This is a genomic window from Oceanibaculum indicum P24 (assembly GCF_000299935.1).
GTDB classification, from domain to species: Bacteria; Pseudomonadota; Alphaproteobacteria; order Oceanibaculales; family Oceanibaculaceae; genus Oceanibaculum; species Oceanibaculum indicum.
Genome location: NZ_AMRL01000029.1, coordinates 1 through 42,979, shown reverse-complemented (window position 1 = coordinate 42,979; position 42,979 = coordinate 1). Strand labels below are relative to the sequence as shown.

General features: G+C 64.6%; 44 protein-coding genes, 1 tRNA gene and 1 riboswitch. Of the genes, 28 read left to right on the top strand and 17 right to left on the bottom strand.

Annotated elements, in window-relative coordinates; genetic code table 11:
- The coding region (locus tag P24_RS16515; protein ID WP_008945887.1) for a DUF4347 domain-containing protein at positions 1-2,304 on the bottom strand (2,304 nt) is incomplete at its 3' end.
- 164 nt (positions 2,305-2,468) lie between these two features.
- Between P24_RS16515 and P24_RS16510 the strand changes: the two genes are divergently transcribed.
- Together P24_RS16510 and P24_RS19455 are read left to right on the top strand one after the other, a co-directional pair.
- Positions 2,469-3,002 (top strand): phage tail protein, encoded by a 534-nt coding sequence (locus P24_RS16510; protein ID WP_008945886.1) that lies wholly within the window; start codon positions 2,469-2,471, stop codon positions 3,000-3,002.
- Positions 2,999-4,168, top strand: a complete 1,170-nt coding sequence (locus tag P24_RS19455) for a phage tail protein (protein ID WP_008945885.1) — start codon at positions 2,999-3,001, stop codon at positions 4,166-4,168. Before P24_RS16510 ends, P24_RS19455 begins: the two co-directional genes overlap by 4 nt.
- Positions 4,169-4,272: 104 nt before the next feature.
- Here the strand turns inward: P24_RS19455 and P24_RS16500 are convergent.
- The 3 genes from P24_RS16500 to P24_RS16490 all read right to left on the bottom strand — a co-directional run bounded on the left by P24_RS16500 (position 4,273) and on the right by P24_RS16490 (position 6,604).
- Positions 4,273-4,349 (bottom strand) — tRNA-Arg (locus tag P24_RS16500).
- A gap of 111 nt (positions 4,350-4,460) precedes the next feature.
- The gene (locus P24_RS16495) at positions 4,461-5,591 is read right to left on the bottom strand and encodes an alpha/beta hydrolase (RefSeq protein WP_008945884.1); all 1,131 of its coding nucleotides are present in this window, start codon (positions 5,589-5,591) and stop codon (positions 4,461-4,463) included.
- 17 nt (positions 5,592-5,608) lie between these two features.
- Positions 5,609-6,604 carry an ABC transporter ATP-binding protein gene (locus P24_RS16490; RefSeq protein WP_008945883.1) on the bottom strand — a complete coding sequence of 332 codons (996 nt, stop codon included), beginning with the start codon at positions 6,602-6,604 and terminating at the stop codon, positions 5,609-5,611.
- 106 nt (positions 6,605-6,710) lie between these two features.
- Between P24_RS16490 and P24_RS16485 the strand changes: the two genes are divergently transcribed.
- Positions 6,711-6,902 carry a zinc-finger domain-containing protein gene (locus P24_RS16485; RefSeq protein ID WP_237740209.1) on the top strand — a complete coding sequence of 64 codons (192 nt, stop codon included), beginning with the start codon at positions 6,711-6,713 and terminating at the stop codon, positions 6,900-6,902.
- A 21-nt stretch (positions 6,903-6,923) separates the two neighbouring features.
- Here P24_RS16485 and P24_RS20170 read toward each other — a convergent pair whose 3' ends face one another.
- Together P24_RS20170 and P24_RS16480 are read right to left on the bottom strand one after the other, a co-directional pair.
- A complete protein-coding gene (locus tag P24_RS20170) occupies positions 6,924-7,103 on the bottom strand; it encodes a DUF2644 domain-containing protein (RefSeq protein WP_156816355.1) in 180 nt (59 codons plus the stop codon).
- A 30-nt stretch (positions 7,104-7,133) separates the two neighbouring features.
- Positions 7,134-7,403, bottom strand: coding sequence for a DUF3253 domain-containing protein (locus tag P24_RS16480; protein ID WP_008945881.1), 270 nt, complete (start codon positions 7,401-7,403; stop codon positions 7,134-7,136).
- Between the two features lie 50 nt (positions 7,404-7,453).
- Between P24_RS16480 and P24_RS16475 the strand changes: the two genes are divergently transcribed.
- On the top strand, positions 7,454-8,146 hold the full coding sequence (locus tag P24_RS16475; protein ID WP_008945880.1) for an NnrU family protein: 693 nt from the start codon (positions 7,454-7,456) through the stop codon (positions 8,144-8,146).
- Here the strand turns inward: P24_RS16475 and P24_RS16470 are convergent.
- Together P24_RS16470 and P24_RS16465 are read right to left on the bottom strand one after the other, a co-directional pair.
- Positions 8,143-8,685, bottom strand: a complete 543-nt coding sequence (locus tag P24_RS16470) for a PAS domain-containing protein (RefSeq protein ID WP_008945879.1) — start codon at positions 8,683-8,685, stop codon at positions 8,143-8,145. The two genes, P24_RS16475 and P24_RS16470, sit on opposite strands and share 4 nt — an antisense overlap.
- A gap of 115 nt (positions 8,686-8,800) precedes the next feature.
- A complete protein-coding gene (locus tag P24_RS16465) occupies positions 8,801-10,012 on the bottom strand; it encodes an argininosuccinate synthase (RefSeq protein WP_008945878.1) in 1,212 nt (403 codons plus the stop codon).
- Between the two features lie 231 nt (positions 10,013-10,243).
- Between P24_RS16465 and P24_RS16460 the strand changes: the two genes are divergently transcribed.
- From P24_RS16460 to fzlA, 13 genes are all read left to right on the top strand, one after another.
- Positions 10,244-11,542 (top strand): ABC transporter substrate-binding protein, encoded by a 1,299-nt coding sequence (locus P24_RS16460; protein ID WP_008945877.1) that lies wholly within the window; start codon positions 10,244-10,246, stop codon positions 11,540-11,542.
- 61 nt (positions 11,543-11,603) lie between these two features.
- Positions 11,604-12,359: an ABC transporter ATP-binding protein gene (locus tag P24_RS16455; protein ID WP_008945876.1), complete on the top strand. Its 756-nt coding sequence runs from the start codon at positions 11,604-11,606 to the stop codon at positions 12,357-12,359.
- Positions 12,352-13,056, top strand: a complete 705-nt coding sequence (locus P24_RS16450) for an ABC transporter ATP-binding protein (RefSeq protein ID WP_008945875.1) — start codon at positions 12,352-12,354, stop codon at positions 13,054-13,056. Before P24_RS16455 ends, P24_RS16450 begins: the two co-directional genes overlap by 8 nt.
- Before the next feature lie 15 nt (positions 13,057-13,071).
- A complete protein-coding gene (locus tag P24_RS16445) occupies positions 13,072-13,941 on the top strand; it encodes a branched-chain amino acid ABC transporter permease (protein WP_008945874.1) in 870 nt (289 codons plus the stop codon).
- Between the two features lies 1 nt (position 13,942).
- Positions 13,943-14,938, top strand: coding sequence for a branched-chain amino acid ABC transporter permease (locus P24_RS16440; RefSeq protein ID WP_008945873.1), 996 nt, complete (start codon positions 13,943-13,945; stop codon positions 14,936-14,938).
- A 52-nt stretch (positions 14,939-14,990) separates the two neighbouring features.
- Positions 14,991-15,275, top strand: a complete 285-nt coding sequence (locus P24_RS16435) for a type II toxin-antitoxin system RelE/ParE family toxin (protein WP_051013167.1) — start codon at positions 14,991-14,993, stop codon at positions 15,273-15,275.
- Complete coding sequence (locus P24_RS16430; protein ID WP_008945870.1) at positions 15,275-15,583, top strand: HigA family addiction module antitoxin; 309 nt, start codon at positions 15,275-15,277, stop codon at positions 15,581-15,583. The genes P24_RS16435 and P24_RS16430 overlap by 1 nt, the downstream gene beginning before the upstream one ends.
- Positions 15,584-15,631: 48 nt before the next feature.
- Positions 15,632-16,633 carry a sodium-dependent bicarbonate transport family permease gene (locus tag P24_RS16425; protein WP_008945869.1) on the top strand — a complete coding sequence of 334 codons (1,002 nt, stop codon included), beginning with the start codon at positions 15,632-15,634 and terminating at the stop codon, positions 16,631-16,633.
- A gap of 13 nt (positions 16,634-16,646) precedes the next feature.
- Entirely contained in the window at positions 16,647-16,967 is a 321-nt protein-coding gene (locus tag P24_RS16420) for a DUF190 domain-containing protein (RefSeq protein ID WP_008945868.1), read from the top strand.
- Positions 16,967-17,749 (top strand): creatininase family protein, encoded by a 783-nt coding sequence (locus tag P24_RS16415; protein WP_008945867.1) that lies wholly within the window; start codon positions 16,967-16,969, stop codon positions 17,747-17,749. Before P24_RS16420 ends, P24_RS16415 begins: the two co-directional genes overlap by 1 nt.
- A gap of 17 nt (positions 17,750-17,766) precedes the next feature.
- Positions 17,767-18,555, top strand: a complete 789-nt coding sequence (paaG, locus tag P24_RS16410) for a 2-(1,2-epoxy-1,2-dihydrophenyl)acetyl-CoA isomerase PaaG (protein WP_008945866.1) — start codon at positions 17,767-17,769, stop codon at positions 18,553-18,555.
- A gap of 77 nt (positions 18,556-18,632) precedes the next feature.
- Positions 18,633-19,808 carry a pyridoxal phosphate-dependent aminotransferase gene (locus P24_RS16405; RefSeq protein WP_008945865.1) on the top strand — a complete coding sequence of 392 codons (1,176 nt, stop codon included), beginning with the start codon at positions 18,633-18,635 and terminating at the stop codon, positions 19,806-19,808.
- Between the two features lie 87 nt (positions 19,809-19,895).
- Positions 19,896-20,576, top strand: coding sequence for an FtsZ-binding protein FzlA (gene fzlA / locus P24_RS16400; RefSeq protein ID WP_008945864.1), 681 nt, complete (start codon positions 19,896-19,898; stop codon positions 20,574-20,576).
- A gap of 6 nt (positions 20,577-20,582) precedes the next feature.
- On the opposite strand, the gene P24_RS16395 is transcribed toward fzlA, so the two are convergent.
- Positions 20,583-21,374 (bottom strand): tetratricopeptide repeat protein, encoded by a 792-nt coding sequence (locus P24_RS16395; protein WP_040708148.1) that lies wholly within the window; start codon positions 21,372-21,374, stop codon positions 20,583-20,585.
- 381 nt (positions 21,375-21,755) lie between these two features.
- On the opposite strand from P24_RS16395, the gene P24_RS16390 reads away from it, so the two are divergent.
- Complete coding sequence (locus tag P24_RS16390) at positions 21,756-25,241, top strand: indolepyruvate ferredoxin oxidoreductase family protein (protein WP_008945862.1); 3,486 nt, start codon at positions 21,756-21,758, stop codon at positions 25,239-25,241.
- A 56-nt stretch (positions 25,242-25,297) separates the two neighbouring features.
- Positions 25,298-25,861, top strand: a complete 564-nt coding sequence (locus tag P24_RS16385) for a tetratricopeptide repeat protein (protein WP_008945861.1) — start codon at positions 25,298-25,300, stop codon at positions 25,859-25,861.
- A 6-nt stretch (positions 25,862-25,867) separates the two neighbouring features.
- Here the strand turns inward: P24_RS16385 and P24_RS16380 are convergent, their stop codons facing one another.
- Positions 25,868-26,692: an alpha/beta fold hydrolase gene (locus P24_RS16380; RefSeq protein ID WP_008945860.1), complete on the bottom strand. Its 825-nt coding sequence runs from the start codon at positions 26,690-26,692 to the stop codon at positions 25,868-25,870.
- A gap of 127 nt (positions 26,693-26,819) precedes the next feature.
- Between P24_RS16380 and P24_RS16375 the strand changes: the two genes are divergently transcribed.
- The 5 genes from P24_RS16375 (at position 26,820) to P24_RS16355 (ending at position 31,608) form a co-directional block, all read left to right on the top strand.
- A complete protein-coding gene (locus P24_RS16375; protein WP_008945859.1) occupies positions 26,820-27,755 on the top strand; it encodes a dihydrodipicolinate synthase family protein in 936 nt (311 codons plus the stop codon).
- A 97-nt stretch (positions 27,756-27,852) separates the two neighbouring features.
- The gene (locus P24_RS16370; protein WP_008945858.1) at positions 27,853-28,341 is read left to right on the top strand and encodes a PAS domain-containing protein; all 489 of its coding nucleotides are present in this window, start codon (positions 27,853-27,855) and stop codon (positions 28,339-28,341) included.
- Between the two features lie 10 nt (positions 28,342-28,351).
- Entirely contained in the window at positions 28,352-29,689 is a 1,338-nt protein-coding gene (locus P24_RS16365) for a dihydroorotase (protein WP_008945857.1), read from the top strand.
- A 67-nt stretch (positions 29,690-29,756) separates the two neighbouring features.
- Positions 29,757-30,335 carry a histidine phosphatase family protein gene (locus P24_RS16360; protein ID WP_008945856.1) on the top strand — a complete coding sequence of 193 codons (579 nt, stop codon included), beginning with the start codon at positions 29,757-29,759 and terminating at the stop codon, positions 30,333-30,335.
- Between the two features lie 106 nt (positions 30,336-30,441).
- Entirely contained in the window at positions 30,442-31,608 is a 1,167-nt protein-coding gene (locus P24_RS16355; RefSeq protein WP_008945855.1) for an acetyl-CoA acetyltransferase, read from the top strand.
- A gap of 61 nt (positions 31,609-31,669) precedes the next feature.
- On the opposite strand, the gene P24_RS16350 is transcribed toward P24_RS16355, so the two are convergent.
- The 5 genes from P24_RS16350 to P24_RS16330 form a co-directional block, all read right to left on the bottom strand.
- Positions 31,670-33,016: an RsmB/NOP family class I SAM-dependent RNA methyltransferase gene (locus P24_RS16350; RefSeq protein WP_008945854.1), complete on the bottom strand. Its 1,347-nt coding sequence runs from the start codon at positions 33,014-33,016 to the stop codon at positions 31,670-31,672.
- Positions 33,017-33,020: 4 nt separating this feature from the next.
- Positions 33,021-33,923, bottom strand: coding sequence for a TIGR01459 family HAD-type hydrolase (locus P24_RS16345; RefSeq protein WP_008945853.1), 903 nt, complete (start codon positions 33,921-33,923; stop codon positions 33,021-33,023).
- Between the two features lie 38 nt (positions 33,924-33,961).
- Positions 33,962-35,134, bottom strand: coding sequence for an EAL domain-containing protein (locus tag P24_RS19450; RefSeq protein WP_147431057.1), 1,173 nt, complete (start codon positions 35,132-35,134; stop codon positions 33,962-33,964).
- Positions 35,135-35,238: 104 nt separating this feature from the next.
- Complete coding sequence (locus P24_RS16335) at positions 35,239-36,303, bottom strand: quinone-dependent dihydroorotate dehydrogenase (RefSeq protein WP_008945851.1); 1,065 nt, start codon at positions 36,301-36,303, stop codon at positions 35,239-35,241.
- Between the two features lie 3 nt (positions 36,304-36,306).
- Complete coding sequence (locus P24_RS16330; RefSeq protein ID WP_237740208.1) at positions 36,307-36,651, bottom strand: DUF952 domain-containing protein; 345 nt, start codon at positions 36,649-36,651, stop codon at positions 36,307-36,309.
- A gap of 256 nt (positions 36,652-36,907) precedes the next feature.
- Here P24_RS16330 and P24_RS16325 point away from each other — a divergent pair, with 256 nt between their 5' ends.
- Positions 36,908-37,747, top strand: coding sequence for a branched-chain amino acid aminotransferase (locus P24_RS16325; RefSeq protein WP_008945849.1), 840 nt, complete (start codon positions 36,908-36,910; stop codon positions 37,745-37,747).
- A 182-nt stretch (positions 37,748-37,929) separates the two neighbouring features.
- Here P24_RS16325 and P24_RS16320 read toward each other — a convergent pair whose 3' ends face one another.
- Together P24_RS16320 and P24_RS16315 are read right to left on the bottom strand one after the other, a co-directional pair.
- Positions 37,930-39,492: a gamma-glutamyltransferase family protein gene (locus P24_RS16320; RefSeq protein WP_008945848.1), complete on the bottom strand. Its 1,563-nt coding sequence runs from the start codon at positions 39,490-39,492 to the stop codon at positions 37,930-37,932.
- A 9-nt stretch (positions 39,493-39,501) separates the two neighbouring features.
- Positions 39,502-40,437, bottom strand: coding sequence for an aminotransferase class IV (locus tag P24_RS16315; protein WP_008945847.1), 936 nt, complete (start codon positions 40,435-40,437; stop codon positions 39,502-39,504).
- A gap of 129 nt (positions 40,438-40,566) precedes the next feature.
- Here P24_RS16315 and P24_RS16310 point away from each other — a divergent pair, with 129 nt between their 5' ends.
- The 3 genes from P24_RS16310 to P24_RS16300 all read left to right on the top strand — a co-directional run bounded on the left by P24_RS16310 (position 40,567) and on the right by P24_RS16300 (position 42,521).
- Positions 40,567-41,190 carry a hypothetical protein gene (locus P24_RS16310; protein ID WP_008945846.1) on the top strand — a complete coding sequence of 208 codons (624 nt, stop codon included), beginning with the start codon at positions 40,567-40,569 and terminating at the stop codon, positions 41,188-41,190.
- A 36-nt stretch (positions 41,191-41,226) separates the two neighbouring features.
- Positions 41,227-41,306, top strand: a riboswitch (ZMP/ZTP riboswitch).
- Positions 41,307-41,326: 20 nt separating this feature from the next.
- A complete protein-coding gene (locus P24_RS16305; RefSeq protein WP_008945845.1) occupies positions 41,327-41,959 on the top strand; it encodes a LysE family translocator in 633 nt (210 codons plus the stop codon).
- A 91-nt stretch (positions 41,960-42,050) separates the two neighbouring features.
- Positions 42,051-42,521 (top strand): DM13 domain-containing protein, encoded by a 471-nt coding sequence (locus tag P24_RS16300; protein ID WP_008945844.1) that lies wholly within the window; start codon positions 42,051-42,053, stop codon positions 42,519-42,521.
- Positions 42,522-42,979: the final 458 nt, after the last annotated feature.

Genomic DNA, 42,979 nt, shown 5'->3' with positions numbered 1-42,979 from the left:
GCCGGTATCCGGGTCGCTGCCCGTCACCGTATAGGCGGTGCCGGTGCCATTCTCCGCAAAGCTGGCGGTCGCGTCGGAAGTCACCGTCGGCGCGTCGTTCTCGCCGGTGATGCTGATCGCGACATATTCGACATTAAAAGAAAAGGCCGTCGGACCGCTGACTACAGCCGTGCTGGCCGTCGCCCCGTTCGAGCCGCTGGTCTGGTCCCAGGCGCGGAAGGTGAGGACATCGGTGATCTCGCCTTCAACATTCTCGTTCGGCCGGAAATAGAGCAGCGCATCCCCATTCAGCAACAGGCTGTCCGAATTGCCGGGTGTACCGGCCGAGGCCCAGGTCGCACCCGAATCGATCGAATAATAGAGGGTACCCTGCGTGCTGACGCCGATAACCGCAATGCCGGCGACAGCACCACTGTCGGCATCGGTGACGGCCCCGGTCAGCAGGCTGGATACCGTCACGCTGTTCGCCGTGCTGCCATTGGTCGGCGCGGGCAGATCCTCCGCTACCGTGCCGAAGCTGGGCGATTTAGAATTGTCCAGCACCGGCGCGTCGTTCACGGCGGTGATGTTGATCTTCACCTGCTTGTCAGCTGCAAGGCCGAGCGTGCCGTCGGTCGCGCTGATGGTCAGCGTCGCTGCGTCATTCCCGCTGGCATTGGTGGCACCGGTATATTTGATGTTGCTGGCGTTATCGAGGTAGGAGTTGATGTCGCCCGCTGTTCCGTACAGCGTAATGGTCTTCGAATCGGGCAGAAGAGTCTCGGTGACACTGCTGTCCGCCCCGTCTGCCAGCGTACTGAAGCTGCCGGCATCCACCTTCAGCGTGACGGTGATGTGGTCGTCATCCACATCCTCGAAAGTGAGGCTGGAGAGATCGACATTGCTTTCCGCATCCTCGGTGACGGTCAGCGTGGCCGGTTCGCCCGACATTGTCGGCGCGTCGTTCACCGCGGTGATGTTGATCTTGACCTGCGGGTTCGAGGACAGGTTGTTCGTGCCGTCGCTGGCACTGACCGTGATCGTCGCCGCATTGTTGCCGGCGATATTGGCGCCGCCCGTATAGTTGATGTTGGATGCGGTATCCAGATAGGTGTTGATGTCTGCCGCCTTGCCAACCAGCGTGATGGTCTTGGCATTGACCAGCGTTTCGGTGACCCCGGCTCCGACAGCGCTCCCGTCCACCGGCGTGCTAAAGCTGCCGGAAGTCACCGACAGCGTGACCGTCAGCGTGTCGCCATCGCTGTCCGCGAAACTCAGGGCCGACAGATCGACAGTGCCCGCCGTATCCTCGGTGACGGTGATCGTGGCTGGCGTGCCGGTAACGGTTGGCGCCGCGTTCAGGCTGGTCTGGAAGATAAAGTCGTCGAGGGCAAGTTCAGCGCCGTTGCCACCTGGGGCAGTGGAAATTTTAATTCCATATGCCTCGGCATTGCTGAATGTATATGTCTTGAAATTCCCTGGATCAGTGACGTCCCCATTTGTAATGTTGTCGATATTTTTACTGCTTCCATCTATTGGATCGCCACTGGAATCCAGCAACACAATTGTCGGGGTTCCGTAATCATTAGCGCTTATTTTCAATGATGTAACATAGAATGCAAGATTCCCCGGTCGAGATATCGTTAAAGAAAATCCCTGATCACCTGGATCAAATATATCGTCGATATAAATATAATCGCCGATGGTGAAATTTTCATTATTAGAAAGGTTTCCAGCTGTATACAGCATCGCTACGCCATCGTCTGTGACGGTGATGCTGGGGCTGCTTCCGCTCGTGCTTTCCCCTTCAAAATCATGCGTCACCAGTACGGCGCGGAACTCGCCGGCCAGTCCGGCGGCGAAGGGCATCGGCACGGGCTGCGCGAGATCACGGCGGAACAGCGTCCAGTCACCGCCGAGGTCAGCATGGCCGACGAGGCTGTCCGTGGCGGCAACCGCACGCCCGGTCAGCGCCTCCAGCCGGTCCAGCAGGGCCTCACCCGCCGCACCCGCCGCGACACGGCAGCCATAGAGAGAGATCAGCCCGTCCGGCGCCAGAGCGGCGCCGATGGCGGCCAGCGCATCGGTGCGCGTGTCAAGCAGGTCTGCTGTCAGCGGCGTCGCGCCCAGATACAGCGCGCCCGGCGCGCCATGCGCGACCAGCAGCAGATCTTCAATGCCCGCCTCACCAGATATCCGGTTCGCGATATGAGCTAGCGCGTCTTCCTGCGCGCCAATCCGCGACACCAGCGCGCCATGCGGCAGATGCCGCTGCAGGGTTTCGGTCTGCGGAACGCGCGAATCGACGAAAATCAGGCTGCCCACCACTCTACCCTCAATCAATCTAGTGAATCCAGGCATGTCTATTTGACGATCATCAAAATAATACTTAGATCGAACAAAGCAACTGAAATATAAAACTTACGAATTCTATCAAATCTGACCAATTCTGACAGAATTGTAATAAATTTGTACTGTGGAGGCGGGGCATGACTTCTTATATCGGTGAAGTAAGGTGGTTTCCCTTTGACTATGAGGTCCAGGGATGGGCGATCTGCGATGGCCGCAAATTGACCATCAACGAGGACACGCAAGCCTTGTTTGTCCTTATCGGTAACTATTTCGGCGGAGACGGGCGTACCACCTTCGCTCTGCCGGATTTGCGGGGGCGTACCATTGCGGGGATTAACAACAATCCGCCCCAGTATCTGGGAACGCTTTTCGGTTTCGAGAGTGTTCTGCTCTCTGAAAAGCAGATGCCGACGCACAGCCACGATGCCAGGTCGGTCAGTGCCGCTGGTAACCGGCTGACGGCGAATGGGGCAATCCCTGCCGGCACGACCTTCAATCTTTACGGCGGGGGCAGCACGGTCCCACTCAGCACCCAGATGGTGGGCTTTGCCGGCTATGGCCAGCCGCATGACAATATGCAGCCCTTTCTCGTGCTGAATGCCTGCATCTGCTACCAGGGCGCCTTTCCGACCAGGCAGGCCACATCGGAAAACGAAGGAGAAGCCTCATGAGCGCGCCTGGCGATTCACCCCAGATCGAATGCTACAATGGCGAAATCCGGCTGTTCGCCGGTAGTTGGGCGCCGAGAGGCTGGGAAATCTGCGATGGCACCCAGCCCGAACCCTATCAGATATTCCTGGCGCCGGACCTGCGTGGCCGCGTGCCGATTGGCCAGGGGCAGGGGCCGGGTCTCTCGCCGCGCAATTTTGGCGATACCGGCGGTTCAGAAACAGTGTCGCTGACCCTGCCGCAGATGCCCAACCATACGCATGATGCCTTTGCGGGGGGCAGTGCCGCCTATTTCAGTAATCCGAACCGTTATATGTGGGCGGCGCAGAACAGTGCCGGCATCGCTGGCCCCTACGCCTGGCCAAACTCTAGCTCCACGCCGACACTGTTCGATCCGGGCTTTCTGGCAACAGTCGGCGGCAGCGGCGGCAATACCGCCGACGCACATGAGAATATGATGCCGACCATGGCGCTGAACTACATCCAGGCGCAGAATGGAAATTTCCCTGAGCGCTATGACGGCGATGTCGTGTGCAAGGTCTTCGGGTCGCTTGACGACGCCTATGTCGGGGAAGTCCGTCTTGCCTGTCTGCCCTTCACGCCGGATGGCTGGTTGCCCTGCGATGGCCGTCTGCTGCCAATGCCAGCGTCGAACGATGATCCCTATGTGCTGCTTTTCACGATACTGGGCTGGAATTTCGGCGGCAGCGTCAATGACAAGACATTCGGCATCCCCAATCTGGGTTCCATGGCGGTGATGGGTATTGGCCAGGGGCCGGGCCTCAGCAACCGGACGCTGGGCCAGACGGCAGGCGACGCGAGCGTTACGCTGCAGACGAACGAGCTGCCGCCGCATTCGCACAGCTATACCGGCTATGTTCCGCCGGATCCGGGCGATCTGTTGCCGGGCCCGCAGCACGGCGTCGCCCTGGCCTACAGCCCGGGGCAGCGGCTTTTTTCCAATGCCGATCCGGATGGCAGTATGGCGCCGCAATCCATCGGCGAAATGGGCGGCGGGGAGGCGCATGAGAACCGGCAGCCCGGCCTGACGCTCGCTTATTTCATCTGCTACAAGGGCGTGTACCCGATGCGCAGCAGCCAGGAGCATGAAAGCGAGGCCGCCGCGATCGAAGCCGCCCTGGCAGCAGCGGGATTAAAGGCTGGCTGAAGCCTGTCAGTGCCGGTTGCCCAGGGCCGGGCGCCATGAAGCGCGCGTCCTGGGCAACGCTCTGGTCAGCCAGTTTGCCGTTATGGTCTGAATGACGGGGAAAATGGCGCACCCGGCAGGATTCGAACCTGCGGCCTCTGCCTTCGGAGGGCAGCACTCTATCCAGCTGAGCTACGGGTGCATCCGGTGCCGGCCTCGCGAAGCACAGGGCGAAGCGCGGGCGGCCATCGTTTTGCGAGGCGCACCATAGGCGAAACCGCGGGGCGATGCAAATAGGGAAGCGCGGTTCTGGTCACGAAGCCGGCGCGGCAAGCCGCTTCGGGCCGCACAGACCGTCCGGCCAGGCGCCGGGCGCCTCGCTGCCGGAGGGTAGCGGCGCCTTCGCATCGTCCAGCCAAGCCAGGATATCGCGCAGCACGAGAGGGCCGTTCAGGTCGCGCAGCAGCATGTGCCAGCCCTCGGGATAGAGCGCCATGCGCGGCTGCTGCGGCACCTGCGCCCAGTCGCGGTCGAGCAGCCGGCACAGCGGCCCGGCCGGGACGATCTGGTCGTGCCGTCCATAGAGGATGAGGCTGGGAACGCTGGCAGGCGGGCCGGCCTCCAGTGCTGCGTCCATCAGGTTCACCAGACCCCAGATCGCCTCGATCCGCGTCTCCTTCACCACCAGCGGGTCGCGGCCCAGCCGGCGCAGCATGTCGAGATGGTCGGAGGCCCAGCGTTTCAGCCCGCGCCCGGTGAGGGTCATCCAGGGCACGGTATGCGCGCCCAGCCAGAGGGCTGCCCGCTGATAGAACGGCATGGTGGCGCGGCCCCAGACGGCTGGCGCGACGAGCACGGCGCGGTCTGCCGATGGCGGGATCGGCTGGGCCAGCGCGGACAGCACGACGGCGCCGCCCATGCTCACCCCCAGCAGCGTGACCGGCCTGCCCGGATATTGCGCGCGCACCAGCTTCGTCATCTGCGACAGGTCGGCGGTCATGCGCCCGACTCCGCTCCAGCTGCCGGGATGCGGATTCAGGCCGAAGCCGCGCTGGTCATAGGCAAAGACCGCCTGGCCGGATGCCGCCAGCAGCGGCCCGGCAGCGGCGAAGGCATTGCGGTAATCGTTGAAGCCATGCAGCGCCACGATCACGCCTTCGACCGGGCGGAGGGTCGGCCGCCACTGCACATAGGGCAGTTCCACCCCGTCGGACATTCGGGCCGCGCCATGCGTCTCGGCGACGGGCAGCGTATGCGGCGGCGCCAGCGTGTGCTTCGTGCCGCTGGCGGGTTCGGGCAGCGACAGCAGGGCCGGCGTCGCCTGGACCATATCGGAGGGCGGGATGCCGATGGCGGGGATGCAGCCCGGCGCCATCACGCCCAGCCCCAGCGCAAACAGCAGGAGCAGCGCCGATGCCCGCATGATGCGCCGCCGCCCTGGCATCCTGGCCTCCTGGCCCCTTATGCCGCCGTGGCCGGCTTGCGCTGCCGGTCCTGCCCGCTGGCAGTTAGCTGCAAGAAAATATCCTCAAGGTCGGTCTCCTCGGTGGAGAGGTCGGCGACGGACAGTCTGCTGGCGGCCAGCGCGTCGAGGATATCGCCGATGCGGGTGCGGCTCGGGCGGTACTGCAGGACCAGCAGCCGGCCGCCTTGCTGCAGTTCCGGCTCGAACGGGCTGAGCGCCGGCGGGACCGCCGCGACCGGTTCGGCCAGGCTGATCTTCAGCGTCTTGCCGTCGATCCGGCGCAGCAGCGTCTCCTTGCTCTCGCAGGCGACCAGCTTGCCATGATTGATGATGGCGATGCGGTCGCACAGCTCCTCGGCCTCTTCCAGATAATGCGTGGTGATGACCACCGTCACCCCTTCGCGGTTCAGCTTGCGCACCTCGTTCCACAGCTGCTGGCGCAGCTCGATATCGACGCCGGCAGTCGGTTCGTCCAGCACCAGCACCGGCGGGTTGTGCACCATCGCCTTGCCGACCAGCAGCCGCCGGCGCATGCCACCCGACAGGCTGCGCGCATAGGCGTCCGCCTTGTCGGTCAGGCCGATGCGGGCCAGGATCTCGTCGGTGCGGCGCTCGGATTTCGGCACGCCATACATGCCGGCCTGGATGTCCAGTGCCTCGCGCGCGGTGAAGAAGGCGTCGAGGTTCAGCTCCTGCGGCACCACCCCGATGGCGCTGGCGGCCTGGCGAGGATGGGCGTCGATATCGATGCCCCAGATGCGCGCGCTGCCCTCGGTCTTGCGCACCAGCCCGGCCAGGATGTTGATCAGCGTCGATTTGCCCGCGCCGTTCGGCCCCAGCAGGGCGAAAAGGCTGCCGCGCGGCACCGCGAGATCGACATGGTCGAGCGCCAGCTTCTCGCCGGATTTGCCGCGGTAGAGCTTGGTGAGGCCCGATATTTCGATGGCGTTTTCGGGCTGGACAGGGGTGTTGCGGTCGGCGAAAGCCGTCATGGAACCACTCGACAGTTGATCGCGGGGCGGCAATGGGTATCATCCGCCGAGCGAATGGGCAAATCATCGGGCCTTAGCCAGGCCTCGGAGTAGGCGGAACATGAACATGGCGACGACCATGCAGCCTGTCGAGACCATCGACGTAACGGAAACGCGCGTGGCCTGCGATGGCGGCGGCGGTGCGCTGGGCCATCCGCGGGTCTTTCTCAATCTGGGGGCCGACGGCAAGGTCGATTGCCCCTATTGCGGCCGCCGCTTCCAGATGAAGCCGGGCGCCAAGCCGTCCGCCGGTCACTGAGGTAAAGCGTAAGCCTAAAGCCTAGAAGCCTGCGGTCGCGCAGAACGCGACCCAGAGCTGCTGCAGCAACGCGCTTTCCGCTGCATAAGGCAGGGCGAACAGCCCGATCACGGCAAAGACCAGAAACACGGAGAACTGCACCAGCGCCGTCGTTGAAACGCGATGGCGGGGTTGCCGCATATCGTCCGTACCCTTGCTCATGGCCTATAGATTAGCATCGTTGGGTGGAATTCAAAGGCCAGTAACGGGCCGGCGCAAGCGGATGACGCCACGCACCTCGTCGGGCGCTATCGGCTTGCCCTTGCGCAGGATCTCGATCTCCCCGGCCTCGGCCATCTGGACGGCGACGCGCCGTGTCTCCGTCATGAAGCGGTTCCAGTCCTCCGGGCGCACCGCCCGCGCCGCCTCCGACGGGCATATCGACTTGCCCGGCCCGCGTGCCGCCGTCAGGGCCAGGATTTCCGCGCGCAATTGCCCCCGCAGATCCTTCGCTTCGGTCATGCCGCTTCCTCCTGTCGCCGCCGTAACATGATTCCAGTATAGTCCGTGCCATGACCGGATCGATCGACTCTCTTTTCGTCGCTGCCGTGACCTTCGTCGCCGCCCATTTCCTGCTGGCCAGCCAGCCGGTGCGCGCGGGCGTGGTGCGGGCCATTGGCGAAGTTGGCTTCATGATCGCCTATTCCGGCATCTCGACGGTGCTGTTCGTCTGGATGCTGGCTGCCTATGGCAACGCGCCCTATGCCGATGTCTGGTATCCGGCCCCCTGGACCCGGCATGTCGTCTTCACCATCATGCCGTTCTCCGTGCTGCTGGTGGTGCTGGGCTACCTCACCCCGAACCCGACGGCAGTCGGCGGAGAGCGCGCCTTCGAGGCGCCCGACCCTGCGCCCGGCATCTTCCGTGTCACCCGGCATCCGGTGATGTGGGGCATTGGCCTGTGGGCGCTGGTGCATCTGCTGGCGAATGGCGATCAGGCCAGCATCGTGCTGTTCGGCGCGCTCGCCATCCTGGCCTTCGGCGGCATGCTGGCGGTCGATTCCAAGCGGGCGCGGAAGATGGGCGCGAAATGGGGCCCGCTGGCGATGACCACCTCCATCATCCCCTTTATGGCCATTCTGGAAGGGCGCGCGCGGTTCGACTGGCCGGGCATTGGCTGGCGGCGCCTTGGCATCGCGCTGGCCGTGTTTCTGCTGCTGATGCTGGGGCACCCCTATTTCGCCGGGGTGGCGCTGCTGCATTAAACTATGGGCACCGCCGTGCGGGTGACCGGCGGGTCGCCGTCCGGAGCATTCCGCGGCACGGGGTCGAAACGGTAGAGCGTAGCGCCGAAGATGAAGCGCGGTGCGCCCTCCCCATCCAGCAGCGGCAGGACCAGCCTTTCGCCGGTCGCGGACAGGCCGTATTCGCTCATCCGATAGACGAAGCCGTGCATATGCAGGATCGTCGGTGCGCCGCCATCAAGGCCCAGCACCTCGCGGTAAAAGGGCTGGATGCGGGCCAGCGCCTGCGGCGAAAGGAATTCATCGATATAGCGCCCGAAGGAGATGCCGGGATGCACCCGCCGGATTTCCTCGCCGGACAGCCGGTAGAGGAACCGGTCCGGCGCCGCCTCGTACTGCACCAGCCAGACATTGGGCAGCAGCCTCGGGAAATCTACCGGGTCGATATCGGCGCGGTAGGGGATCGGCCTGTCACCGCGCTTGCTCTGCCAATAATCGGCAAGCCGCGCCAGGCGCGGGTCCTGTATATGGCTGAGATCGATGATGTCGGCGCGATACATGGGTGTCAGCGCCCCATAGCCCGTCTATCCAATGGCTGGCCGATCCGGCCTGCCATCGTGAAATGGCGGGCCCGGCTTCCCGTCGGTAAGAGAATGCCGGGCCTGCCTTTCATGGTCAGCCGCGGGCGTTCTTGGCGAGGCGCAGGCGCAACGCGTTCAGCTTGATGAAGCCCTGGGCGTCGCGCTGGTCATAGACCGTGTCTTCCTCGAAGGTGACATGCGCGGCGCTGTACAGGCTGTGCGGCGACTTGCGCCCGACCACATCGACATTGCCCTTGTAGAGCTTCAGCCGGACGGTGCCGCTGACATATTTCTGCGAGGCGTCGATGGCGGCCTGGATCATCTCGCGCTCCGGCGAGAACCAGTAGCCATTGTAGATCAGCTCGGCATAGCGCGGCATCAGCTCGTCCTTCAGATGCGCCTGGCCGCGATCCAGCGTGATCTGCTCGATGCCGCGATGGGCCGCCAGCAGGATGGTGCCGCCCGGCGTCTCGTAGATGCCGCGCGACTTCATGCCGACATAGCGGTTCTCGACCAGATCGAGGCGGCCGATTCCGTTCTTGCCGCCCAGCTCGTTCAGCTTGGTCAGCAGCTCGGCCGGGCTCATCTTCACGCCATCGACGGCAACCGCGTCGCCCTTCTCGAACTCGACCTCGATATAGGTCGGCTGGTCCGGGGCCTTTTCCGGGTCGACGGTGCGGGAATAGACGTAGTCAGGCGCTTCCTGCCACGGGTCTTCCAGAACCTTGCCCTCGGCCGAGATGTGCAGCAGGTTCGCATCGACCGAGAAGGGCGCCTCGCCGCGCTTGTCCTTGGCGATGGGAATCTGGTTCTTCTCGGCATAGTCGATCAGCTTGGTGCGGGAGTTCAGGTCCCATTCACGCCAGGGGGCGATTACCTTGATGTCCGGCTTCAGCGCATAATAGGAAAGCTCGAAGCGCACCTGGTCGTTGCCCTTGCCGGTGGCGCCGTGGGCGACTGCATCGGCGCCGACCTGTTCGGCGATCTCGATCTGGCGCTTGGAGATCAGCGGCCGGGCGATCGAGGTGCCGAGCAGGTAGAGCCCTTCGTAAAGGGCATTGGCGCGGAACATCGGGAAGACGAAGTCGCGCACGAATTCCTCGCGCAGATCGTCGATGAAGATTTCCTTCACGCCCATCATCTCGGCCTTCTTGCGGGCAGGCTCCAGTTCCTCGCCCTGGCCGAGATCGGCGGTGAAGGTCACCACCTCGCAATTATAGGCATCCTGCAGCCAGCGCAGGATCACCGAGGTATCAAGGCCGCCGGAATAGGCCAGCACGACCTTCTTGATTTTCTTGTCCGCCATGGGAAACGCGCCTTCTGACGTAGATTAGGGGGATGCGGAAGTGGGCCGGGAGTATAGGCGAAAGCCAATGTCCGGCAAGAGGCGATCAACGCGCTTTATGACGCATGGAAGGCGATCTTGCCGTCGCTCGTCTGTATTGGCCGTTGACAAGTCTTGTCGCCGCCGGGAACATGTTGCGCATAAACTAAATAAGCGAACCCGAAAATGGGTCGCAACATGGGAGGACTCACAATGACCCAGCTCAAAGGGATAAAGGCATATTGCGCGGGTGCCGCAGCGGCAGCCGCGCTGTTCGTCGCCGCACCGGCCCAGGCCGACATCAAGATCGGCGTGATCTTCGACTATACTGGCCCGTTCGCGGCCGGCGGGTCGCAGGCCGCCGCGATCGGCACCAAGTCGGCCATCGACATCATCAATGAGCGCGGCGGTGTCGAGGGCCACAAGATCGTGGCGACCTACGCCGATGCGCAGTCCAAGGCCGAGGTGGCGATCAACGAGATGACCCGCCTGCTGGAGCAGGAAAAGGTCGATGTCATCATGGGCGTGTTCTCCAGCGCGCACTGCGTGCCGATGGCCCAGCGCGTCGATCAGCTGAAGAAGTTCATGTGGGCGAATGTCTGCGTCGCCTCTTCCGTGTTCAAGGGCAAGAACCTGCAATATGCCTTCCGCGCTCAGGTCCATTCCGACCAGTTCGGCGCGGCCTCCTGCACCTTCACCCATGAGAATGCGAAGGCGAAGCTGGGCAAGGATCCGAAGGATGTGCGCGTCGCCATCATCTATGAGGATGGTCCCTACGGTGCCGGCGTCGCCTCGGGCAATGAGGCGAAGTGCAAGGAACTCGGCATGAACATCGTGCTGAAGGAAGGCTATGCCGCGACCGCACCCGACCTCTCCAGCCTGGTCACCAAGCTGCGCCGCGAGCGCCCGGACGTCATCCTGCACACCGGTTACAATCCCGACATCACCCTTTTCCTGCGTCAGGCGCGCGAGCTCGGCCTGAAGTGGGGCGCGCTGATCGGTCATGGTGCCGGCTACGGCCAGATCGACAAGCTGCGCGAGACCTTCGGCGCCGATGCCAACTACATCTACAATGTCGATCCGGTGGCGGCCCAGCTGCTTGACCCGAAGACGCTGGCGCCGGGCCTGGGCGACGTGACCGCCGAGATGGTGAAGCGCTACAAGGCAGAGACCAAGGCCGACCAGGTGCCGCCGCACACCTCCATGGGCTTCAACCAGACCTGGATCTTCCTGACCGACGTGCTGCCGCGCGCGATCAAGAAGTATGGCGGCTTCGATCCGGAGGCGCTGCGCAAGGCCGCGCTCGACACCGACATCCCGGTCGGTGGCACGATCCAGGGCTATGGCGTGAAGTTCTATGGTCCGGGCACCGAGATGGCGGGTCAGAACGAGCGGTCCAGCCCGGTCGTCATGCAGTACATCGATGGCGACACCAAGGTGGTCTGGCCGGCGGCTATCAAGACGGTCGATCCGGTGCTGCCGTTGCCGAAGGGCCACGTCTACGCCCGCTGAGGGTGCGGACGGCCCTGCCCTTCACCAGAGTTCGGATTTCCGTGGCAACGGCGGATGATTCATGCTGACCGTATCTAACCTGACCAAGCGGTTCGGTGGTTTCACCGCCGTTGACCATGTGTCCTTCAGTCTGGAGCAGGGCGAGATATTGGGGCTGATCGGCCCCAATGGCTCCGGCAAGAGCACGACCTTCAACCTGATCGCCGGCACGCTGGCCCCGACGGAAGGCAGCATCAGCTTCCTGGGGCAGGAGATTGGCGGCCAGCGGCCGATGGATGTCTGCCATCTGGGTATCGGCCGCACCTTCCAGATACCGCGGCCCTTCAAGCGGCTGTCGATCCTGGAGAATGTGGCTGTCGCCGCCTATTACGGCCAGAACGGCCGGGTCTCGCGGCAGCAGGCCTGGGCCCAGGCAGAGGAAGCGCTGGGCCTGGTGAACCTGCCGACCGATGCGAAGGCCTCGGTTGACGGGCTGGGGGCGGCCGGCTTGAAGAAGCTGGAGCTGGCCCGCGCGCTGGCCACCCAGCCGAAGTTGCTGCTGGCCGACGAGAGCCTGGGCGGCCTCGATGAGCAGGAGATGGACCAGGCTGCCGACATGCTGAGCATGATCCGGCGCGAGAAGAACATCACCATTATCTGGGTGGAACACATCATGGGCGTGCTGATGCGCGTCGTGGACCGGGTGATGGTGCTCGACCACGGCGAGAAGATATCGGAGGGCCTGCCGCGCGAGGTCGCCAGCGACCCAAGGGTGGTGGAGGTCTATCTCGGCTCCGAGCGGGTCGAGATCGCGGAGACGGGAGAGGCCCGTGCTTGAGCTTGCCAATGTCTCCGCCGGCTACGGCACATTCCAGGCGCTGTTCGATGTCAGTCTTCAGGTGAAGGCCGGCGAGGCGGTGGCGGTCATCGGCCCGAACGGGGCCGGCAAGACGACGCTGCTGCGCGTCATCTCGAAGCTGATCGACATCGAGAAGGGCGACATCACCATGGAAGGGGCGTCGCTGCGCGATGTGGCGCCCTTCAAGGTGATCGAAATGGGCATTTCCCATGTGCCGGAACATCGCCGCCTGTTCCCCCGCCTGACGGTGGAGGAGAATCTGCGGATGGGCGCCTATATCCCGTCCGCCCGGGCGCATTTCAGGGATCGCCTGGATTTCGTCTATTCGCTGTTTCCGCGCATGAAGGAACGGCGCGACCAGCTGGCCGGCACCATGTCGGGCGGCGAGCAGCAGATGTGCGCCATCGGCCGGGGCCTGATGAGTGGGCCGAAGCTGCTGCTGCTGGACGAGCCGTCCGCCGGGCTTGCCCCGGTTATCGTGCAGCAGGTCTTCGAGCTGGTGCAGCGCATCCGCGAGGAGGGCTACACGGTGCTGATCGTCGAGCAGAACATCCAGCAGGTGTTGCGGGTCGTGGACCGCGCCTACCTGCTGGAGGTCGGCCGCATCAAGCTGTCCGGCAAGGCGCAGGACCTGCTGGCCAGCGAGGAAATCCGCAAGGCCTATATCGGGCTCTAGGGGGAAGCAGGGGACATGGAAATCTTCGATATCTTCCTTCTGGAAGCGATCCTGAACGGCATTCTGCTGGGCGGGGTGCTGGCGCTGCTGGCGCTGGGCCTGAACCTCGTCTTCGGTGTCATCGACGTGGTCTGGATCTGCTATGCCGAGCTGGTGATGATCGGCATGTACACGGTCTACTGGCTGTTCGCCTTTTACGGCGTGCCGATCGTGCCGGCCTTCCTGGCGGGCATCGTCATTGTGGCCGCCGCCGGCGCCCTGCTGCATTACCTTGTCATAAGGCCGATCCTGGGGGCGGCGCCGATCAACCAGCTGTTGGTGACCGGTGGCGTGCTGTTCTTCCTGCAGGCGCTGGCGACGCTGGTGTTCGGCGTGGAGTTCCGCAATATCGGGCTGCGCCTGCCGGTGCTGGAATTCGCCGACATGTATTTCAGCTTTGCCCGCGTGCTGGCCTTCGTCACCGCGCTGGCCGGGATGGTGGCGCTCTATTTGTTCCTGACGCGCACCTATATCGGCACGGCGATCCGCGCCATCAGCCAGGACCGCGAGATCATGCCGCTGATGGGGGTGAACCCTCAGCGCGTCTATCTGATGACCTCGGCCATCGGCGGCGGGCTTGCCGGCCTGTCGGCCTGCCTGCTGGTGCTGCAATATGACGTGCATCCGGCCATCGGCCTCAGCTTCGGGCCGATCACCTTCATGATCTGTGTCATGGGCGGGCTCGGTAACATGATCGGCGGCTTCGTTGCGGCCTTCATCTTCAGCCAGTTCATCTCCATCGGCGGTTTCTTCTTCGCCATCGAGTGGGGCTATGTGATCGCCTTCGCCTTCTTCATCCTGATGATGTTCCTGAAGCCGCAAGGCATCCTGTCGAGGAGGCGCTGAGATGCCGCGTATGTTGCCTTGGCTGATCGCCGTCGCGGTGCTTGCCGTCATCCCGTTCCTCGGGCTCGGCAATTACTATCTGCATCTGCTGATCACCATCCTGATCTGGGGCTTCATCTATACCAGCTGGTCGCTGATGGGCCGGTTCGGGCTGGTGTCACTGGGCCATGGTGCTTTCCTGGGCATCGGTGCCTATACGGTGACGCTGCTGTGGAACGATGCCGGCCTGTCGCCCTGGATCGGCATTCCCATCGCCATGGTGTTCGCCGGCATCGTGGCGGTGCTGATCGGTTATCCCTGCTTCCGCTTCCGCATCGTCGGCCATTATTTCGCGCTGGTGACGCTGGCCTTGAGTGAGGTGGTACGCCTGACCATCGTGGCGCTGCGCGACACCACGGGCGGCTCGCTGGGCATCACACCGCGCTCGGCAGACACGCCCAATTCACTGATGGCGCTGCAATTCTCCGACAAGGAAACCTTCTTCTACATCGCGCTGGCGGTCTGGCTGTTCGGCCTGTGGGTGTGGAAGCTGGTGGACCGGTCGATGGCGCGCTATGCGCTGGAAGCGATCTCCGAGGAGGAGGATGCGTCGGCCTCGCTCGGCATGAATGTGACCCGCACCAAGCTGACCATCACGGTGCTGAGCGCCATGCTGACCGCGCTGGGCGGTGTGCTCTACGCGCAGTACCAGCTCTATATCAACCCGGAGACCATGTCGGGCATCGCCATCAGCCTGCAGATCGTGTTCGCGGTCATCGCCGGCGGCATGTATGTGCAGCTTGGCCCTACGGTGGGGGCGGTCTTCACACTGCTGCTGGCGGAATCGCTGCGCATCCTGGTCGGCCATGATGTGCACGGGCTGGACGGTACGATCTACGGTCTGCTGCTGGTGCTGTTCATCATCTTCATGCCGAAGGGCATCCTGGGCGCGCTGCTGGAACGGCTGGAGAAACGCGGCGAGGCGAGCCGGCCGGCAAAGCCCGCCCCGGCGGAGTGAGGCTTATTGCGCTCATCACGCCAGTTTGTTACCATACAGGTAACGCTATGAGGTGCGCTTGGCAATTTCCCGCATCCGCCACAAGGGGCTGCGTGAGCTTTTCGAGACCGGACGGAGTGCGCGTGTCGGTCGCGATCTCCAGCGCAATGCGCTGCTCATACTCGACCATCTTGATGCGGTAGCTGACCTTGCCGACTGCGAGGGCGTGAAAGATTTCCACCCCTTGCAAGGCAGCCGCCGGGGGCAGTATTCGATGCATGTTTCCGGCAACTGGTGCATCACCTTCACTTTCGACGGCAAGGATGTCGAGGTGATCGATCTGGAGGATTACCATTGATGACCGGTTTGCAACGCCATCGCCGTCCGACCGCGCCGGGTGAGATACTGCGGGAGCATTATCTGGTGCCGCGCGGTGTTTCCGTGACGGACCTGGCCGAAACGCTGGGTGCCAGCCGCAAGCAGATAAGTCTGTTGGTGAACGGGCATGTGCGAGTGACGCCCGAAATGGCGGCGCGGCTTGCCAAGTCGCTGGGGACGACGACACGCTTCTGGCTGAACCTGCAAACGGCAGTGGATGCCTATGATGCCGATCAGGCGGCGGAGGGCTGGCAGCCAGGGCGCGTCCTCGGTCGTCCCGCTGCCTGAGCGCTTCATATTGAAACGGCTTGATTCGGCGGCGGCTTGACGGCAGCTATGGCGGTCATGGACTCGCTGATCGATGCCGCTCTCGGCAATCTTCTCTCGCCGCTGGTGCTGAGCTTCGTGCTCGGGCTGGTGGCCGGCCTCGTGAAATCCGACCTCGATATGCCGGAGGTCGTGGGCAAGGCCATTGCCATCTACCTGATGTTCGCGATCGGGCTGAAGGGCGGGGTGGAGATGGGCCATGCCGGCCTTGGTCTTGCCATCCTGCCGGCACTGCTGGCGGCGCTCGCCCTCAGTTTCGGCATGCCCTACATCGCCTATCCGCTGCTGCGCCGCCTCGCCGGGGCGGATCGGGTGAATGCGGCCGCCGTGGCGGCGCATTATGGCTCGGTCAGTGTCGTCACCTTCGTCGCGGCGACGCAGATGCTGGCGCGCGACGGTACCGGCTATGAGGGCTATCTGGTCGCCATGCTGGCGGTCATGGAGACGCCGGCGATCATCGCCGGGCTGCTGCTGGCCGGCCGCGCCTTGGCGCTGGAAGGCGGTGCGATGGCGGCGGATGGCGGCGACCGCCGCGAGCTGCTGCGCGAGGTACTGGCGAACGGCTCGGTCATGCTGCTGGTCGGCGGGTTCGTCATCGGCTGGGTGAGCGGCAGCGAGGGCTATGCCGCCGTGCAGCCCTTCTTCGAGACGCCGTTCAAGGGCGTGCTCTGCCTGTTCCTGCTGGAGATGGGGCTGCTGGTCTCGCGCCGGGTGTCCGGCTTCCAGATGCTGCGGCCACGCCTCATCGCCTTCGGCCTCTATATGCCGCTGATCGGCGCCAGCCTCGGCCTTGCCGTCGCCTGGGCGCTCGGCCTGTCGGTCGGCGGCGGCACCTTGCTGGCTACGCTGGCGGCCAGCGCTTCCTACATCGCAGTGCCGGCGGCGATGCGCCTTGCCCTGCCGCAGGCCGACCCGGCGCTCTATGTTACCCTGTCACTGGGGGTGACGTTCCCCTTCAACCTGATCGCCGGCCTGCCGCTCTATGCGGCGCTCGCCCGCGCGATCCTCTGACGCGAAGGCCGCCATGACCGACGAGCTGCAGACCCATAAGAAAAAGAAGGTGGAGATCGTGGTCGAGGTGGCGCGCGCGCCCCGCATCCTGCGCATGATCACGGAGCAGGGGGCGACCGGCTATACGGTGGTGCCCAATCTTGGCGGCAAGGGACGGCGTGGGATGCGCGGCGGTGCCGATGTGGTGCAGGTGTTCGACAATGTGATGATCGTGGTGGTGACGACGGAGGAGATCGCCCGCGCCATCCTCGCCCAGTCTCAGGGGCTGCTGAAGGATTATGTCGGCATCGTCTATATGTCGGATGTCGAGGTCGTCCGGGACGAGCATTTCTGATGGCTGGCCGTTACTGGCGCGATCTCTCTACCGCTGATATCGCCGCACTCGATACAGCGCGGGCCATTGCCGTGCTGCCGGTGGCGGCCATCGAGCAGCATGGCCCGCATTTGCCGCTGTCGGTCGATGCCGATCTGAATGCCGGCATCCTGGCGCGGGCACTGGCGCTTGTGCCGGACGATCTGCCAGTGCTGGCCCTGCCGATGCAGGAAATCGGCAAGAGCAACGAGCATCAGGCCTTTCCCGGTACGTTGACCCACTCCGCCGAAGGGCTGATCCGCAGCTGGACGGAAATCGCGGAATCGGTGCGTCGGGCCGGCATCCGCAAGCTGGTGATCTTCAATTCGCATGGCGGTCAGCCGCAGATCGTGGATATCGTCGCGGTCGATCTGCGCGTGCGGTTGTCGATGCTGACGGTCGGGCGCAGCTGGTTCGATCTGGGTCTGCCCGATGGGCTGTTTCCGGAGGATGAGCTGGCCTATGGCATTCATGGCGGGGCGGTCGAGACCTCGATGATGCTGCATCTGCACCCCAATAAGGTGCGCCGCGAGCTTCTGGCCGATTTCCCCTCGCGCTACCGCGATCTGGCTGTCTCCCATCCGCTGGTTGAAAAGGCCGGCTTTGCCTGGATGACGCAGGATCTGAACGCCAGCGGTGCCATTGGCAATGCCGCGCTGGCCGATGCGGAGAAGGGGAGGCTCATCGTCGAGCTTGCGGCGGAGCGCCTTGCTGCGCTGCTGGCGGAGATCAACACGCTGCCCGCTGATCTGTTGAAAGAATAACGAAAGGGAGACGCTCCATGGCTGCTTACGAGACCCTGCTGGTCGATGTCGCGGACGGGGTGATGACGATCACGCTGAACCGGCCGGACAAGCTGAACGCCTTCACTACCGTCATGCTGGCGGAGATGACGGTGGCGCTGGATGCGGCGGAGAAGGAGGAGGCGGTGCGCGCGATCCTGATCACCGGGTCGGGGCGCGGCTTCTGCGCCGGGCAGGATCTGGGCGACCGCAAGGTGATCTCCGACGATATCGATCTCGGCGCCTCGCTGGAGGAGCGCTACAACCCGCTGGTGAAGCGACTGCGCGCCCTGCCGAAGCCGGTTGTCTGCGCGGTGAATGGCGTTGCCGCCGGGGCCGGGGCCAATTTCGCACTGTGCTGCGACATCGTGCTTGCTGCTGAATCCGCCAGTTTCATCCAGGCCTTTGCGCGCATCGGGCTGGTGCCGGATTGCGGTGGTACCTGGCTGCTGCCGCGTCTCGTCGGCCATGCCCGCGCCATGGCGCTGGCGCTGACGGCGGAGAAGCTGGAGGCAGCGCGCGCCGCCGAATGGGGGCTGATCTGGAAGGTGCTGCCCGATGCCGAGCTGATGCCGGAAGCAGTGAAGCTCGCCCGGCATCTGGCCACCCAGCCGACCCGGGCGCTGGGCCTCATCAAGCAGGCGATCCAGGCCTCGACGGGTCATTCGCTGGACGGCCAGCTCGACATGGAACGCGATCTGCAGCGCGAAGCCGGCCGCACTGCCGACTACCGCGAGGGGGTTGCCGCCTTCCTCGCCAAGCGCCCGCCGGCCTTTCAGGGGAAGTAGGGGCAGGGGAAGTAGGGGTTGCCCCGGCGCGTTTGCCGCCGCATAAGGGCCATACCCGTAATCGACGAGTTTGCTCCATGGACCTCACGACACAGATTCCGCCCGCCGACATCCGTCCCGGTATCCTGCGGCTGGACGATTCGCGCATCCGTGAGGTCGCGCATTACGGCATGAAGCTGGGCGGCGTGGTGCCGCTATGGTTCGGCGAGCCGGACGAGCCGACGCCCGCCTTTATCTGCGAGGCGGCAGCCGAGGCGCTGCGCCAGGGCCACACCTTCTACACGGAAAGCGCCGGCGTGCCGGAACTGCGCGCCGCACTGGCCGAGTATCTGACGCCGCTGTGCGGCCGCACCATTTCGCCCGAGCGCATCGTCATCACCGCCTCGGGCATGAATGCGATCCAGATCGTCATGCAGTCGCTGGTCGATGCCGGCACCAATGTCGTTACCACCAGCCCGCTCTGGCCGAATTGCAGCGAGACGGTGCGCATCATGGGCGGGGAGGTGCGCCCGGTACTGCTCTCCATGGGCAATGATGGCTGGCAACTCGATATCGAGCGGCTGATGGATGCCTGCAACGGGAATACCCGCGCGCTGTTCATCAACTCGCCGAACAACCCGACCGGCTGGGTGATGCCGCGCGACCAGCAGCAGGCGCTGCTCGATTTCGCGCGCGAGAAGGGCATCTGGATCATCGCCGACGAGGTCTATGACCGCATGGTTTTCGAGGGCAAGCGGGCACCCTCCTTCCTCGACATCGCGTCAGAGGACGATCCGGTGCTGGCGCTGAACAGCTTCTCCAAATCCTGGAGCATGACCGGCTGGCGCATGGGCTGGATCACCGCCCCGCTGGGCATGATCCCGACGCTGCTGAAGATGAATGAGTTCAACACCGCCTCGGCCTCCACCTTCGCGCAGCATGCCGGTGTGGTGGCGGTGAAGCAGGGAGAGCCGTTCATCGCCCGCTCGGTCGCGCGCTATAAGCAGGGCCGTGATCTCGTCTATGACCGGCTGTCGCAGCATCCGCGCGTGCGCATCGTGCAGCCGAAGGGCGCCTTCTACCATTTCTTCGCGGTGGACGGCATGACGGACAGCCTAGATTTCGCCAAGCGGCTGGTGGCGGAACATCGCGTCGGACTCGCGCCGGGCAGCGCCTTCGGGCCGGGTGGCGAAGGGCATCTGCGGCTCTGCTTCGCCAACAGCCCGGAGATCCTGAATCACTGCCTCGACCGCATCGAGACGATGCTGGGCTAGGGCGATAGGGGTCATTCGCAACCATTTCTTGCGTTTTAGCGTTGATTTTACGCAATATGCGGTGGCGCCGCGACGATTCGGAAAGCAATGCGTACCCTCTATCACCTCTGGTTATCCCCCTTCAGCCGCAAGGTTCGCCTGGTCCTGGCCGAAAAGGACCTCGCCTTCGAGATGAGTGTCGAGAAAATCTGGGAAAGACGCCCGGATTTCCTGGCGCTGAATCCGGCCGGCCAGGTGCCGGTGCTGATCGACGATGAAGGGCCGGACGGGCCGGTCACGCTGTGCGATTCCGGGGCGATCTGCGAGTATCTGGAAGAAGCCTATCCCAAGCGCGGGCTGATCCCCGGTATTCCCACCGACCGTGCCGAGGTGCGCCGGCTGGTCGCCTGGTTCGATTGCAAGTTCTATGAGGAAGTGACGCGCAATCTGGTCGGCGAGAAGATCCTGAAGCGCTTTCTGGGGCTGGGCGAGCCGTCGAGCGAGGCGATCCGCGCCGGCCTGACCAACATCCACTACCATCTGGACTATATCGGCTATCTGTGCGAGCGGCGGACCTGGCTGGCCGGCGATCATCTGAGCCTGGCCGATCTTGCCGCCGCGGCGCATCTCTCCTGCGTCGATTATCTCGGCAATGTCCCGTGGGAGGAGCATGCCGAGGCGAAGGAATGGTATGCCCGGGTGAAGTCCCGTCCGGCCTTCCGTCCGCTGCTGGCCGACCGTATCCCCGGCGTGTCACCGCCCAAGCACTACGCCGATCTGGATTTCTAGGGCCGGTTACTCGACCCTCACATCCATCGCTTCCAGGTTCAGCCGCGCGGCATCGCCCGCCGGCCCTTCCGAGGTCAGGTTCAGGACGGCCAGAAAATCCTTCCGGGCGGCATCCTTGTTGCCGGCGGCACGGGCGATCACACCGCGTTCCAGCAGCGCATCCGGGTGGTCCGGATCGAGGGCCAGCGCGCGTTCCACATCGTCGCGGGCAAGGTCCAGCTGGCCGAGATAGCGATAGGCCGAGGCGCGGATCAGCAGCGCATCCATCCGATGCGGCGCCAGGTCGATCGCCCGATTCAGGTCGTCGATCGCCTCGAAATACTGCTCCAGCGTCATGCGGGACAACGCCCGGTCGATCCGCAGATCGACATTGTCGGGGGTAATCTCCAGCGCCTTGTCGCGTGCGCTGGCCGCCTTGCGCTCATCGCCGGCCAGCACCCAGGCGAGGCCTGCCTGGGCCAGCAGGCCGGCGCGGGTCTCCGGGCGCGGTGAGAGAGACTCGTCGGCGGCGACGCGCTCCAGCCGTGTGGCGGCCTCGGCATAGTCGCCCAGTTGCAGCAAGGAGGCCGCGATACAGTGCTCGGCCGGGCTGCCGCCGCCCTTCTCGTACCAGGCGACGCCGCTGCGGTAGCCGTCGGCGGGCGCTTCCCGCGCCAGCCGCATGCAGGCCGCATATTGCGATTCATGGTCGATGGGGGGCGGGGCCTCGCTCTGGGCGAAGGCCGGCAGGGCAGCGATGGCCAGCGCACTGGCCAGCAGCAGGACAGGGCGCAGGGGAGATGAGGGCGTCAGGGACATGGCGAACAGATATGGGCCGGCGCGATCATCCGCAAGTCTGGAATAGCCACCCCTCATTTGCTGCAATGCGGCAATAATATTGTGCGATGCAGGAGGATCGCGTTGCGAAATTTCATTGCGGCGGCGTGGCTTCATTCGCAAAGCCTGATCGTCTATTCGCCTGCCAAACGCCGTGTTCGTTGCTTTTTTTACATGCCTGCCTGTGGGCGATTGTCGCAACCCTGCCGGCTCACTACCATCTAATACTAAAGGAAGAAAACCGATCCGGCGGATGGCCGGGCGATAAACAGCCGGACCCGATCGGGCCGGACGGGAGGATCATCCGGGTAAGGCAGGGCGCCAGGCGGCGCTCCACCGGCAATCGGATGCAGGGGACAGAACATGACGCTCGCTGCGGTTACCCTTGACGACAAATACACGCTCCAGCGCGGCCGGCTCTACCTGACCGGGACGCAGGCGCTGGTCCGCCTGCCGATGATCCAGCGCCAGCGCGATGTGGCGGCGGGTCTGAATACCGGCTGCTTCATCTCCGGCTATCGCGGCTCGCCGCTGGGCGCGCTCGACCAGCAGCTCTGGAAGGCGCGGAAGTTCCTGAAGAACAACCACATCCAGTTCCAGCCCGGTGTGAATGAGGAGATGGCGGCGACCGCCATCTGGGGCAGCCAGCAGCTGAACCTGTTCCCCGACGCGCTGTATGATGGCGTGTTCTCCATCTGGTACGGCAAGGGGCCGGGCGTGGACCGCACCGGCGACGTGTTCAAGCATGCCAACAATGCCGGCACCTCGCGCCATGGCGGCGTGCTGGCGCTGCTCGGCGACGACCATGTCTGCAAATCCTCCACCCTGCCGCACCAGTCGGAATTCGCCTGCGTCGATGCCATGATGCCGGTGCTGAATCCGGCCGGCATCCAGGAAATCCTGGATTACGGGCTGATCGGCTGGGCAATGTCGCGCTATGCCAGCGTGTGGGTCGGCATGAAGTGCGTGGCCGACACGATGGACAGTTCCGCCTCGGTCGAGGCCGATCCCGACCGGGTGAAGATCGTGCTGCCCGAAGGCTTCGAGATGCCGGAAGGCGGACTCAGCATCCGCTGGCCGGACGAGCCGATGGCGCAGGAATACCGGCTTCACACCCACAAGATGCCGGCGGTACTGGCCTTCGCGCGGGCGAACGGGCTGGACCGCGTGCTGATCGACAGTGCGTCGCCGCGCCTCGGCATTGCCACCACCGGCAAATCCTATCTCGATGTGCGCCAGGCGTTGGATGCGCTGGGCCTCGATGAGGCGCGGGCGTCGGCGCTGGGCATCCGGCTCTACAAGATCGGCATGCCTTGGCCGCTGGAGCCGGAAGGAGCGGCTGCCTTTGCCGCCGGCCTGCCGGAGGTGCTGGTGGTGGAGGAGAAGCGTGGCCTGATCGAGCCGCAGCTGAAGGATATTCTCTATGACATGCCGGCGGATCGCCGGCCGCGCATCCTGGGCAAGCAGGGCGAGGATGGCCGCACCCTGTTCCAGGCGCCGGGCGAGCTGTCGCCGAACCAGATCGCGCTGGCTATCGGCGAGCGGCTGCTGAAGCAGCATGACGATGCCGAGCTGCGCGGGCGGGTGATGCGGCTGCGGCAGGAGGAGGCCGGGCTGACCGTGCCGACCCACGGCTTCAAGCGCACCCCCTATTTCTGCTCCGGCTGTCCGCACAACACCTCCACCCGCGTGCCGGAGGGCAGCCGCGCCATGGCCGGCATCGGCTGCCATTACATGTCGCAATGGATGGACCGCTCGACCGAGACCTTCACCCAGATGGGCGGCGAAGGCGCACCCTGGATCGGCCAGGCGCCCTTCACAAAGACGAAGCACATCTTCGCCAATCTGGGCGATGGTACCTACAATCATTCCGGTTCGCTGGCGATCCGCGCTGCCGCCGCGTCGGGCGTGAACATCACCTACAAGATCCTGTTCAACGATGCCGTGGCAATGACCGGCGGCCAGCCCGCCGACAGCCATTTCACGGTCGATCAGATTGCCCGCCAGGTGCTGGCCGAAGGGGCGAAGGCGGTGCGCATCGTCACCGACGATCCCGACAAGTACCCGCTGAATGTCTTCCCGGCGGAGGCGACGATTTCGCATCGTGACGATCTGGATGCTGTGCAGCGCGATCTGCGCGAGATCGAGGGGCTGACCGTCCTGATCTACGACCAGACCTGTGCTGCGGAGAAGCGCCGCCGGCGCAAACGCAAGCTGATGGTCGATCCGCCCAAGCGCGTCTTCATCAATGAGGCGGTGTGCGAAGGCTGCGGCGATTGCGGCGTGAAGTCGAACTGCGTCTCCGTGCTGCCGGTCGAGACTGAGTATGGCCGTAAGCGCGCCATCGACCAGTCGGCCTGCAACAAGGATTATTCCTGCCTGAAGGGCTTCTGCCCCAGCTTCGTCACCGTGGTCGGCGGCAAGGTGCGCAAGCAGGCGGAGAAGGTGGAGCAGGCCGGCCCGCGCCCGGTCTTCGGCGATCTGCCGGAACCGATCCTGCCGGCGCTGGATCAGCCCTACAACATCATGATCGGCGGCATTGGCGGCACCGGCGTCGTCACCATCGGTGCCTTGCTTGGCATGGCCGCGCATCTGGAAGGCAAGGGCGTCAGCGTGCTCGACATGGCCGGCCTCGCCCAGAAGGGCGGGCAGGTGCTCAGCCATGTGCGCATCGGTGCCACGCCGGGCGACCTGCACGCCGCGCGCATTTCGCATGGCGGGGCCGATCTGCTGCTGGGCTGCGACATCGTGGTGTCGGCCAGCGCCGAGGGGCTGGCAACGCTGCATGCCGGGCGCAGTCATGCGGTGGTGAACACGCAGGAGACGATGACCGGCGACTTCACCCGTAACCCGAACCTCGCCTTCCCGACGGCGAAGCTGCGCGACGCCCTCCTGAAGGCCGTTGGCGGGCAGAAGGCGGATTTCGTCGATGCCTCAAGGCTGGCCACGGCGGCGCTGGGCGATTCCATCGCCAGCAACCTGTTCATGCTGGGCTTCGCCTGGCAGCGCGGGCTGGTGCCGGTAACAGCGGAGGCCATCGACAAGGCTATCGAAATGAACGGTGTGGCGGTGGCGTTCAATCGCGAGGCCTTCCTGTGGGGCCGCCGCGCCGCGCATGATTTGCCGTCGGTCGAGCGCGTGCTGGCCCCGGCCGAAACCGCTGTCGCGCCGGACCGCAAGATCGCCCAGACCCTGGACGAGATCGTGGCGAAGCGCGCCGCCTATCTGACGGACTATCAGGATGCGGCCTATGCCAGGCGCTACACCGATCTGGTGGCGCGCGTCCGGGCGGCGGAGCAGGCCATGACGCCGGGCCAGAGCGCGCTGGCCGAAGCGGTGGCGCGCTATTACCACAAGCTGCTGGCCATCAAGGACGAGTATGAGGTGGCCCGGCTCTACACCGATGGCGGGTTCCAGCGGCGTCTCAGTCAGCAGTTCGAGGGCGATTACAAGCTGGAATTCCATCTGGCGCCGCCGCTGTTCGCCGAACGCGATCCGCAGACCGGTCATCTGAAGAAGCGTGCCTATGGCCCGTGGATGATGGCGGCGTTCCGCACGCTGGCCGGGTTCAAGAGGCTTCGTGGCACGGCGTTCGACATCTTCGGCCGCACCGAGGAACGCCGCATGGAGCGCCGGCTTGTCGCCGAGTATGAGGCGCTGCTGGCCGAGCTTCTGGAGAAGCTGTCGCCGGACAATCACCATCTGGCGGTGGCGCTGGCCAGCCTGCCGGACAAGGTGCGCGGCTTCGGCCATGTGAAGGAGGCGAATGTCGCCAAGGCGAAGGCCGAGGAGGCGGAGTTGCTGGCCGCCTTCCGCAGGCCGCAGGCGCCGGCCCAGGCGGCAGAATAGGACGACCTATCGGCCGCCCCCTTGGCGGGGCGGCTGGTGCGCCCCATACTCCTCTTATGAAGCGTCTGCTTGCCGTCCTGATCATCCTGCTTGCCGCCGGCACGGCGCCGGCCCTGGCGACCGGTGCCAATTCGCGCAACGATGCCCGGCTCGATCCGCTGTTTGAGCAGCTGAAGCGGGCCAAGGACCCGGCGGTTGCGCAGATCCTGGAAGCGCAGATCTGGCATATCTGGACCTGGACCGAATCCGAGGACGCGAACATGCTGATGCGCCTCGGCCTTGGCGCCATGGAGCGCGAGGATTTCGAGGCGGCACTGCTGCATTTCGATGAGCTGGTGGAGATCGCGCCGGACTTTGCCGAGGGCTGGAACAAGCGCGCCACCGTCTATTACCGGCAGGGCAATTATGCCGCCTCCGTTGCCGACATCGAACGGGTGTTGGCCATCGAGCCAAAGCATTTCGGCGCGCTGTCCGGCCTCGGCATGATCTATCTGGAGCTGGAGGAGAAGCGCGGCGCGCTACGCGCCTTCGAGAAGGCCCGGGACATCCATCCCAACCTGCCGAATGTGGACAGCGTCATCCGCGATCTGCGCCGCGATGTAGAGGGGCGCGGGACGTGAGGCTTTCTATCTGAAGAAGGACAGCGCCGCCGCGACGATGGATTCCGGCGCATCCTCCTGCATCAGATGGCCGGCACTTGGGACTTCCCAATAGTCGCATTCCGGCAGCAGCCGGGAAAGCTGCCGGCCGCGCTCCACCGGTATCCACTCATCCTCCTGCCCCCATAGCAGCATGGTCGGACATCGCACCGCGCCATAGTGCGGCTCCACCTCGTCGGTGAAACGCATGTCCATCTGCGCGATCTGACGGTAGAAGGCCGGCTGGCCGGCCTCGCCAAGCCAGGGCGCAAGATAGGGCTCCAGCTCGGCGTCGGTCATCTCCCGGCTCACGGCGCCGCGGATATAGGCCCGCAGAATCGCGCGCTGCAGATAGTCGGGCACGCCGGCGAAGGCGGCCTCGTGATGGCGGACATGCTGCACGAAGGGCGAGCCCCAGGGGCGCAGCGCCACCGGATCGACCAACAGCAGCTTGCGATAGTCGCAGCCATCGAGCAGGTGCGCGCGCAGCGCCGTGGCGCCGCCGAAATCATGTGCCAGCATGAAGGGCGCGGTCAGGCCCCAATGTTGCAGCAGGGCTGCCAGCAGACCGTTCTGGACGCCGAGCGATACATCCTGGCCCTCACGCTTCTCCGACTGGCCATAGCCCAGTAAATCATAGAGGTGGATCGTATAGTCACGGGCCAGTTCGCGGGCGATGCGGCGCCAGACATAGGAGGAGAAGGGCGTGCCATGGACCATCACCAGCGGCGGGCCATCGCCGACGATATCGTAGGCGACCTGCTGCCCGCGGAAATCGAAGCGCCGCGTCAGCTTCCAGCTGTCATTTGTCATGTCCGCCCCTCTTTTACTGTCTTTCCGACTTGGGAGTCCGGGGCGGCGGATACAACCCGGCCTGGCCTTGACCCTGCTTCGCAGGCGGGTCATCGTTGCGAGCGATTATCGCTGAAGGAGGCTCCCGATGAAGACCATGCCCGTCACGCCCGACGATCTCGCCCGTTCCGTGCTGGCCGTGCCGCCGCTGGCGCGCAATGCCGACCTCAGCCTGAACAAGGCGGCGAACCAGGCGCTGGTCAAGCATCTGGAAGCCGGCGGCGTCTCCACGCTGATGTATGGCGGCAATGCGAATTTCTACAATATCGGCGTTGGCGAGTATCCGGCGATCCTCGACATGCTGGAGGAGATTGCCGGCAATCAGAGCTGGGTCATTCCCTCCATCGGGCCGGATTTCGGCCGCGCCGTTGATCAGGCGAAGATCCTGCGCGACCGCGCCTTCCCGACCGCGATGGTGCTGCCGCTGCAGTTCCCCTCGACGCCGGAGGGTGCCGAGGCGGGCATTCGCCGCATCGTGGAGACCTACGCCAAGCCGGTGATCGTCTATATCAAGAATGAGGGCTTTCTGGAGCCGGAGAATGTCGCCCGCCTGTTCGAGGATGGCATGGTGGCTGGCGTCAAATATGCCATCGTGCGCGACGATCCGCGCCGCGACGAGTATCTGGCGGAACTGGTGAAGCTGGTCAGCCCGAAGCATATCGTCAGCGGCATCGGCGAGCGGCCGGCGATCGATCATCTGCGCCATTTCGGGCTCGCCTGCTTCACCTCCGGGTCGGTCTGCATCGCACCTGCCGGGTCCATGGCGCTGCGGGCTGCGCTGAAGGCGAAGGATTACGAGCAGTCGGAAAGCATCCGTGACCATTTCCTGGAGCTGGAGGATTTGCGCGACGGGCTGTCGCCGATCCGCGTGCTGCACGAGGCGGTAACGCTGTCCGGCATTGGCGACATGGGCCCCATGCTTCCCACGCTCTCCAACATTCCCGAACAGCATCACGCGGCAATCCGCAAGGCTGCCAAGGACTTGCTGGAATACAATGCGCGCCTGCTGTCGAAGGCGGCCTGAGGGCCTGACTTTGGCCGCCTAGATTTGCCTTGAAGCAACGGCGGGACGTGCCATATACGGCCGCAATTCCCCCGTTGCCGAAAGGCCTGTTGTTATTTTGCGCGAAGATGCTGCGGCGCTGGACACACATTTATGGGATGTGCGTGTCCGGGCGCTTTACGACTATTGGCTGGCGCGATGCCGCGATGGCTGCCCGCCCCGTCGTTCTGACATAGACCCCATCGACCTGCCGCATCTGCTGCGCTGGCTGTGGCTGGTGGATATCGAGCGCAACAGGCCCGACTGGCCGCTGCGCTTCCGCGCCCGGTTGATGGGCACGGAGCATGTCACCACCATGGGCCACGACCCGACGGGAAAATGGATGGACGAGGCCTTTCCGACCTTCCTGACCAACCCGACCTACAGCGATTACGTGCAGGTGGCGCAAAACGCGACGCCCAGTTACCGTGCCGGCAGGCCGCTCTATCATCTGGACAAGGAGCATGTCCGGATGGAAAGGATCATGCTGCCGCTCGCCGGTGACGATAAGAGCATCGACATGATCCTGGCGATTACGGTTTATTTGCGCGGCATCAATACTCGCTAGGAGGAAAGCCATGACCGATTCTCTCGATCTCGCCGTTACCGGCGGCACCGTCGTCACACCGAACGGGCGGGAGCGGATCGATATTGGCATTCGCGGCGGGCGGATCGTGGCGCTCGGCAATCTCGGCAGCGCCAAGGCGGCGCAGGTCTTTGATGCGACGGGGCTGACCGTGCTGCCTGGCGTGATTGACACCCAGGTGCATTTCCGCGAGCCCGGCAACGAGCATAAGGAAGATCTGGAATCCGGTACGCGCGGCGCGGTGCTGGGCGGTGTGACGGCAATCTTCGAGATGCCGAACACCAAGCCCTCCACGACTGACGAGGATGCGCTGGCTGACAAGCTGAACCGTGCACGCGGCCGGGCCTGGTGCGACCATGCCTTCTTCATGGGCGCGGCGCCGGAGAATATCGGCAACCTGGCCAGCCTGGAGCGGCTGCCCGGCTGCTGCGGCGTGAAGGTGTTCATGGGTTCCTCCACCGGCTCGCTGCTGGTCGAGGATGATGCCACGCTGGAGGCGCTGCTGGCCGATGGCGTGCGGCGTGTCGCTGTGCATGCCGAGGATGAGATGCGGCTGCGCGAGCGCGCCCATGTCGCGAAGGAGGCCGGCCATCCGCGCGCCCATCCCGACTGGCGTGATGTGGAGACGGCGCTGAACGCGACGAAGCGGGTCTGCGCGCTGGCGCGCAAGACCGGCCGGCGGGTGCATGTGTTGCACATCACCACGGCGGAGGAGATGGAATTCCTCGCCACCCAGAAGGATTACGTGACGGTAGAGACCACGCCGCAGCATCTGACGCTGGAAGCGCCGGACTGCTATGACCGGCTGGGCACCTTCGCGCAGATGAACCCGCCGATCCGTGACGCCCGGCATCGTGCCGGGCTGTGGCGCGGCATTACGGCGGGTGTGGTCGATGTGCTGGGCTCCGACCATGCGCCGCACACGCGCGAGGAAAAGGCCAAGCCCTATCCCGACAGCCCGTCCGGCATGCCCGGCGTGCAGACCATGCTGCCGCTGATGCTGAACCATGTGAATGAAGGCAATCTGACCCTGGAGCGGCTGGTCGATCTGCTGTGTTCCGGCCCGCAGCGGCTATTCGGCATTGCCGGCAAGGGGCGCATTGCGCTCGGCTATGATGGCGACCTGACGCTGGTGGATTTGCAGGCGAAGAAGACCATCACCCACGCGATGATGGCCAACAAGTCTGGCTGGACGCCGTTCGATGGCATGGAAGTCACCGGCTGGCCGATGGCGACGATCATCCGCGGCAGCATCGTCATGCGCGATGGCGAGGTTCAGGACAAGCCGCTGGGCCAGCCCGTGCGCTTCACGGAGACGCTGAACGGCTGACGTCTGGACGAAAGACGGTTCTGCGCCACTTCCTTGCCAAACTGTTTTAACGGCAAGGAGGTGTGCGATGCGCCTTGTAGTCTCGTTTCTGTTGATCCTGCTGTTTGCCCTGCCCGGTACTGCCCGTGCCGAGATGCTGGAGGGCGAGGCACTGTGGAATGCGTTGCGCCAGGGCGGCCATGTCGTGCTGTTCCGCCACGCCATCGCGCCCGGCGGCGGCGACCCGGCAAATTTCCGGCTGGGCGACTGTTCCACCCAGCGCAATCTGAGCGAGGAAGGCCGCCAGCAGGCGCGCGCCATCGGCGACGCCTTCCGCCAGCGCGAGGTGCCCATCGCCCGCGTACTGGCCAGCCGCTGGTGCCGCTCGACGGAGACGGCGGAACTCGCTTTCGGCACTGTCGAACCCTTCCCGGCCATCGACAGCTTCTTCCAGGATCGGGCGCGTGGTCCCGGCCAGACCGAGGCGGCGCGCGTACGCATCCAGACCTTTGAGGGGCCGGGCAATATGATGATGGTCACGCATCAGGTGAACATCACGGCCCTGACCGACATCTTCCCGGCTTCGGGCGAAGGCGTGGTGCTGCGGCCGCTGCCGAACAACCCGAAGGGCTTTGCGATTGTCGGGCGGTTGCGCGCCTGGAACTGACTGCCGATATCAGGTGAACGCGAATAGACTTCCGGCCTCTGCCGCGCCTCTGCTAGGGTGCGCTGCAACAGGACCGTGAAGTCCGCAGCAAGAGGGAGTTATCACCATGAGCGCCTGTATCGTCGGCTGGTCGCATATGCCCTTCGGTAAGCATGAGGCGGAGGATGTCGAAAGCCTGATCGTGAAGGTTTCCGTCGCCGCGCTGGAAGATGCCGGCCTCGGTCCCGACGACATCGATGAAATCTATCTCGGCCATTTCAATGGCGGCTTCGTGCGCCAGGAATTCACCTCCTCGCTGGTGTTCCAGGCCGATGACCGGTTCCGCTTCAAGCCGGCGACGCGCGTCGAGAATGCCTGCGCCACCGGCTCCGCCGCCATCCATATGGGGCTGAATGCCATCGCCGCGAAGAAGGCGCGGCGGGTTCTGGTGGTCGGCGTCGAGAAGATGACAGAAGTTTCCGGCCAGCAGGTCGGCGATATCCTGATCCGTGCCGGGTATCTGAAGGAAGATGGCGACATCCAGGGCGGTTTCGCCGGGGTGTTCGGGCAGATCGCGCAGAAATACTTCCAGAAGCATGGCGACCAGACTGATGCCATGGCGCGCATCGCCGCGAAGAACCACAGGCATGGTGTCGGCAATCCCTATGCGCAGCTGCGCAAGGATCTGGGCTATGAGTTCTGCAAGGCGGTCTCCGACAAGAACCCGCTGGTCGCCGGCCCGCTGAAGCGTACCGACTGCTCGCTGGTGTCCGACGGGGCGGCGGCGCTGGTGCTGGCCGACACCGATACGGCCCTGTCGATGAACAAGGCCATTGTGTTCCGTGCCGCCGAGCAGGTGAATGATTTCCTGCCTATGTCAAAACGTGACATCACCCTGTTCGAGGGCTGCGAGACAGCCTGGAAGCGGGCCTTCGCCGCGTCCGGCGTGACGCTGGACGACCTGTCGCTGGTCGAGACCCATGACTGTTTCACCATTGCCGAGCTGCTGGAATATGAGGCGATGGGGCTGACGCCACGCGGCAAGGGCCATGTCGCCATCGAGGAAGGCTGGGTGGAGAAGGACGGCAAGCTGCCGGTCAACCCGTCCGGCGGGCTGAAGTCCAAGGGGCATCCCATTGGCGCCACCGGCGTGTCGATGCATGTGCTCTCCGCCATGCAGCTGACCGGAACGGCGGGCGATATGCAGGTGAAGAACCCGCGGCTGGCCGGCATCTTCAATATGGGCGGTGCGGCCGTCGCCAACTATGTCTCGATCCTGGAGCCGCTGCGCTAAGCAGCGTTCGCTGGCCTGATGTAACAGCAGCCCGGTCTTGTGCCGGGCTGTTTGTTTATGGCTATTCTTCTTCCGCCTCGTCCTGTGTTGCAGCGCGCTCCAGAACGGCGGCCACAAAGCCGTCCGTGCCGTGGCGCGCGGGGGTCAGCCGCAGGGCGGAATCAGCAACTGCTCCTTCCGGGGGCGCGTCTGTGCCGACTGTTTCCTGCCATATGTCAAAAATTGACATTTGCTTGAAATCGGGATGATCGGCCAGGAAGGCGGATATCCGATCCTCATTCTCGGCGGCCAGCAGGGAGCAGGTGGCATAGACCAGCCGACCACCCGGCTTCACCAGTCGCGCAGCGCTTTCCAGGATCGCGTATTGCAGGCTGGTCATCTCGGCCAGGTCGAGCCCGCCCCGGCCCCATTTGGCATCCGGATTGCGTCGCCATGTACCGGTGCCGGTGCAGGGGGCGTCGATCAGCACCCGGTCGAACTTGCCCTTGTGCCGCTTCACCCAGGGATCGCGTTCTCTGGTCAGCGGGCGGCGCTCGATATTGTGGGCCTGTGCGCGGCGTTGGCGCAGGGTCAGCCGTTCCAGCCTCTTGGCGTGGACGTCACAGGCGACGATGCGGCCCTTATTCTCCATCCGGGCCGCCATCGCCAGCGTCTTGCCACCGGCCCCGGCGCAGAAATCGACCACCTGCATGCCCGGCCGGGCGCCGACCAGCAGCGCCAGCAGCTGTGAGCCTTCGTCCTGGATTTCCACCAGCCCGGATTTCAGCGCCTCGGTGCCGCCCAGCGCCGGCCGTCCGCCTAGCCGCAAGCCGACGGGCGAATAGAGGGCAGGCTTGGAGAAGATACCATCGCGCTTCAGCGCCGCGATGGCGTCCTCCTGCGTGCCGACCAGCGCATTCACGCGCAGGTCGGTCGAGGCCTCGTCGTTTAGCGCCCGCATTTCCTCGGTGAAGCGCTCGCCCAGCGCGGCCCGCAGGCCGGCCTCGGCCCAACCGGGGCATTCCAGCAGCACCGCTTCCGGCATGTCGGGATGGTCGATGGACTTGCCTTCCAGCCGGTCGGCCAGCACGGTCTCGCCGCCCTCCAGCGGATAGGGATGGTAGTGGCGGCCATCGAAATGGCTGCGCAGCTCCGGTCCGGTCAGCTTCTCGATCAGCAGCAGATGCGCGATCAGCAGGTTGCGCGGCAGCGCCTTCGCCTTCGCGCGCTCCAGCCACCAGCCCAGCCGCGCACGCCGGCGGAAAATGCCATAGACCAGCGCCTGAATGGCCGTTCGGTCCTTGCTGCCGATGTAGCGGCGCTGCTTCAGGTAATTGCCGAGCACGGAATCGACGGGGGCTGGCACGTCACCGGCCGTGACCGCCTCGAGCACTTCGATGGCGGCGGTTATGCGGGCACCGGGGGTCATTTCTCTACCAGGTAAAGGCGGGGACGGTCGCCGTCGGGATAAGGCCGTAGGCGCCATACAGCGCGGTCAGGCGCGCCGGGTCGGGCCGCTCGCCCATGGTGATGTCCAGCCGGTCGCAATGAATGCCGCCGGCCACCAGCAGCGTGCCGGTGCCATGCGCGCGGCCGCCCTTCACATCGGTTTCCAGATTGTCGCCGACCGCCAGGATGCGGCTGCGGTCCTCAATGTTCATCAGGCGCAGGCAGGTCGCGTACACCGCCTCGTGCGGCTTGCCGTAATAATGCACGAAGCCGCCCATCTGCTCGTATCGCGCGCCGATTGAGCCGGCGCAGAGATGGCGCTCGCCCTCATGCAGCACTTCCAGGTCCGGGTTCGCGCACAGCATCGGCAGGCCGCGGTCCTGGCAGCGCGACAGCAGATCGTCATAGCGCTCGATCGGATCGGTGCCCTCCAGCGGGCCGGTGGCGATCACGAAGGAGGCTGCCGCCGGATCGGCGACGACCTCCACACCGCTGCCATCCAGCAGCCCAAGGAAACGGTCGCCGCCGGTATCGACGCAGGTCTTGCCAAGCGTGCGGTGAAAATCGTCGGTGCGGTCGCGCAGCGCGATGAAGGCTTCCTCACCCGAGGTGTGCACCTCGTCATAGAGATGCCGCCCGATACCCAGATTGGTCAGCCGGTCCACCACCACCTGCGCGCGGCGCGGCGCGTTGGACAGCACGACGATGCGCTTGTCGGCCTTCTTCAGTTGCGTGAGGCACTCGGCCACGCCCGGATAGGCGGCCCCGCCATCGTACAGCACGCCCCAGACATCGAGGATATAGCCGTCATAGTCGGCGGCGATCTCCGAAACGCCGGAGAGAAGCGGCGGCTGCCGGTCAGCAGGCTGCTGGAGGGAGACGGACATGATTCCCCGGTATCCTTGGTTATAGTACGGTCGGAAAATCAGCGCGGCCGGCGCCCTTCGACCATCGGGCCACCAAAGAGGTAGCCCTGCCCGAAATCCACCGGATGGTCAAGCAGGCGCAGCAAGATGTCCTCGTTTTCGACATGCTCGACGATCAGGTCCATCGCAACCCGGTCCAGCGCGCCTTTCAGCAGCCCGATATCCAGCAGCGGTGGTTCATGCTCTGCATAGGAGAGCAGAAGCGCTGCGTCGATCTTCAGGAACTTGAAGCCCAGCGCCGCGAATTCCTCGGGGTCGATGTCGAGGTCGGTGATGTGGTCGAGCGAGAAGCGGTAACCGGCCTCCGACAAGGCCAGCAGCTTGTCGCGGATCGGCGAGGGTTCCGCCGGGAAGCCTTCCTGGGCGAATTCGAACACGATGGACTGTGCCAGCGTGGCGTTGGCAGTCAGGAAATCGCTGAACTGCTCGAAGAAACCGGCATCCTCCAGCGAGCGGTTGGAGATATTGCAGAAGAACCGGCTTTCGGCCATCGGCCCGCGATGGCGGCGGACATGCTGCACCAGTCGGAACAGCGTCATATTGTCGATAGCGCCGATCAGCCCTTCCTCCTCGGCGATGCCGATATAATGGTCCGGGGTGATCAGCAGGCCGGTCTTGGTGCGGATGCGCGACAGGCATTCGTAATGGATCACCCGGCGCTGCGGCAGGGTGACGGTGGGCTGCATCATGATTTCGATGCGGTTGTTGCGCAGCCCCTCGCGGACGATCTCCAGGATTTCGCGCGGGTTCAGCATCGGGTCGTCGGTTTCCCGCGCCGCTGACAGGACACGCCGTCCCCCGGCCGATGGCGGCAGGATTTCGGCTTCCGCCAGCTCGGCTTCATCCTCGCCCGGCGCGCCGCCTTCGGCGCCGTCGCCCTTGCGTGTCCATAGTTCCTCGATCAGCGTTTGCAGCACGCGGACCTCAGCTACCACTTCCGTCAGATCGCGGGCCGGCGTTTCGTCGCCGCCGAGGCTGACGATCTCATCAAGCCGCTGGCCCAGCAGGTCGGTCGCGTTGCGCAGCTCGCGCTGGTCGCGGGCCAGATAGGCGATCTGCCGTGCCAGCCGGCGATGGCGCGCGGCAATCAGCAAGATGGCCTGCAGCCCGAGGCCCAGTACCAGGATGAGGGAGGCTGCCAGCAGCGATAGCGGCACGGGATCGATCGCCATCGGCACATGGACCGGCAGCAACAGCGCAGCGGCGCCGGCAGCGGCGGCGATGCAGAGCGCAATCAGCGTTTGCAGAACGATTGTCCGATCCCCCTTCGCCGTAGCTACCGGTCCCGGCCGGTCCCGACCGCTTCCGCGACGCTGGCAAAACCATCGGCACGCAGCCGCGCCGCCAGGTCGCGCTTGATCCGCCCCAGAAGCCCCGGCCCATGATAAACCAGCGCGGAATAAAGCTGTACCAGCGATGCACCGGCCCGGATCTTCGCATAGGCCTGCTCGCCACTGGCAATGCCGCCGACGCCGATCAGCGGCAGCTTGCCCTGGGTCAGGCCGGCGATCCGGCGCAGCACCTCGGTCGAAGGCTCGAACAGGGGGGCGCCGCTCAGGCCACCGGCTTCCGCTCGGTAGATCGACCGCAGGCTGTCCGGCCGGGCGATGGTGGTGTTGGAGACGATCAGCCCGTCCGCCGGGGCGCTCATCGCCACCTCGGCGACATCCTCGATCTGCGCCGCGTCGAGGTCCGGCGCGATCTTCAGCAGCAGCGGCGGCGGTGTCCTGCCGGCTGCGGCACAGGCGGCGTCGCGCGCGGCGCGTACCGCGCGGGCCAGCTCCAGGAAGGGTTCGCGCCGTTGCAAATCGCGCAGGCCCGGCGTGTTGGGGGATGAGACATTGACCACCAGATAATCCGCCAGCGGGGCGAAGGCAGTGGCCCCCGTCACATAATCCTCCACCGCGTCGGTGCTGTCCTTGTTCTTGCCGATATTGATGCCAAGGATGCCGGCGCGCGGGCCGCGCAGGCGCGGCAGCACGGCCTCGATCCCGTCATTGTTGAAGCCCATGCGGTTGACCACCGCATTGTCTTCCGTCAGGCGGAACAGGCGCGGCTTCGGGTTGCCGGGCTGCGGGCGCGGGGTGACGGTGCCGATCTCCGTCAGGCCGAAGCCCAGCCCGAGGATCGCGTGGTAGGCTTGGGCGTCCTTGTCGAAGCCGGCGGCAAGGCCTACCGGGTTCGGAAAATCGAGCCCCCACAGACGGGTCGCCAGGATCGGGTCGTCAGCCTCCCGGCTGCGCGGGGCCAGCCCCTTGGCCAGCAGGCAGATCGTCGTGTTGTGCGCGGTTTCGGGCGGCAGGAGCCGCAGCAGCGGCATGGCCAGGGAGGCGGCGTCCATTCGTCAGCTTTCTTCGGTGGGGCTGTGGTCGAGCGGCGGGAAGATGTGCAGCCCGTCCGGCCCCAGCGGCAGGGGTGAGGCGCTGTCCACCAACGCCAGCGGCAGGGAACCATAGAGATGCGGGAAAAGCTGGCCGCCGCGTGCCGGCTCCCATTTCAGCGCATCTCCCAGACGCGCGGCCTCGACGGCGACAAGCATCAGATCCGTTTCGCCACGCCGGTGCTTGGCGGCGCTGCCCGGGAGCTGTTCGGCGGTCGAGAAATGCAGGAAACCATCGGCCTTGTCGTTGGCCGATCCATCATACTGTCCGCTCGCTTCGGCACTGCGCCAATCGGCCGCACGCGCCATGGTGTAAATCATTTTCGTCCGCATGCGCAGGACAGTAGGTCAAACCGGCAGTGGCCGGCAAGCGGCGGTGTCATGCGGTGCGAAGCCATGCAGGAGCGCCGAGGCTGATGCGCAACCCATTCCGGTCCGGCATGTCTTGGCCTTGCCGATAAAGCCGGGCTATGCTGTTCGCACAGAAACGATCAGAAGGATGCCGGGCTTACCCCGCCGCGATGCGGGCAACCGGCATTTCGCTTGCCCACCAGGAGTTAAGAAGATGCAGGCTTACAGCTATGTGGATGGCAAATGGCATGACGGCAATCCGCCGGTGCTGGGGCCGCTCAGTCACGCCACCTGGCTGTCCGGCATCATCTTCGATGGCGCGCGCGCCTTCGAGGGCACCACGCCCGACCTCGACCTGCATTGCGAGCGCTCGATCCGTTCCGCCAAGGCGCTGGGCCTGCGCGCGCCGCTGACGGCGGGCGAGGTGCATGAGCTGTGCCTGGAAGGTGTGCGGAAATTCCCCAGCGGTACGCAGCTCTACATTCGTCCGATGTTCTTCGCCGAAAGTGGCTGGATCGACCCCGATCCCGAGACGACACGCTTCATGCTGTCGGTCTATGAATCGCCGATGCCGGACCCTACAGGCAATTTCCGCGCGATGATCTCGCCCTATCGCCGCCCGACGCCGGAGACGGCGCCGACCGATGCCAAGGCGTCCTGCCTCTATCCGAACAGCGGTCGGGCGATGCGGCTGGCGCGCGAGAGCGGCTTTGAGAATGCAGTGATCCTGGACCAGATCGGCAATGTCGCGGAATTCGCCACCTCCAACCTGTTCATGGTGAAGGACGGCACGGTGATGACGCCAGCGCCGAATGGCTGCTTTCTGAACGGCATCACCCGCCAGCGTGTCATCAAGCTGCTGCGCGACGCGGGCACCAGCGTGGTCGAATGCCAGGTGACGGTGAACGACCTGATGAATGCCGACGAGATTTTCTCTACCGGCAATTACGCCAAGGTGCAGCCCTGCACCGGCGTGGGCGACCGCAGCCTGCAGCCGGGGCCGGTTTATACGCTCGCCCGCAAGCTGTACTGGGAATTCGCCCATAAAGGGTGAGGCTGCCAGTGCCGTAAGGGGACTTTCTGGCCCCTATCAATCAGCATTTTTTAAGTGTCACCCCCGCACTTGTTGCGGGGGTCCATTTTTCAGCTTGTACCTTGCTTTGGTCGAGCGGGCTGATGTCTGGATTCCCGGCACAAGGCCGGGAATGACATGCGAGAACTAGAGTTGCTGCCCCCTCAGCCCGGCAGGACGGTGATCGCCGCTGCTGCCGGGGAATGCGGGTGGGCGCCGCCGTAATTCACGCCGCCTTCGCGCAGCACCACCTGCGACGTGGCATAGCTGGTCGGTAAGATGGTCGGCTCGGTCAGCGTCACCGGCGCCACCTTCTCCAGCGCGTCCAGCACCGCGGCGTCAAGGTCCGGATGGGCCTCGATGCGGTCCGGGCCGTCGACATTGATGCGCGGTGCGTGCATTGCGGTCTCAAGGTCCATGCCGCGCTCCGCCAGGAACAGGCTGAGCTGGAACACCGCCGGGAAGATGCGCCGGCCGCCCGAGGCGCCGATCGCGAACCAGCCCTCGCCATCCTTCGTCACCATGGCCGGCGACATGTTGCAGAGCGGGCGCTTGCCGGCAGCGATGGAATTCGCCCGTCCGGGGCGCGGGTCAAACCAGTTGATGCCGTTGTTCATCATCACGCCGGTCTTCGGCAGCACGACCTTGGAGCCGAAGACGGAGAGCAGCGTGTTGGTGAGGCTGACCATGTTGCCCTCGGCATCGACCACGGAGAAATGCGTCGTGCAGCCCTGGCCTGCCATGTCGCCATCATGGCCCATCGATTCCATGCGGCGCTGGTAGGCGGCGGTCAGTGCCTTGGCGTAGGCCGCGAAACAATCGGCATCGCTGGCATTCCTGCCGAGGTCGGCGGGCAGCCGCGCCAGCGTGTCGGCGAAGGTCGGCCCGGCATTCAGCCCCGGCAGCAGGTGGATGGTGCCCTGACCGCGCTTGTGCTGCGTCGGCGTTGCGAAATGCGCCTTGTAGGCGGCAAGATCATCGCGGTCCAGAAAGCCGCCCATCTCCTTCATGTCGGCGGCGATGGCGCGGGCGATCTCGCCCTCGTAGAAATCGCGCCGCCCGGCCTCGGCAAGGCGCGTCATGGTGTCGGCGAGATGCCCCATATCGAGGCGAGGGGCTGCGCCCTCGCCCTGTGCCGGCGGCAGGCCGTTCGGCATATAGACGGCAGACGTTGTCGGGAATTCGCGGATCGTCACCGCCTCGCCGGCAACGCGCAACGTCGTCCACCAATCGACCGGGTGGCCGGCCTTTGCCGCCGCGATGGCGGGCTGCAGCAGATCTGCCCAGGGCTTCGAGCCGAAGCGTTCATGCGCGAGGCCGAGGCCATCCACCGCCCCCGGCACGGCGATGGAAAGCGGGCCTTTCAGGTTCCGCCCCTCCTTCACGGCGGGCCAGTTGAAGAAGTCCGAATCTGTGCCGCCCGAGGCCAGCGGGTAGGCGGCGGTATCGAGCTTCTTCGGCGAGATGGCGGCGAAGTCGATGGCGTGGACCTTCTTCTCCTTCGCGCTGTAGATCAGCATGTAGCCGATGCCGCCCAGCCCGCTCATCCAGGGCTCGAACACCGACAGGGCGAAGGCGGTGGTCACCGCCGCATCGACGGCATTGCCGCCATCGGCCAGCACCTCGGCCCCCAGCCGTGCCGCCCGCGCACTTTGCGCGGCGACGATGCCGCCCTTCGAGCGGATGACGGGCTTGGTGATCTGCCAGTTTTCGATACGCGGCTGCATGGAATTTCCTTAGGCGAGGTGGCGGAGATACTGGGCCATGAAGTCGAAATCGACCGACTTCGCATAGCCTTCGATGAGCTTTTTGGTGACCGGGCCGGGCACTTTACCTGCCCTTGGGCCGTCGCCGATTGTGCGGCCATTGATGCTGCGCACCGGGCAGATGCACAGGGAGGTGGAGGTCAGGAACATCTCGTCGGCGGTATAGGCGTCGTACAGGTCGATATCCGCTTCCGCGAAGGGGATGCCGAGCGCTTCCGCCGCCTCTATGGTGTGGCCCCGGCTGATGCCCGGCAGCACGAAACGGCTGCGCGGTGTGAGCAGCCTTCCCTCGGTCACAACGAAGACGTTGCTGCCCAGCCCCTCGCAGAGATTTCCGTCCTGGTCCAGCAGCACGGCCCAGGCCTCGGCGTCCTGGGCGCGGGCCTCCAGATCGGCGAGGATCAGGTTGATGTAGTTGTGCGTCTTGGCGCGCGGGCTCATCGCGTCCGGCGGGGTGCGGCGGACCGAGGGCACGATGACGTCAATGCCGTCGCGGTACAGTGGCGCGCGGTTCTTCAGCGGCAGCGGCAGGCATTCGACGATGACGGTCGGGCCGCTGTTCTGGGTGCCGGAGAAGCTTTCCCCAACGCCGCGCGAGATGCGCTGGCCGACCCAGTAATCCTCGTCCTTGCCGATCAGGTGCAGGTTGCGTTCCAGCACCTCCTCGGAAATCCGCATCATCTCGGCAGATGACATCTGCGGATCGATCTTCAGATAGGCGAGCGATTTGTAAAGCCGGTCCACATGCTCCTTCAGCTTGAAGATGCGGTGGCCGAAGGTGCGCGTCATGTCGAATACGGCGTCGCCATATTTGAAGCCCCGGTCGCGGAACGGGATCAGCACCTGGCTTTCCGGGACGATCTGGCCGTTGAAATAGGCGACGCGCTCATTGGCGAGAGAACTCATGCTGGACCTCCCCATTCTTGTCTTTGCCGGGCCGCCGCGCCGGATGGCTGACGGCGATCTCCTGAAAATGTTAGGAATATTGAAGAGGAAGCGGCGGGGCCGCGCAATGCAAAGTCGGAGAATGTCGCCATGACAATCGGTATGGCCGCCATGCGCCTGCTCAGCATCGTGCTGATCAGTGCCGGTCTGGGCCTCGCGCAGCCGACCGAGGCGCAGGGGCAGAAGAAGAATGGCGACCAGCAGGATGCAGGCGCCAATGCGCAATGCGCCCGCCTGCCGGGGGGCAATGCACCGGTGGACCGGATCGCGCGGCTGTCCGGCCAGCTGTCCGTGAACAGCCTGATCTTCACCTATTACGGCAAGCCGCTGGCCGAGCTGACATCGTCCGATTTCGACGAGATCGAGGCGCTGACCGCGACCTGCCGCGGCTCGGCTGGTGATGCGATGAAGGAAATCCGCGCCTTCCGGTCGAAGGTGGAGGAGGCGAACGCCGCCCGCGGCAAGACCCTGGACTGGATTGAAAAGAGCCAGGTCGAGATCGGCCGCATGAAGGGCGGGCCAACCGATCTGGAGCGGCTGCAGGAATTGTGGGTGGAGATGCTGGCACGCAGCGAGGAGATGCTGCCGACCGACCGTGCGCCGCTGGCCCGCGCCATCGTGCTGAAGCAGGAGGCTATATACAAATCGACCGATCTGCCGCGGCAATCGCCGGTCTGGCCGCCCGAGCCTGTGACCGGGCAGGCGCCGCGCTAACCGGCTTGCGAAGCGGCGGCATTAAAGTGAATATCAACATAACCGCGTGACTGACGCTGAAGATGGAGCACCATCGGGGAGCGCGGGGATAAAGGCCGCGCGTCTGGGCATGTCTCTACAGCCAACGGAGAGTCCCATGCCCGATACCGCCAGCCTGCTCGCCTTCGCCCTGATCGCGCTTGGCATGGTCCTGACGCCCGGACCGAACATGATCTATCTGATCTCGCGCTCGATCTGCCAGGGGCGGGTTGCCGGGCTGATCTCACTGGGTGGCGTCGCCCTCGGCTTCGTCTTCTACATGTTGTGCGCCGCCTTCGGCATCACCGCCATCGTGCTGGCCGTGCCCTATGCCTATGACGCGCTGCGCTTCGCCGGCGCGCTCTATCTGCTCTGGCTGGCCTGGCAGGCGGTGCGGCCGGGCGGCCGGTCGCCCTTCCAGGTGAAGGACCTGCCGAAGGACAGCCCGCGCAAGCTGTTCGCCATGGGGTTTCTCACCAATTTGCTGAATCCGAAGATCGCGGTGATGTATCTCTCCCTGCTGCCGCAATTCATCGACCCGGCGCAGGGCAGCGTGTTGACCCAGTCGCTGGCGCTGGGCGCCACGCAGATCGTCATCAGCGTGGCCGTGAACAGCGTGATCGCGATTGCCGCAGGGTCTATCGCGGCCTTCCTGATCGCCCGGCCCGGCTGGATGGTGGCGCAACGCTGGCTGATGGGAAGCGTGCTGGCGGCGATGGCGGTGCGGATGGCGACCGAGGCCCGGCGCTGACCGGGCCCTTTACCGTCACGCAGCCTTGATTGGACGTGAGGGCGGTTTCCGGCCACGCTGCCACCTATCGGGGGATGATGAGGGAGGGGATATGCGCCGGTTCATTCTGCTGGCCGTCACGCATGGCGGCGCGCTGGCTGTTGGCTTCGCGCTCGGGATTTACATGCTGCCGATCCTCACCGCGCCGAAATCGCCCGATGCCGGTGTGCTCAGCGAACAGGCGCAGGGCGCCAGTTTCACGGCGGACTTCACGCGCGATCTGCGCGGCAGTGACTTCCTGCACTGGGGCGAAGGCAAGGTGAGCCTCACGCCGACCCGCATCGTGCATGAGGGAAAGCTGGCGCCAGGGCCGGATTACAAGCTCTATCTGCTCGACCGCTTCGTCGAGCATGAGGAGGAGTTCCTGCCGATCAAGGCCAGTGCCCGGCTGATCGGCGATGTGAAGAGCTTCAGCGGTTTCGTGCTGGACCTGCCGCCGGGTGTCGATCCCGCCGCCTATACCACCGTGCTGATCTGGTGCGAATCCTTCTCCGAATTCATCACGGCGGCCCGCTACAGGTGAAGGCCCTAGTGTACTCCTTGGGGCATGCGCCTTGGCGTGAAGGCGATTTGACCATGCCACTCAAGAGCTTTTCCGGCTCGGAATAAAGTTAATTTGAAAAGAAAGTACCACTTTAAGGGCGCTGTTCTAAAGGCGGATGATGGTTTATCCCCTGTGTATATGATTGTATCTGTAAAAATTTTTAGAAATACCATGAGGTTCAAAAAAGTATCTCTTATATTGTTTGATATTATTTTCAGTAAAAAATGCAGATTTTTTATAGTTAAGCGAGGCTTCTCTGGTTGTGATCTGTCGATCAAAAATGATATTATTTCTTAGAAAGTGATTCTTGGGTTTTGATTCTGTTCAAATCTGTCCAAATCTGCGTTTTGGGATGAGCGGTTCAGTCTGCCGCGGCGATCTTGGGGGTCGGCGGTGACTGTTGGGCTACTGCCGCGCTGCTTTGGGCTCTACAAAAG

Bases quoted from the DNA above. Each gene is read 5' to 3' on its own strand.
- P24_RS16510 (WP_008945886.1), top strand. From the start codon at position 2,469: ATGACTTCTTATATCGGTGAAGTAAGGTGGTTTCCCTTTGACTATGAG.
- P24_RS19455 (WP_008945885.1), top strand. From the start codon at position 2,999: ATGAGCGCGCCTGGCGATTCACCCCAGATCGAATGCTACAATGGCGAA.
- P24_RS16495 (WP_008945884.1), bottom strand. From the start codon at position 5,591: ATGCCAGGGCGGCGGCGCATCATGCGGGCATCGGCGCTGCTCCTGCTG.
- P24_RS16490 (WP_008945883.1), bottom strand. From the start codon at position 6,604: ATGACGGCTTTCGCCGACCGCAACACCCCTGTCCAGCCCGAAAACGCC.
- P24_RS16485 (WP_237740209.1), top strand. From the start codon at position 6,711: ATGGCGACGACCATGCAGCCTGTCGAGACCATCGACGTAACGGAAACG.
- P24_RS20170 (WP_156816355.1), bottom strand. From the start codon at position 7,103: ATGAGCAAGGGTACGGACGATATGCGGCAACCCCGCCATCGCGTTTCA.
- P24_RS16480 (WP_008945881.1), bottom strand. From the start codon at position 7,403: ATGACCGAAGCGAAGGATCTGCGGGGGCAATTGCGCGCGGAAATCCTG.
- P24_RS16475 (WP_008945880.1), top strand. From the start codon at position 7,454: ATGACCGGATCGATCGACTCTCTTTTCGTCGCTGCCGTGACCTTCGTC.
- P24_RS16470 (WP_008945879.1), bottom strand. From the start codon at position 8,685: ATGTATCGCGCCGACATCATCGATCTCAGCCATATACAGGACCCGCGC.
- P24_RS16465 (WP_008945878.1), bottom strand. From the start codon at position 10,012: ATGGCGGACAAGAAAATCAAGAAGGTCGTGCTGGCCTATTCCGGCGGC.
- P24_RS16460 (WP_008945877.1), top strand. From the start codon at position 10,244: ATGACCCAGCTCAAAGGGATAAAGGCATATTGCGCGGGTGCCGCAGCG.
- P24_RS16455 (WP_008945876.1), top strand. From the start codon at position 11,604: ATGCTGACCGTATCTAACCTGACCAAGCGGTTCGGTGGTTTCACCGCC.
- P24_RS16445 (WP_008945874.1), top strand. From the start codon at position 13,072: ATGGAAATCTTCGATATCTTCCTTCTGGAAGCGATCCTGAACGGCATT.
- P24_RS16440 (WP_008945873.1), top strand. From the start codon at position 13,943: ATGCCGCGTATGTTGCCTTGGCTGATCGCCGTCGCGGTGCTTGCCGTC.
- P24_RS16430 (WP_008945870.1), top strand. From the start codon at position 15,275: ATGACCGGTTTGCAACGCCATCGCCGTCCGACCGCGCCGGGTGAGATA.
- P24_RS16425 (WP_008945869.1), top strand. From the start codon at position 15,632: ATGGCGGTCATGGACTCGCTGATCGATGCCGCTCTCGGCAATCTTCTC.
- P24_RS16420 (WP_008945868.1), top strand. From the start codon at position 16,647: ATGACCGACGAGCTGCAGACCCATAAGAAAAAGAAGGTGGAGATCGTG.
- P24_RS16415 (WP_008945867.1), top strand. From the start codon at position 16,967: ATGGCTGGCCGTTACTGGCGCGATCTCTCTACCGCTGATATCGCCGCA.
- paaG (WP_008945866.1), top strand. From the start codon at position 17,767: ATGGCTGCTTACGAGACCCTGCTGGTCGATGTCGCGGACGGGGTGATG.
- P24_RS16405 (WP_008945865.1), top strand. From the start codon at position 18,633: ATGGACCTCACGACACAGATTCCGCCCGCCGACATCCGTCCCGGTATC.
- fzlA (WP_008945864.1), top strand. From the start codon at position 19,896: ATGCGTACCCTCTATCACCTCTGGTTATCCCCCTTCAGCCGCAAGGTT.
- P24_RS16395 (WP_040708148.1), bottom strand. From the start codon at position 21,374: ATGTCCCTGACGCCCTCATCTCCCCTGCGCCCTGTCCTGCTGCTGGCC.
- P24_RS16390 (WP_008945862.1), top strand. From the start codon at position 21,756: ATGACGCTCGCTGCGGTTACCCTTGACGACAAATACACGCTCCAGCGC.
- P24_RS16385 (WP_008945861.1), top strand. From the start codon at position 25,298: ATGAAGCGTCTGCTTGCCGTCCTGATCATCCTGCTTGCCGCCGGCACG.
- P24_RS16380 (WP_008945860.1), bottom strand. From the start codon at position 26,692: ATGACAAATGACAGCTGGAAGCTGACGCGGCGCTTCGATTTCCGCGGG.
- P24_RS16375 (WP_008945859.1), top strand. From the start codon at position 26,820: ATGAAGACCATGCCCGTCACGCCCGACGATCTCGCCCGTTCCGTGCTG.
- P24_RS16365 (WP_008945857.1), top strand. From the start codon at position 28,352: ATGACCGATTCTCTCGATCTCGCCGTTACCGGCGGCACCGTCGTCACA.
- P24_RS16360 (WP_008945856.1), top strand. From the start codon at position 29,757: ATGCGCCTTGTAGTCTCGTTTCTGTTGATCCTGCTGTTTGCCCTGCCC.
- P24_RS16355 (WP_008945855.1), top strand. From the start codon at position 30,442: ATGAGCGCCTGTATCGTCGGCTGGTCGCATATGCCCTTCGGTAAGCAT.
- P24_RS16350 (WP_008945854.1), bottom strand. From the start codon at position 33,016: ATGACCCCCGGTGCCCGCATAACCGCCGCCATCGAAGTGCTCGAGGCG.
- P24_RS16345 (WP_008945853.1), bottom strand. From the start codon at position 33,923: ATGTCCGTCTCCCTCCAGCAGCCTGCTGACCGGCAGCCGCCGCTTCTC.
- P24_RS19450 (WP_147431057.1), bottom strand. From the start codon at position 35,134: ATGGCGATCGATCCCGTGCCGCTATCGCTGCTGGCAGCCTCCCTCATC.
- P24_RS16335 (WP_008945851.1), bottom strand. From the start codon at position 36,303: ATGGACGCCGCCTCCCTGGCCATGCCGCTGCTGCGGCTCCTGCCGCCC.
- P24_RS16330 (WP_237740208.1), bottom strand. From the start codon at position 36,651: ATGGCGCGTGCGGCCGATTGGCGCAGTGCCGAAGCGAGCGGACAGTAT.
- P24_RS16325 (WP_008945849.1), top strand. From the start codon at position 36,908: ATGCAGGCTTACAGCTATGTGGATGGCAAATGGCATGACGGCAATCCG.
- P24_RS16320 (WP_008945848.1), bottom strand. From the start codon at position 39,492: ATGCAGCCGCGTATCGAAAACTGGCAGATCACCAAGCCCGTCATCCGC.
- P24_RS16315 (WP_008945847.1), bottom strand. From the start codon at position 40,437: ATGAGTTCTCTCGCCAATGAGCGCGTCGCCTATTTCAACGGCCAGATC.
- P24_RS16310 (WP_008945846.1), top strand. From the start codon at position 40,567: ATGACAATCGGTATGGCCGCCATGCGCCTGCTCAGCATCGTGCTGATC.
- P24_RS16305 (WP_008945845.1), top strand. From the start codon at position 41,327: ATGCCCGATACCGCCAGCCTGCTCGCCTTCGCCCTGATCGCGCTTGGC.
- P24_RS16300 (WP_008945844.1), top strand. From the start codon at position 42,051: ATGCGCCGGTTCATTCTGCTGGCCGTCACGCATGGCGGCGCGCTGGCT.